Source organism: Microbacterium sp. CGR1 (assembly GCF_001266755.1).
Classification (GTDB): Bacteria; Actinomycetota; Actinomycetes; order Actinomycetales; family Microbacteriaceae; genus Microbacterium.
The window spans coordinates 2,763,255-2,819,955 of sequence record NZ_CP012299.1 but is presented as its reverse complement, the minus strand read 5'-3'; the positions used below and the strand labels follow the sequence as shown (position 1 = coordinate 2,819,955).

The following is a 56,701-nucleotide window of genomic DNA, read 5'->3' as shown; positions in this document are numbered from 1 at the left end:
CGCGGGCCCCGGAAAACAGCGAGATCATCCAGTAGCACTTTCGCCGGCTCGGCCGATCCCTTGGGGAGATAGCCGAGGTTGTCACTCGCATCTTGAAGGAACCTCCGGACTCCGTCGTAAATCACCTTTCGATCGTCGTTCAGGAACGCGCGGATCGGGTCGAGGACGGTCTCCTTCGCCTCTGCCAGTTCGTCCGCCTGTGCGAACTCCGTCAGATACCACTCATCAGTCTTCCCGACGACGCTCGCCAGCAGGGCGATCGAAGGGTCAAGCCGCGCGATGAACGGGTAATCGTATGCGGCGCGCGCCTCCTTGAGTCTGGCTAGCTGGTCCTTCAGTTTGTCGGCGCCGAAGTGCGCCAGCTCCAGCGGGTCCTTCGGGGTGACGCCCTCGTCGAAGAAGTCGGTGACAAACTTGCGGAAGGCGGTGACCTTCTTCTCGTCGTAGCTCTTCTGCAGGCCGATCTTGAGGTTGACGAGCTGCTGGGTGTTCTTGAGCAGCGGCGGTACCTCGGTGCGCTTGAGCACATTCCCGTTATGCTCAATCGTGATGCGTGAGCCGCCGAAGAGGTAGGCGATAACGACCAGCGTCGAGGCCTGGTCCCAGCCGTAGGGCTTCCCGGTGAACTGATCGACGATCGTCTTAACCGTGACCTGCTGGCCGATGTTGGCTCGCTGCTGGACACCGACCGAGTAGACCTCATTCGCGGCATCCGTCAGTGCGGTGTCGACGATGACGAGACCGTCGGCTGGCGCCTGAACGAGCTTCTGGACGTCGGACTCGGTGTAGACCTTGCCGCCGAGAAGCGACAGCTGCGGGTAGGCCTTCGTCACCAGCACGCTGAAGCCGTCGAAGACCCGGTTGTCGGCGACCTCGCTGCTCGAGTCCACATCCACCGTGTAGACGATGAGGGATGCCTTGCCAATCGCGCGGCGCAGGCGCTCCAGCAGTTCCTTCTTCCGCTCCAGGTTCTGCTGCGCCTTGGCGCCGAGGAGGCGCTGCTGCACCGCTGTGAGCGACCCATTTTGCTTCTGCTTGACGTACTTCTCGGTCTTCAGCAGGAGCCGCAAATCACCGAAGAGTCCCGCATCTGCGTCGAGGACAACCCGAACCTCGTCAAGCCCCGTACTGTGCGCGCGGATCGTCTGCAGAACGTGCGGGTAGCCGGGCGTGAAGAAGTGGACGGTCAGCGTGTGCTGCGGGCCATAGCTGACGTCGTCGATCCGGTAGCCGAAGCTGTAGTCAAGGTAGTCACCTTTACCGGTCCTATATCGGAATTTGGGGGTCTTGAGCACATCTTGCGACAGCATCTCGAAGAGCCGCTTGCCGACCTCGGAGCTATCGAGATCGACGATCTTTATCTCGTTCTCGATCTCCTGCTCTTCGTTGGTCAGGTACTCGTAGGTATCGCCGTTTCGCTGCACATAGGTCTGCGTCTCCAGCAGCGCGAGGGCCTCCTCGACGTTCCTCGTGAGCTCCTGGAGGTTTCGACCAAACTGGTCGTATACGAGCACCGTCAGGTTTCGCGCGGTTGCGCGGAAGCCATCAACGTACTTGACCAGGAACAGCGCCTTGAGCACACGGACGGCCAGTTTCGTGACATCCGAATCCTGATCGGGGAGGTTCTTCTCCGCGACGTCAATCGATCGCTTCGTTGCTGCCTGAACGGTGTCGCGGATGCCGGCGAATAGGTTGTCGAAGGCGGCGATCTGGCCGACGTCAGTTCCGTCCAGTTCCTTCGCCACCTGCTGCACGACGCCGAGCATCGATCGTTCACCTACTGAGGCGTGTCGGCCGGTGAACGCGTTGTGCTCGGAGAGGCCGACCAAGGCGGCGCTGAAGAGCGGGAACTGGTAGTTCACGAAGGGGTAGGTCGAGACGAAGCGCGCCTCGTCCGGGTAATTGGGGTAGGTGCGTCCACCGACAAAGTCGAAGAGGGTCTTGAAGTTGCCGGACTCCTTGGCATAGATCGACTTCAGCTCCACCCCGCCGGCCACGTTCTTCGCCAGGAGGCGTTTGCGGATGACCTCCTCGACATCCGCGCTGGAAAGACTGACACGTGTCTTGAACCGGGCCTGGATCTTCGAGAAGTCGTATGCCTGCTGTGCAGATTGGTCTCCGACGATCCGATCGAGCGCTTCCTGGCTGGTCACGAAGACCCAGGCACGGCCGTTCGCCTTCGTGTTCAGGGTCTCGGCGATGGACTGAAGCTGCAGCTTCATCTTCCCGTCTTCGCCGATGAACTGACCGACCTCATCGACGAAGAAGTTGAGTCGTGTGCCGGCCGCCTGGTCGTCGAGCCAGCCGACGACCTCCTTGGCGAATTCGTCGATGTCGACGCGGTAAGAGTCGCGGTATTTCTCAAGGATGTTCTCGGGGGCGCCCGCAGCCGCCCCCGAGATCTCGGCGTAGGCTGCGGCGACGTTCGGCTCCTCCAGCACATCGAGTTCGCGACCCTCAATCCACGGAATTCCGGCGATCCGCTGATAGGTCTCGACGAACTGCGTGAGGAGCCGGCGGGAGTCGAGATCCCGCTCGAAACGGGCGACATGCGGCTGCATGCCGTAGTAGCCGCGGCTGTTGTTGAAGACTTTGATGAAGACCTTCAGAATCGCGTCGGACTTGTCGCCTCCTTGCGCGTCGGCCAATTGGTCGATGTTGAAGAGAAGACTCCGGGCGGGGATGCCCTCTGACTTCTTAAGTGAGGCCTTCAGGAAGTTGTCGGTCGTCTTCGTCTTGAAACTCTCGGCGACCATTGCGCGCGGGAAGTCTTGACCGTCCACGTCTCCAAGCAGGTGAGCCAGCATCTTGAGCAGGTGTGATTTACCTGAGCCGAAGAAGCCGGAGATCCACACACCATTCGCGTTCGTGTAGTTCGTGTATTCCTCCAGGAGGTTCGACAGTGCCGTCTCGGCCTCCTTGGTGAGGACGTATTCCTCGACCTCCGTTCCGAGGTGTGTCGTGTCGTCGGCCTTGATCACACCGTCGATCGGACGAGTGATGTCCTTCTCGAAAATGTCATGGAGCTTCACCGTCAGGCCTCCCGATCCCGGATGTCGAACGCCCGGTAGTAGTTGTCGTCTTTGAGTCGCCCGAAGAGCACAAGCGATGAGCCCGATACTCCCGATTGCTTGTAGTCGCCGGGGAAGAACATGAGCATCGGCTTGCTCGCCGCAACAGTCTGCAAGTTGTTCAGAACGCTATGGGAGCGGATGTACGGGAACACCTCGCCGATGCCAGTCAGAAAGAGGATGTCGTACGGGGCTGCGTCGAGTCGCTCTTTGATCGCTGGGGTCAGTTTTGAACCGGGATCCAGCATGTTCTGCAGTGGTTTGAGGAGGGCGTCCTTCCCTTGCTCGACTTCGAGCTTCAGGAGCCGGTCCCAGACGCCGCGCGCTTGGAGCATCTCGACCGTGAGGTCGTACAGGTTGATCTCAAGGACAGTGGCGCCGTGGTCATTCTTCAGCTTGTTTTTGAGGCGCTTCTTCGCCGCCGCGACGGCCAAGGAATCTTCGGGGTCATAGGGATAGATGAAGAATGGCACTTCATTGCCCAGCCCCTCCATTTCCAGGAATCGCCGGCTCGGGAGCACCGACAGGAGGTGCTGCTCCTGCTCCAGAACCTGCTGGGTCGTCATGCGGCCTCCCTCGTTGGGAAGAGGCGGACATCACTTGGTGTGCGCTTTGCGAGCTCATCGTGGACGCGCGTCGATAGGAAGGTGGGGATGATCCTCCCGTCGTCATCGGTGAGACCCGCGTCGCGCATCAAGAGAAAGATGGTCGAGCGCAGCTTCTGCATCGTCGTCGACGTGATGTGATTGAGTTCGTCGTGCCAGAGCGCTTTTCCACGGATGAACGAGTCGAAATGCTCCGGCAGCACCTCTGTCGCCAACTGGAGGAAACGCTCACGGAGCACCTCCTCTGCGAACTCACCGATGAGCGTGTATCGGCGACAGGTAGCAACCCACATGAGGTGTGCTCGCTCCTCTCCTGTGACGACCGCGAGCAGCGCGACCTCTGAGTCGGTGAGTTCTTCAAGCCTCTGAATCAGCTCCCCGCCCATGCGAGTCGCGGTGCGAGACGCGCGGCTCTGCAACAGGTTGTCAGAATCGATAGCCTCGCGCACCTTTATCCAGTCGTCTAGACGGACGTACATATCGGCCGCGAGGGAGGCACTCTGCAGGAACAGACGGCCGGTCGTGAACGAAAGCTTGTACCGCTGAGACTGATCCCGCGTTGGTCTCACGGTCACCTCGTCCTCACTTCGGAAAGTTGATCAGTCTCTGGTCAACCAACGACCTTGTCTATCTGCCGACGGGGTCGGCTACAAGGCGGACGCCATTCCCCGCCCCCGCCGATCCTAGCGGGCGTCTCGCGTGCAGCAGGTCCGGGCCGCAACCGTGAAGCGTGCCATTCCAATGTAGCCGCGGGATGAGTCCGACGCCGCACGCGAGGAGCGGCGAGGATCGCACGCTTTCCGTCGTGCGCCGCGATCTCGACGCCGGTTCGCGCGCCAATGTCGGAGACAGGGCTTAGTCTGATCGACTGCCCGAAATCAGCGGGCACCAACCTCTCTGGAGTCTGTCGTGGAAACACTCGTCGCAATGCTGCCGATCGTGAACGTCCTGTTGCTCGTCGCCACAGTGATCCTTGTGATCTCGCTCCGGCCGCGCCGGGCCGTGCCCGCTGACGTAGGGCCGCTTCGCCAGGATTTGCAGATGCTTGACGCCGCGATGCGTAGCGACCTTTCCGCCCAGCGTCAGGAAGTGCGTGACGCACTCCAGGCCGGGCACAAGCAACTCGCGCAGCTGCTGTCGGAATCTGCCCGCAACCAGTCCGAAGAGCTCGGACGCGAGCGGCTCGAACGAGCCGAAGCACACGATCGCGTGGATGCGCGGCTCGCCGCCGGCTTCAGCGCAGTCGCTGATCGCATTGACTCGCACGCTCGCGCCAGTGCCACCTCGCTCACCGAGTTCCGAAAGTCCTTCGAGGAACGCTTCGACCGCCTGCGCCAAGATTCTGAGACAAAGCTCGAGCAGATCCGCGTCACCGTCGACGAGAAGCTCCAGGGCACGCTGACGACGTCACTGCGTGAGAACGCGGTCAAGATTGAAGAGCTCACGTCGGCGAACACGGCCAAGCAGCTGGAGATGCAGAGGTTGCTGAGCACGGAACTCGAGAAGCTGCGAACCGGGAACGAAGCAAAGCTCGAGAAGATGCGTGAGACCGTCGACGAGAAGCTGCAGGGGACTCTCGAGAAGCGCCTCGGCGAGTCGTTCGCGCTCGTTAGCGACCGACTGGAGCAGGTGCAGAAGGGCCTCGGGGAGATGCAGACCCTCGCGTCGGATGTCGGGGGCTTGAAGCGTGTGCTCACCAACGTCAAGAACCGCGGAGGCTGGGGCGAAGTGCAGTTGTCGCGACAGCTCGAAGACATTCTGACGCCTGGCCAGTACGAGCAGAACGTCGTCATCAAGTCGGACACCCAGGAGAGCGTCGAGTTCGCCATCAAGCTCCCTGGCCGCGACGACGATGGACGAGTCTACCTTCCGATCGACTCAAAGTTTCCGCAGGAGGACTATGAGCGGCTGCTCGATGCGCAAGAGCGTGGCGACAAGGTCGACATCGACACCGCGAGCAGGAACCTCGAGCGCGCGATCCTCGCGCAGGCAAAGACGATCGCCTCGAAGTACATCGATCCCCCTCGCAGCACTGACTTCGCGATCATGTACCTGCCGACTGAGGGGCTCTTCGCCGAAGTCGTGCGCCGCCCTGGTCTGGCCAGCAAGCTGCAGACCGAGCTCCGCATTCTGATCACTGGCCCGACAACGCTCATGTCGCTCTTGAACAGCCTCCAGATGGGATTCCGCTCCCTCGCCATCGAGAAGCGCAGCTCCGAAGTGTGGCAGGTGCTGAGCGCCGCCAAGGTTGAGTTCCAGAAGTATGGGCAGGTCTGGGACAAGCTGGGACGACAGCTCGAGACCGCTCAGAAGACCGTGAAAGAAGCCGGTGTGCGCACCCGTGCCGTAGAGCGCAAGCTGCGTGACGTCGAGGTCACAGAGGTCGAGGTTGGGGCCGGCGATCTCCCCGCCCCGATCATGCCGGAGGCGGACGAGGCTGGCGTCAATATTGAACAGCTCGATACCGAACTCGTCGACGCCCAGTAGGCCCAGCTGAGGTGTCTAGCCCGTTCAGGCGGCGGTGATTGGTTGAGCAAGAAGAGTCATGCGCAGCTCGGGACCAAGATGCACCGATCGTGAGCTTGGTCCGGCCTGGGCGCGACACCCCTTATACGGATGGTTCGGAGCTCACGACGAACGATGCCTCATAATGAGCAACGCCCGGGTTGTAGAACCGGTCTGAGACGATGTCGGAAGTGAGTATGGAGCGCAGCGAGGGGACCTGCATGAGCGACGAGAATCTGGCGAAGGGGCAGGCTGAGGCTGATGACGTGCCGGGCCCGCAGGAGCTGCCCTCGACAGCTTTGGTCGAGTTCGAGGATGGGCTTGCGCTGTTTCTCGGCGACCACGTGCCCGACGGTCTCCGGCTCGTCCCGTTCACGTTCATGGATCCCGCAACTCGCACCGCCGTATCCACGGCCGCGGGGACTGCCGTCGGCTTCGGGAACATCGCTGCACAAGGTGCGAGTGCTGCGATGCAGGCGCAGGGGATCGTGCGGCTCGCTCCGCAGACGCTACAAGCGTTGAAGACAGCGACGCCGATAGTCAAGGACGGATGGAACCTAGGGACTCTCGCCAGCGGTGGCAAGTTCGCCGCGCAGGTGCGATGGCTCCCGGCCACGGCGGCGACCACCGCATCCGTCGTCGCGGCGATGGGCCCCGCGATCACATTGATGGTCATCCAGTTTCAGCTGAACCAGATCGCGGACGTCGCGAAGCACAATCTCGAACTCACGACGAAGGTGCTCCAGGTCGTACGGCAGGAGCAGTGGTCAGCTGTTAGCGGCTACCACAACACCCTTCTCAGAGAGCTAAGTCATGCGCGACAGATTGGCGAGGTTACGGACGCCGTGTTTGGCGAAGTCCGGGGCTACCAGGGCGAGCTGTCGAGGCAATGGGATGTCTTCGAGACGGCCGTACAGCAACATGTCGTCGAGTTGAGGGCGAAAGTCGGACATAAAGAGCGTCAGCAGTACCTCGCTGACAATGGGCAGGCGGTCATCGCGGACGCCCAGGCTCTCCTGCTCGCGCAGACATCCTGGTTTGTCTATCAGGCGTTGCGCGCCGGCCACCTGCTGAAGACGGCCAAACACGACTCGCAAGATGCGGAGCTGCTGAAGAACCTCGTCACGAACGCTCAGGCTCTGCACGGAAAAACGCTAGACGAGACGGACTGGCTGCTCGATCAACTGGCGCGCGAGTTCGCCATCATCGACCAGCTCCCGGGGAAGAGGACGTTCAAGATTGGCGGTTCGGCTCGCGCCGCGAAAGACGCCGAGAGCATGGTGAGGCAGCTGCAGCAGGCACTGGCGGCTATACGCGGACAGGATGCTCCGACAGAGCCTGAACCGCTGGTTCTGCCGTCGATCACGGTCTTTGAGGGTGATGTTCCCGGCGAGCTTGTCCGCATCCTGCCCTTGCGGCTGGACCCTGGCGAGCATCTGCTCGCCCTCGCAGACGCGTCTTGTGATCGGTGGAACGTGCCACTCCGCGACTCGGGGTGGGTGGCAGTTACAGATCGCCGCATCCTGGTCACTCGGCAGGAATCGTTACGACGGATCGGTGCGATCGACATCGAACTGAAAGTCGATGACATCCGCTACGTTCGCAGGCCCGATCGTGGGGACAGGGCCCCAGTCATGGATGTGATCACAAAGGACGCGAACCTGACCCTCCAGTTCCCCGGCTGGTCGAAGAGTATCAAACACCGTACAGCGGCAAAGCAGATGGGAGAGCTCGTGGCAAGTTTCATGCATCTTCCCCCATCCGAAGTTCCGACCGTTCGACCGCCGGAGATTGAAGCCAACATCGACGGCTCGGTCGCCGCCGTTGTCTCCTGAAGCAGCACTCGGCAGCTAAGCCGATCCTAGAACTCGCCGAGACGGTTCAACCTGGGCCTGTGATCTCGATGCCCCGCGCGTTGATGACGCAAACGCCGTTCGGATGAGTCGCGTGCGCCGCTGCAGTCGCTTCCCCCGGTGCCACGCCTTCGCGGTGACGTGGCGATGCCGCTTCGGGCCCAGGACGAGCCCCGCGACCAAGGGTGCGCAGCGTGAACCGGCTGCCGACCTTCGTCATCGAGGAGAACGCGGTGATGATCGCGTACGGGACCCACGTCGGTACGCCGAAGGCGCAGAAACGCTCGGTGCCCTATGCACAGCGTCTCGCGCCCCTTTGGGGGACTCGAACCTGGCTATCTCGGCAGGGCACAAGACGTGCCGAGCAGACTAGTCTGTTTGTAGACGCACCGTTGCGAAACCCAAGCCTCAAGGAGCTCGACCATGGCCCTCACCGCACACTCCAACATCGGCGACTGGCTGAACGACCCGACCGGCGGGCCACTCATCCGCGCACTCTTCGAACAGACGGGCGCCGACCCCGAGCTCCTCACCCCCGTGCTCGGTCTGCCGCTGCAGCAGCTCGTCGCGATGAGCCAGGGCCAGCTTCCGCAATCGGTCGTCGATGACCTCGTGCGCGCAGCCAACGGCGGCGAGATCCCTGAGGCTGACGAGTCCGAGGGCTGGACTGAGAAGCCCACCGCCGCGCGCTTCGCCGGCAAGACCGTGATCGTCACGGGCGCAGCATCCGGAATCGGCAAGGCCACCGCATCCCGCATCGCCCGCGAAGGCGGACGCGTCATCGCCTCCGACATCGCCGCCGACAAGCTCGACGCGCTGAAGGCCGAGCTGCCGGACGCCGACATCATCACCGTCGCCGGAGACCTCACCAAGCAGGACGCGATCGACGCCGTGATCGCCGCTGCGGGCGACCGCATCGACGCCCTCGCGAACGTCGCCGGCATCAACGACGACTTCTCCCCCGCAGGCGAGACGACGGATGCCGTCTGGGACCGCGTCATCGCCATCAACCTCACCGCCCCGTTCAAGCTCATGCGCGCGGTGCTGCCGATCATGGAGAAGGCCGGCCGCGGCTCGATCCTCAACGTCTCCAGCGAAGCGGGTCTGCGCGGCAACTCGTCGGGCAACGCCTACACGGCCAGCAAGCACGGCATCATCGGCGTCACGAAGTCCGCGGCGTTCATGTACGGACCGAAGGGCATCCGTGTGAACTCCGTCGCACCGGGCGGCGTCGCCACCGGCATCCCGATGCCCCCGAACATGTCAGAGTACGGCTCGGGTCGTCTTGCCCCGTTCCAGCAGGCGATCCCGACAGTTGCGACCGCCGAGCACCTCGCCGCGTCGATCACGTTCCTGCTGTCGGACGACGCCGTGAACATCAACGGTGCTGTGCTGGCATCCGATGGCGGATGGTCGGTGCAGTAAGCACCACGATGACCACGCCCCTGCCGACCCGAACGGCAGGGGCGTTCTTCGTTCTCGAGCCGACGTCGGCTCCTGCTAAGCCCCTCTGGTACGGAAGACTGAGCCGAGGCAGATCGATCTTGTCTCGCCCATCCGATCGTCACGTAGAGGGGGAGATGGCACTCCAGTTGATGACCCTGTCGCCCAGGAACTGGTTTGCTTCCGAGAACACGTACGCACCCTTGAACGGCCGTTGGCCAGTGTTCGACGCCACTGGATGCGCGGCCCGAATGATCGCCTCACGCGGAACCTGTCGCAGCAACGGCATCGCGATCTTCCGTGCGTCCTCGCCGAGCACGACGAACGCGATAGGCGAGCCAGACGCCGCTAGACGTCGGATCACCGTCTCGATGAACGGCTTCCAAAGTCGGAGATGCGATTTTGGCTTTTCACTGAAAACAGTCAAGGCTGTGTTGAGAAGCAGGACACCTCCCGTTGCCCACTCAGTGAGGTTACCTGTCGCTGGCCTGGCGAACTGGATGTCGGGATCCCGTTCGAGATTGAGGAAGATTCGGTGAAGCGCCGAGCGCTTGTCCACCTCTCCCTGTTGAGAGAATGCCAACCCGTCCGCGAGGCCTGACGTGTCGTACGGATCCTGACCCAGGAGCACGACCCTCACATCGGTGGGGGCAACCAGTTCGAAAGCGCGAAACACATTCCGGCGCTCAGGTAGGACGTCCTGCCCGCGCTGGTAGAGGCTCTGAAGATCCGGTGGCCTATCGGACACGCGAAGGTCGAGCCACTCATCCCAGGCGCGCGGAAGAGTTGGACCGTTGGCCGCTTTCGCAACTGACGATGTGTTCACACATCCAAAGCTAGGACCTGCTTGCCCCAGACGTAGCGCGCGATCCACGTTACGCGCCCGTCGACGTCACCGTAACTCGAACCCGCAGTGGCGACGGATGCTGTGCCTATCGGAACTGGCGCTTCCACTCAGTGCGGGCCGCCTAGCTCTCTCATATGCTCAGAGAGGGATGACGGTCCACCAAGGGCGTCGGGGGATGAATAGAGGGTCAATGAGCGACTTCAGTCCGCTTGAATACATCGAGCAGGCATTGACGGCAGCCGCAAGTGCGCTCGGGCCGTTCGTGACTCGACGTCTCTCCGAGGTTGCTCCGGAGGTATCGGATTGGACCCAGATCCTCGCGGCGAAGGACCGGCAGGCCGGCCGGCGAGTGGACCGCTACAACCCCCGTGATCTTTCGCTGCAACTTCGCGTCCTGACGGAGCGGCTCGGTACTCTGGGTTTCCCCTTCACTGACCTCATCGACAGGCAGGCGAGCAACTGTGCGAGTGAGCTCCGCGACGTCCGCAACAAGTGGGCGCACAGTGAAGAGTTCACAGTCGCCCAGACTTTCCGGGCTCTTGATTCGACCGAGATCCTCTTGCGAGCGATTGCTGCCGACGAAGACGCCGACGCGATCGGACTCCTGAAGTCGGAGGTCCTAACAGCGCTGAACACGTCGACCGAATCCACGCACCAGGAACCAAATGAGCCGAACGCCTCTCCCGCGACCCCGGAAGCCTTCGAGTCTCCGACGCTCATCGACGAATCGGGATCCGCTGCCTCGCTCGACGCTTCTGTGCTCAGTCCGTTGAGTTTCGCTGTCGCGCGAACGGGCATCTCGGTCGTGCCACAGCTTACGATCTCCTACCGAGGCCCCGAGCTGCGAGGCGCGTCCGTCGAGGTCGAGGTCGACTGTCAGTTGGGATCGCTGGGAGACCCCCGCGTTCTAATCGTCGACCTCGACGGAGACCATGACACGACTCTTCGCAACGTCGATCTGCGGCTGGATCCAGGTCGCATGCTCGCGGTCGAGTCGCCCATGCCCGGCACGGTTACAGCGACGTTGAGGGACGCGAACGGTGACGAGATCGCGAGCCAACGCTCGGACGTCCAACTACTGGCGGCGAATCAGTGGATGGCCAAGCCGATGCCGCTGAGTCTCGAGTTGCTCGCCGCATTCATCCAGCCTCAGTCGTCGGCCATCAGCGCTCTTCTTGTCGAGGCATCGACGCTTCTGGGCAACCGGACGGGTTCGTCGGCACTCGACGGGTACCAGCAGGGCGATCCTGATCGAGTCGACTCGATGGTCGAAGCGATCTACGACGCCGCACGCGCGCGAGACATCCGTTACGCGGAGCCGCCAGCGAGTTGGGGACTCACGGGCCAGAAAGTGCGCACTCCGGCCGAAGTGCTCGAGGGGCGCCTTGGCACCTGCATGGATACGACGTTGACCCTGGCCGCGGCCCTGGAGGAAGCCGGGATCAACTCGACCCTGTGGCTTCTTGAAGGTCACATCTTCCTCGGATACTGGAGGGAATGGTCGAGCCTGGACGCACCTGCGCAGGCAGAGGCCAGCGAGGCGGTCAACCTCGTCGGACTCGGCAAGATCGGGCTCGTGGAAACGACGAAGATGACCGGAGGGGCGGAATCCGCGCCGTTCGGGGTCGCCCGACGGCAGCCATTCACCGAGGGCAACGTGGATCCCACTCGGGTCATCGGCGTGACCGATGTCTTACAGGCTCGACAAGCAGCTATCTATCCCCTGCCGAGTCGCTCGATCGGCTCGAACGGCGAAGTCACGGTGCACGAGTACCGCGCGGCCGCAGCTCCGGATCCATTGCAGTACAACCCCTCCGCCACGGATCTCGCCGGTGATGACGCGCGCAGGCTGCCTGCGCGCGTGAGCTCGTGGAAGAACTCCCTGCTCGACCTGAGCCTGCGCAATCGCCTCATCAACTACACGCCGTCAGCGGGTCACTCCATCGCCGTGCCGCAGCCAGCTCTAGCCGCATTCGAGGATCTGATCAACAGCGGGTCCCCGATCACACTCCTTCCGAGCGATCGAACCCCCGATGTCGACAAGACCCGCGGTGTTCAGTTCGGACGCGACCTGCCTGAAGCTGTCCGCTCGGACTTGCTCATGTCCCGGAAGTCCGCCTATGTCGACATCACCGAGGGGGCCTACACCGCGCGACTTCGCGCCCTGGCCTACAAGGCGCGCACCATCGCCGAGGAAACAGGCGCGAACAATCTCTACGTCGCGTTCGGAATGCTGCGCTGGCGATTCAACGATCGCGACCTCAGGTCGCCGCTCATCCTCCTGCCTGTGACTCTCGAGCCCGCGGGCCGCGGCTCTGTGTTCCGTATGCGCGTGGACGACACGGGTGAATCCACACCGAACTACTGCCTGCTCGAGAAGCTGCGGGTGACTCACGGCATCCGCATCCCCGGTCTCGAGAACCCGGTGAAGGATGAAGCCGGCATCAATCTCGCAGCTGCATTCGCGGCTGCGCGGCAGGCTCTGGCGGAAGCCCGACTGCCGTTCACCGTAGAGGACTCCGCAGACCTGTCGATCCTTCAGTTCGGCAAGTACCGGCTGTGGAAGGACCTCGACGAGAGTTGGGAGACCTTCACGTCGAACCCGCTCGTCAAGCATCTCGTTCATACGCCGACGGCAGCGTTCGAGGACCCATCACCGTCGCCGACCTCAGTGGATCTGGATGCCCTCGGCACGTCCTTGCCCGTGCCGGCGGACTCCTCGCAACTCGACGCGGTCTCGGAAGCGGTCGCTGACCGGACATTCGTACTCGAAGGCCCTCCCGGCACAGGGAAGTCACAGACCATCACGAACCTTCTCGCTCATGCGATCGTCAACGGCAAGAGAGTGCTTTTCGTCGCTGAGAAGCGCGCGGCACTGGACGTCGTGAAGCAGCGCCTCGATGCCGTCGGACTGGGGCCGTTCTCGCTCGATCTCCATGACAAGGGCGCTCGCCCGAACGCAGTCCGTGCGCAGTTGAAAGAGGCACTCGAAACGACCGCCCGCCCGGACGGCGCCGCCCTCAGCGCACAGAACGAGAACGCCGTATCGAGCCGGAACACTCTGCGCCGGTACGCTGACCGCCTCCACGAGAGCAACACCGCGGGCATGTCGTTCTACACATCGAGGGATCGCCTCCTGGCGTTCGAGCCCGATGCTCCTACGCTCGACATCCCGACCGCTTTCGTCTCGACGAGTTCCACCACGCAGATCGACTTCGTCCGCGCGACGCTGAGACGCCTGCCGGACACTGCCGACCTTGTCCGACCAGCGGAGCTCAACGGGTGGGGCTTCGTCGACGTCACGTCTCACGACCCGTCGGACATCGGGGCCCTGCATCGAGCAGCGATGGACTTCGACCAGGCGATCGGAGACGTCTTCGTCACGACCGGCGAGTCGCCGGCACTCTCGCACAGTACCTCGCCTGAGTTCATCGAACGCTGGTCACAGCTCGCGGGAGCTCCACGCTTCTCTCTTGAGTCCCTCGATCAGCTGCTCCCCCGAGTCCAGTCCGGTGAACTCAGCGCTCTTCAGCAGCACCTTCGAACGCTCACGGCCGCATCACCGCAGTGGACGAACACCGTGAGCCTCCACGCGCTGAGCGCGAACCCGGCGCCCGGTTCCGTTCACATAGCAGCTCAGGCTGCCGATGCCTCTGGGTTCTTCGGCCGACGCAAGCGTCAACGATCGGCGCTCGAGATGTTCGGCGACAGCCTGTTGGTGCCTCTGAAGAGCGTGCCTCCGAAATCCATCGCGCAGTTGACCGGACAGGTGGAAGCGACAGCGGCGTCGGCTGCTGCTCTGCGCAACGGACTCCTCTCGCTCCCCGTCTCCGTGGTCGGTGCGGGTTGGAACCCGTTCGATGCGACCGACGCGGCTCGCGCCGCGTCGCAGCTCGATTGGCTCGTCTGGCTCAGCGGGGCTCTCGAGTTGCGACCTCACGATCTGGACGCGACGATTCTGCGAGAGACCTATCGCACCTCGCCTGCGGATCCGGCGCTCTCCGGTGCGCTCGCAAAGCTCGGGACAGCTTGGCGTTCACTCGAAGTGATGGCCTCGCCGAAGATCGGAGCCGGGGTGTTGAAGAGTTGGGCCTCGCCGCGCGCCGTGGTCGATGCGTGGGGAGCAACTCGCGGTTCGCGGGCACTCGACACCCCTACTCCCACGTCCCTGCAGAGATGGGTGGCGTTCGCTCGGGCGCTCGAGCCTCTCCGAAGCTATGGACTCTCAGACGCACACGCAGCACTCATCTCGGGACGCGTTCTGGCAGACGATGCGTCGATCGCCTTCGACAAAGGCGTGGCGGCCTCATCGTTGGTGGAGCGCGAGCATGCGCAGGGCCTCGAGATGTTCGACCCTCAGGCTCACGGCCGATCCGTCGAAAGATTCACCTCAAGCACAGCCGCGATCCGAGCCGAGCTTCCACGTTGGATCCCCGCCGAAATACTCGGCCGGAGGAAGATCGACGCAGCTTACAGCGGCGGGCGCCTCGGCGAACTCAAACGCCAGATCGGGCGCCAGCGCGGGGGGCTCTCAGTGCGCGGACTGATGGATGGCTATGCAGATCTGATCACGCAGATCACCCCATGCGTGCTGGCGAGTCCCGAATCCGTCTCACGCTTCTTCCCGGCAACCGGCGACCTGTTCGACATCGTCGTCTTCGATGAGGCGTCGCAGATCAGAGTTCCTGATGCGATCGGCGCGATGGGGCGATCGAACTCGGTGGTGGTGGTGGGCGACAGCAAACAGATGCCACCGACCAGCTTCGCCGATGTGGTCACCGACTCCGATGAGGTGGTGACCACGGACAGCACCGCGATCGCCGATGAGGAATCCATCCTGAGCGAGTGTGTCCAAGCGCAGGTGCCCAGACGCTGGTTGTCCTGGCACTACCGGAGTCAGGACGAGGCGCTGATCGCGTTCAGCAATCACAAGTACTACGACGGCCGACTCGCGTCTTTCCCTGCACCCTGGCCGACGAGGTCCTCTTCACGACCCTCGGTATCCGGTCACGGAGTTTCGCTCGTCAGGGTCGACGGTCACTTCAACAGAAGCGGACGAGGACGGGATCTTCGCACCAACATCGTCGAAGCCCGTGCCATCGTCGGAGACATCGCCCGGCGCTTCGCCGCGTCCGACACGCCTCCGTCGCTCGGAGTCGTGACGTTCAATGCGCAACAACGCTCACTGATCGAATCGCTTCTGCGCGACGAGTCGGACGACCGAATCGCCGCCGCTCTGGACCAGCGCGACGGACTTTTCGTGAAGAACCTGGAAAACGTGCAGGGAGACGAGCGCGACACGATCCTCTTCTCCGTGGCCTTCAGCGCGAACGAGCGTGGTGACCTGCCACTCAACTTCGGGCCGCTCTCGCGTGCGGGCGGAGAGCGCCGTCTCAACGTTGCGATCACCAGAGCGCGTCGAGAAGTGATTCTTTTCGCCAGTTTCGACCCTTCAGACCTGCGAGCTGAGCAAACATCATCCGTGGGAATCAAGCATCTGCGCTCATATCTACAACTTGCTGCTGACGGCATCGATGAGAATGCAGACGAGGTAGCCCGGTCCGGATTCGTCGATCGCCATCGAGAAGAGATCGCCACCGCGCTTCGCGACCGAGGACACGTGGTGCAGACGGACATCGGTCTTTCTGATTTCCGCGTCGACATCGCAGTCGCGGCAACAGATGATCCTGAACAACCGGCACTCGCCGTTCTGCTCGATGGCCCGACGTGGCGCGAGCGGCGTACTGTGGCCGACCGCGATGCGCTTCCCACGGACGTCCTGAAGGGCCTCATGAACTGGCCGGGCGTGGAGCGTGTGTGGCTTCCCGAGTGGCTGCAGCAAAGGGAGAGGACGCTCGACCGCATCGATTCCGCCGTGAGGGAGGCCACTTCTGCCGCGCATCGCGCCGCAGAAGAAGCAGTGGCAAAGACACCTTCTCCCGACGTCGAAGGTCTCGCAGCCCTGGCATCGGTCGCCTCCGAGACGAGCGCTCCGGACGAGCCAGGATCGCGCGCGGCAGTGTCCGAGCCCGGCCTCCTTGCGCAATCGGCACCGGCCCCTGTGGTCGCCGATCTGCAGCATCCACGAATCCGTGACTTCTCGGAGTGGTCGTCGCGAACCGCCGGTGGCATCGCCGTACTTGATGCTCTGCCATCGCCGGCCGCGGCTCAGCGAGTACGTGATCTTGTGCACGAGGTAATCACGCATGAGGGCCCTATTCACCGAATGCGGTTAGTGAAGCTCGTGGCCGGCGCCTTTGGTCTGAGCAAGGTCCATGCTTCACGGGCGGAGGCGATACTCCGTTGCGTTCCGTCAGAGTTCGTTCGCTCGAACGACCGGGCGGTCCTGTGGCCTCGAGATGTCGATCCACGCACGTGGCGGGATGTCCGTCGTCCCGTCGAGGGTTCGGCTCGACCCCTCGAGCATGTCCCTCTGGCTGAGATCGCGAACGCCATGGCGGTCGTTGCCGACCTGAGCGGCGGGATGACCGACGAGGAGATCAAGCGTGAGTCGCTCGGCCTCTTCGGTGGAAAGCGCGTGACATCCGGCATCGGCGATCGCCTGAGCGAGGCCCTGGACACCGGGCTGAGCACCGGACGGCTCGAGCGACGTTCCGAAGGCTTGATCGTGGCTGGCAACTGATGGAGTCGTGTCGGCTCCCGCGGCGCTCCGCATAGCCGCAGACGTCGACCCCCGCCACGTGATGGTGCATTGTGGCTGCAGTAAGCGCCTCAGTCTTGGAGGCCGGAGCGGCGACCGTGCCGGCCTTCGAACTCACCGATCGCTCGACGCGCCTTGCGCAGCTGAGAGACCCCGAGGCCCACTCCGGCACCGAAGATGGCGAGACTAATCCATCGGTACGGCGCGCTCGAATCGATCGCGATAGTGACGGCCCACCCGGCGAACATGACCGCGGACAACACGATTGTGTAAAGCGCGAAGTTCCTCTGACGCTGCAGTGCCATGCGCTGCTGGATCAGGGATGGCTCGGCGTTGGGCTCGCTCATGGGGCGAGCCTAGACCGCAGCACCTGTGACGGGCTCAGACCGCTGGCTCCAGAGCAGATGAGAGACTGAACCCGTGCCCGATCGTCCCGAGATTGTCTGCATCTGCGGCTCCATGCGGTTCGCCGAGGACATGCGAGCCGTGAGCCGATCCTTGACGCTCGCGGGCGTCATCGCCCTCATTCCCGGTGAGATCGACGGGCCGATCACCGCCGAGCAGAAGGCCGTGCTCGGCGAGCTGCACCTGCGCAAGATCGACGTGGCCGATCGTGTCGTGGTGGTGAACCGCGGCGAGCACTTCGGCGAGTCCACGACGCGAGAGATCGACTATGCGCGCGCCGCAGGCAAGCCCGTGACCTTCGTCGGCCCTACCTGGGGCTCGGAGTAGACCTCACATCTCCCCCGCCTACCCTGACTGTATGAAGAAGCTCCCCGCCCTCGCGACGGTCGCCGTCGGCACCCTCCTGCTCTCCGGATGTTCTCAGGCGTCGACCATCGCTGCCTGCGGCCAGGTCGCAGCTCAGGCCGCGCAGGTGACCGGAGTGATCTCCAGCGTCAGCTCGCCGACCCCCGAAGCCGCGCAGGCAGCTCTCAATGAGGTCAAGAACGTCGCCGAGAACATCCGCGGTGTCGATGGACCCGAGGAGTTCGTCGCCCTCCGCGACTCGTGGACGACGAGCATCGACGCGTTCGCCGCCGAGGGCGAGAAGGCCATCGCGGGTGACATCACGGGCCTGGATGCGGCGACGACGGAGATGCGCACCGCGACCGACGCGATGCTCGCCTACTGCACCCCGTGACCGGAGCCCGTCACTCTTCCTGCTGAACGCTCATCGCGATCTCAAAGCTGTCGCCGATCACGCGGCCGCCATCGAAGACGGGGTCTTCATCGAGCGTCTCGAGAACGCGAGGATCGCTCGTGACGGCAGCGGTCCCGCGATCACGAACCTCGCGCGACGGCCAGGTCGTCACCGTGACCACGACCGACTCCCCAGCGTTCGTTCCTACGAGTTCGGCGATGCTCTTGAGCTCGCCCGATTCGTACGACGCCCCGTCTGCGTGAAAGTCAGCCGGGTCGGCTGAATCGCTCGACTGCCAGTAGTCCACGACACTGATCGCGCCGTGATCGCGGTAGACCTCCGCCATCCGCTTCGAGAGGTCCAGATATGCGGCCTTGCGTTCCGTCGGCACCGGAACGACCGTGATGTCGATGACCATTCTCTGCTCCAGTCCTCAGCGGTGAGTGTCCGTCGCCAGGGTATCCACCGTCGGCCTCACCCGACCAGACGTGCCCTACTGAGCAATCCCTCGCAGCAGTCGCGTCACCGTCTCCTCGACGCGCTCCGCACTCAAGGGCTGACCGATCAGCGCCGCGTACGACGCCATGGCGATGAGCTGGTCGGCGATCGCGTCGGCATCCACGTCGGTCCGTATCTGTCCTGCCGCCTGTCCACGCGCGATCCGTTCGGCGACCCACGAGCGGATCGGTGCCGCGAGCCGCTCGTTGAGCGCCAACCCGAGTTCGTGGTCGGTGGCGGTCACTGCGATCAGAGCGCGGGCGAGTGCCACGCCCTCGGGCTTCGCGAGACCGGCCGACATCGCCGAAAACCAGGCGTGCAGGTCAGCCCGGATGTCGTCGCTCATCGCGACTGCGGGGTCGGCTCCTGGCAGGTCTCCTTCAAGCAGCGCCTCACCCAGGATTGCCGCCTTCGACGGCCACCACCGGTAGATCGTCTGCTTGGCGACCCCCGCCGTCTCGGCGAGCCCCTCGATCGTCACCGCTTCGTACGTACCGGCCACGACCGCAACGCGCATCGCCTCGAGCACCGACTGGCGCGCGGCTTCACTTCGGGGACGGGGCATTAGTTCAGGCTACTGGTCACCGCGTTTCGTCTCGGGCTTCGCGCCTCGCTCAACGACCGGAGCCCGGTGACTTCGCGGCCCGCCTCCGCCAAGCTGGACTCATGCGCATCGTGGTGAGCGGGGCCGGTCTCGGCGGACTCGTGCTCGCCCAGGCCCTCCGCGACCACGCCGACGTCATCGTGCTCGACCGCGATGCAAATCCGGCCGACACCGGCGGCTACCGCATCGCGCTCACTCCCGAGGCGGTCGCCGTGATCGAGCGGCACGTTCCGGGGCGGCTTGTCGACCGCATCCGATCGGTCTCCGACGGCCCTGAGACGTTCTCGCAGTTCGCGATCGCCGACTCGCACCTGCGACCGATCGTCGTGGCTCCGGAGCCGGCGGGACAGGACCGGATGCTGTGCCAGCGCCGCGCGCTGCGGCAGATCCTCAGCGAAGACCTCGGCGAGCGCCTGCAGTTCTCGTCGACCGTGACCTCGGCTGAAGCCCACGACAGCGGGGCGAGTGTCACGCTCGCGGACGGCTCGCGCATCGAAGCCGACCTGGTCGTCGCGGCAGATGGTGCCCGCTCGGCGACTCTCCGATCGATCTCCCCCGAGACGAGCACGGACACCGGCCTCGTCGGCATCGCCGGGTCGACACCGCTGACCAGGCACACCCGGTTTCCGCGCTACCTGCTGCGCGGCCCCGCCCTCGCCGTCGACCGCCACGGCGTCGGCATGTTCCTCTCGCTGACATCGCGCGGGCTGCGCGACATCCCACCCGAACTCGCGGATGCCGTCGGCCCGCCGTCACTCGTGTGGGGTCTGATCGCCCGGCGCGACGCCATCGGTGCGGTGCAGACGGCATCCTCAGCCGAACTCGTCGCGACGGCATCCGCCCTCGTGGACCGCTGGACTCCGTGGATGCCGGGAGTGATCCGCGACTCCGACCCCGACCGCACTGCCGCTTTCTCGTTCCGCGCCGCCGACCCGAAGGCGCCGCGCTTTCCGTGGACTCCCGGCCGCATCACCGCGATCGGTGATGCAGTGCACGCGATGCCTCCCACCGGCGGACGCGCCGGATCGACCGCCATCCGCTCGGCCGGCGCACTCGCCGAAGCCCTCACTGCCCACCCCGACATCGACTCCGCTGTGGCGCACTATCAGGCCCGGGTCGACGATTGGGCCGTGCCCGCGATCGAGGAGTCGCTCGGTCCGGTGCGGGCGATCCGGGCTCTCGGCAACCCACTGGCTCAGCTCGCCACCGGACCGCTGCTGGGGGTCGCCGGATGGATCGGTGCCGGCAGGTATCGCCGCAGTCAGGCGGACCGCACCGGACGATAGCGGTTCGCGACCGCTCCCGATGCGAACTCCCGCCGGTGGACGAGTTCGAGCGTCATGCGCTTCTGCAGTCCGTCGAGGAGTCTCGGCCCGTGCCCGGCGATGATCGGATGCACGACGAACGTGTACTCGTCGATCAGTCCAAGCTCGGCGAGCGCGAGAGGAAGAGTGACGCCGCCGACCGACAGCCCCTCGCCCGGCTGCTGCTTGAGCTGTTTAATCGCATGGGCCAGGTCGCCCCGGATGAGCTCGGCGTTCCAGTCGACCGCTTCGAGCGTGCTCGACACGACATGCTTCGGCACGCGGTCGATGGCCTCGGCGAACGGAACCTCCCCCTCGCTCATCCAGTCGGGCCACTCACCGGATGCCGGTCGACGCCAGGCGCCCTCCATCATCTCGTAGGTCGTTCGGCCGTAGATGACGGCATCCGCCCGCTGCATCTCGGCGGTCCAGAAGCCCATCAGCTCCTCGTCGGGAGCGACACCCGCCTCGTGGTGAACGCACCCGTCGAGCGTGACGTTGATCGAGTAGCGCAGTGGTCTCATCTCGCCGATCTCCTTCGATGCGGGCGGTGCGTGGTACGGGGTGGGACTTAGAGTACTGTCGGGCCGCAGTCGGGCGACACCTCGCCGCGGCTGAGGCGGCCACAGCGAATATGGTGAATGCATGCCCTCCAGCCAGCCTCGCGTCATCTCCGTTCGGGGTGGTCGCGTACGCCCCAGTGGGTCGTGGCTGTACGTCTGGCTCGACTCCGCCACGGGAGAGATCGTTCACGTGGGTGGCACAGGGTTCGATCCGGAATTGCGGGCGCATCTGCATCTGACGGGCGACGACCCGCAGCTCGGACGAGTGCGTGTCACAGTGCCTCGATCCAGCGAGCGCGACTTCGACGTCCTCGCCTTCGAGCTGAGTGAACGAATCGACCGGCCACGTGCGAAGGAAGCCCTCACCCTCCGCCTCCTGGACTCCTTCAACGAGGTCGAACACCGAGAGCAGCCGTCGAGCGAGATGAGCGAACTCATCGATTCGATCGCTCAAGAGGTGAAGAAGTATGTGGACAGCTTGCCAGGGAGCACCGACGGCTGATTGCTCGTCGCCGCGATCTCCACTGCGTCCGTGATCCAGTTCAAGCCCCTGTTCAGCACGTGTCAGTCGCCCTAACCTGACCCGCATGTTGAAGATCGTGTCGATCGTGATCCGCGTGAACGACCTCCCGGCGCAGTCCCGCTTCTGGCAGGCGGCCCTCGACTATGTCGAGCGAGACCCGGCATCCGATGACTGGGTCGTGCTCAAGCCGCGCGATGCCGACGCGCCCTGCATCGCCCTCGACGCTCACCACTCCGAGCGGGTGCTGCCGCCGCGCATCCACCTCGACATCTATGCCCAGGATCAGGATGCCGAGGTGCGACGCCTCACCGAACTCGGCGCTCGCGAGGTGCACTGGGACAACCTGCCGGACGATGCCGACTACGTGATCATGGAGGACCCCGAGGGCAACCGGTTCTACATCGTGGACCGGCCGGACTGGGTGGGGTGGGAGCGCCCGACGGCGTGACGGAGCCCGCCCCCGCGCTGCGTCATCAGCGAAACAACGAAGGATGCCGGTCCAGCTTTGCGGGCCGACATCCCTCAATATTCCCGGACGGCTGACCTACTGCTTCTCGAGGCGCACGGTCATCGTGGTGCCGAGGGCAGTCACCTCGTAGGAGAGCTCACCGTCGGCATAGGTGAAGGTCTTCGTCGGATCGCTCGAGGCAAGCATGGCCGAATCTGTCTTCGACGTGTCGTTCGCCGAATCGAAGGTGAACGAGGTCGAACCGTTCTCGGGCACCGTGACAGTACCCGCCCAGTACAGCGACTTCGTGTCGGTCGAGTTCCACGAGACCTCGATCGTGTCTGCCGTGATCGTGGCGCTCTGGAAGCTGTCGGGTGAGTTCGAGTTGATCTGCGTCCATTCGCCGGCGAGATCGACGGGCTCTGCCACCTCTTCAACTTCTTCGACCGCTTCGGGCGCGGCCGGCTGCGAGTCAGACTTCGAGTCGGTGGACTCGGCGGGAGCGGAGCACGCGACAGTTCCGAGCCCGAGCAGGGCGAGAAGGGCGAGTGCGGCAGCGGACCTGGTGACTGCGGTGTTCATCTGTGACTCTCGTTTGGGGATCAAGCAACGAAGTTGAACGTAGCAGGCCATTGTCACGTTTCAGATTCGGCTGTTGCCGCCCGGCGATCCGAACCGATATACAGGTCGAGGCGCTCTGGGGGCGCCGGCGATTCGTCGCCTCATCGTCGAGGGGAACTCTCATGTCACAGCCGCCTGCCGCCTGGCATCCCGACCCGGAGAATCCGCATCAGCTGCGCTGGTGGGACGGCCATCGTTGGACCGCCTCGACCGCTCCGTCCCCGGCGGCTGTCGCGACGACGCAGATCGCGTCCGCCACCGCGCCGGCATCCGCACCCGCACCCGCACCCGCGAAGCGCAAGACCGGTTGGCGCACTGCCGGGATCATCGTCGCCGCACTCGTCGTCGGCGGCGTGCTCGCCCGCCTGTCGCCGATCGCGATCCTGCTCGTCGCCACCGCCGTCGTCGGCATCGCTCTCTATGTCATGATCGCGCGCCCCCTCCCGGCTCTAGGACTCCGATCGCGGATGTCGGGCGTGATCGCCCTTGGCCTGGCCGCTCTGCTCGTCACCGGCGGCGGAATCGCGAGTGCCAGCAGCGGCACCGCCCCGACGGCATCCGAGCCTCAGACCTTCGCCGCGGTGACGACGTCGGCTCCGACGCCGACGCCCACTCCCACGCCGACGACGTTCGAGACCGCGACCGAAGAGGTGCCCGTGCCGTTCACGGCGACCACGGTCGACGACCCGCAGCTCGACCAGGGCGCCACGGCGCTCGTCGCCGCGGGCGTGAACGGCGTGAAGGTGATCACCTATCGCCTGACTCTGATCGACGGCGTCGAGGTGTCGCGCGAGGTCGTCAGCGAGGCGATCTCCGTGCAGCCGGTGAACGAGGTCACGGCGATCGGAAGCAAAGCGCCGGCACCGGTCGCGGCTCCGGCACCCGCTCCCGCCCCCGTGCCGCTCGTGCAGCAGGGTGGCGGAGGGTGCGACTCGAACTACACGGGAGCGTGTGTCCCGATCTCTAGCGACGTCGATTGCGCCGGCGGCAGCGGAGACGGACCCGGATATGTGCAGGGCCCCGTGCAGGTCGTCGGCTCGGACATCTACGACCTCGACCGCGACGGAGACGGCATCGCCTGCGACTGAGCGCTAGTCCACCGGGCCGAAGACCTCAGCCCAGGCCTCGAGGATCTCGCCGTCGAGCCCTGCCGCGTCCGACCCCGAGAGGGTCGTGACAGAGACCATTCGTCAGCGCCCGGAGTAGCGCTGCGCCGGTCGTCCCTCTTCCGCCAGCGCCTGACGATGCGACGTCAAGGCCGACCGCACGGCCGTGTAGATCACGAGCCACAGGATCAGGATGCCGATCAGGAACCCGGCGACGTAGAAGAGGACGATGGTGAGGAAAGGATCCATGGCGTCAGGATAGCCACCGGGGTGCGCGGCGCCTCTAGCCCCGGCAGCTAGTCCCCGACCTCCAGCGACCGATAGAAGTAGAACGCCCGCTCGCCGGAATCGGGGTCGACGCCACTGAACCCGTGTCGTTCGTAGAAGCGCATCGCCGCGGCATCCGATTCATCGACGTTGATCTCGATCGCCGCGACGCCGAGTTCCCGGCAGATCTCAACCATGTGCCGGAGGACCGCGCCGCCGACACCACCACCGCGGCGCGCGGGCTCGACGTACATCTCATCGAGCAGCGCGACCGGCCCCTCCGACCACACATTCGGACGCAGGGTCACGAGCGCGAGACCGACCTCAGGATCACCGCCGAGCACCGCGAAAGTGGAGGTTCCGCCCAGCAGCGTGCGCAACCGCTCGGCGAGCACCTCGACCCCCGGAGTCTCGGTGTCGAACTCCGTGTTGAAGGCGTGCAGGAGTTCGGCGAGACGGGCGGCGTCGTGCGGGGTGGCTCGACGTGTGGCGGCGGTCATCGGATGCCTTTCTGGGGTCGAGGGCTTCGGCTCGGGCGGACGGCGGCAGTTCTGCCGGTTCACAACTCCGGAAGAACGAGCGGGCCGACGCATCGGTTCCCCGGGATTCCGGGGCCGAGCCGCCGGGCGCACCCGCTTCTTCCGGAGTTGTGGACCTGAACCTCCGTGGGCCCCGCTCGACGATCCGGGAGAACGCGGTCAGGCGCTGTCGGAATCCGCCTTGCGCGATCCGGCCTCGAGCACATCTCCGGCCGGCAGCTCCTGGTGCCCGCCGAACTGCAGACGCATCGCCGACAGCACCTGGTTGGCGAACTTGTCTTCATCGCGCGAGGCGAAGCGCTCGAACAGCGACGCCGCGAGCACCGGCACGGGCACGCCGACATCGACGGCGGCCTTGACCGTCCAGCGACCCTCGCCCGAATCGGAGACCCGGCCGGCCAGACCGTCGAGGTGCGGATTCTCGGCGAGCGCGGCAGCGGTCAGGTCGAGCAGCCACGACGAGATGACCGATCCGCGTCGCCACAGCTCGGCGACCTTCGAGGTGTCGATGGGGAACTGGTAGAACTCCGGCTCTTCCAGCGGAGCGATCTCGGCCGAGTGCTCGGCCTCGCGCACCCCGGCATCCGCGTTGTGCAGCAGGTTCAGCCCCTCGGCGATCGACGCCATGATGCCGTACTCGATGCCGTTGTGCACCATCTTCACGAAGTGCCCCGCACCCGACGGCCCGCAGTGCAGGTAGCCCTGCTCCTCGGGGGTGAGGTCTCCGGTGCGGCCCGGCGTGCGCTCGATCTCGCCGACACCCGGAGCGATCGTGCGCAGCACCGGCTCGATGCGCTGCACGGCCTCGTCGGGTCCGCCGACCATCAGGCAGTATCCGCGGTCGAGTCCGAACACCCCACCGCTCGTGCCGACATCGACGTAGTGGATGCCGCGCTCGCGGAACGCCTTCGCCCGGCGGACGTCGTCGCGGTAGTTCGAGTTGCCGCCGTCGATCAGGATGTCGCCCTCATCGAGCACCTCCGCCGCCTGATCCGCCACCATGCCCGTGAGTGAGGCGGGCACCATCATCCACACGGCGCGCGGCGCCTCGAGCTTCGACGCCAGGTCGGCCATGCTGTCGGCGCCGGTGGCTCCCTCGGCGACCAGCGCCTGCACGGCATCCGTGTTGACGTCATAGACCACGCATTCGTGCCCCGCCCGCATGAGGCGGCGCACGATGTTGGCGCCCATCCGGCCGAGTCCGATCATCGCCAGCTGCATGAGAATCCCTTCGTCTCAGCCCCGGTGGGCCGAGTCGGGGCAATCCTGGCACGGGTACTGATGACGCTCAATGGTGTTGCGGGGTGGCGTGGGGTCGTGCGGGCGGTCGTGCGGGGTCAGTTGTGCACCCGAAACGGCGATTTCGGATGCCGAAGTTGCCCCGCTCGCGGCTCGACTCCGTGCGGGGTCAGTTGTGCACCCGAAACAGCGGTCTCGGATGCCGAAGTGACCCCGCTCGCGGCTCGACTCCATGCGGGGCCAGTTATGCGCCCGAAACGGCGGTTCCGGACACCGAAGTGACCCCGCTCGCGGCTCGACTCCATGCGGGGTCAGTTGTGCACCCGAAGCGGCGATTTCGGATGCCAAAGCGACCCCGCACGCGGCACGACTCCATGCGGGGCCAGTTGCGCACCCGAAACGGCGATTTCGGATGCCGAAGTGACCCCGCACGCGGCACGACTCCATGCGGGGCCAGTTGCGCACCCGAAGCGGTGCCCGCTCCCAGCATCCGGAGCCGCGCGCGAGCCCGGTGTCGCCGACGGGTGGAAGGATTGAGACATGGCTTCCCCCGCGTTCGACCAGATCACGCAAGACGACCTGCGCGCTGCGGGCAGCGTCAAATGGACGGCCTTCCCCGACACGATCGGCGCGTTCGTCGCCGAGATGGACTTCGGCCTCGCCCCCGCGATCACCGGCGCGGTGAAGGATGCCCTCGACCTCGGCGTGACCGGGTATCTGCCCGAGAAGCTCGCGAAGGACCTCTCGGCGGCCACGGCGCGCTGGTACTCCGACTCGTACGGGTGGGAGATCCCCGCCGAGCGCGTGCACCACGTGCCCGATGTGATCGCCGCCTTCGAGCTGGCGATCAAGCACTTCACCACCCCCGGCTCGGCCGTGATCGTGCCGACTCCTGCATACATGCCGTTCCTGCTGGTGCCGCCGATGCACGACCGTCGGGTCATCGAGGTGCCGAGCATCGAGGTCGACGGACGCTGGGTCATGGACCTGGATGCCGTCGCCCAGGCCTTCCGCGACGGCGGCGAGATGCTGGTGCTCTGCAACCCGCACAACCCGCTCGGCACCGTCGCGACCCGCGACGAGCTGCTCGCCATCGCGTCGGTCGTGACGGATTCCGGCGGACGCGTGTTCGCCGATGAGATCCACGCGCCCGTCGTCTACGCCCCGGCCCGGCACATCCCCTACGCCTCGGTGTCGGATGCCGCCGCAGCCCACACCCTCACCGCCACCTCCGCCTCGAAGGCGTGGAACCTCGCGGGCCTCAAGTGCGCGCAGATCATCCTCTCGAACGACGCCGACGCCGAACTCTGGGAGAGCCTGGGATTCTGGGCCGGACACGGCACATCGACGCTCGGCGTCATCGCGAACATCGCCGCTTACACCGGCGGGCGCGAATGGCTCGACGACGTGGTCGACTACCTCGACGGCAACCGGCGGACGCTGGCGCAGCTCGTCGACGAGAAGCTCCCCGGCGTGCGGATGGTCGTGCCGGAGGGCAGCTACATCGCCCTGCTCGACTTCCGCGAGACCGGGCTGACGGGCGATCTCGGCGAGTGGTTCCGCGAGCACGCCGGAGTCGCGATGACGGATGGCGCCGCATGCGGTGTGGCCGCGATCGGGTACACGCGCTTCGTCTTCGCGATGCCCCGTCCGGTGCTGGTCGAGGCGGTTGAGCGGATCGCGTCGGCGCTGCGCGACCGAGGCTGAGCCGCATTCGGCCCGCTGGCCCCGGCGCGTGCGGGGTCAATAGCGCATCGGAACTCAGCGTTTCCGGTGCGTTTTTGACCACGCATCCGACGAGAGTTGCAGAACCGACCACTCACCTGCCCTCACGGTGCGACGAACGACGCATCACCGAGCGCGAACGGCATCCCCCATCGCCGCGAAGGCCTCTCGCAAGACCGGCCGAGGTGTCGCGAACACGATCCGCACGAAGTTCTCGTATCCCCGTCCGAGCAGCGCACCCTCGGTCAGCACGACGCCGGCCTCCTCGCGGAAGTACGCGGCCGGCGGGCCGGTGATCTCGAGCGCCGTCGTGTCGATCCATCCGATGTAGGTCGCCTCGGGCTCGCGATACACCGCGCCGGGCAGGTGTTCCGTGATGAGGTCGCCGACAAGGCGGCGCGACTCCGAGAGATACCCGAGCACGCCGTCGAGCCACGGCTTGCCCTCCCGATATGCCGCCGTCGACGCCACGACACCGAGCGTCGCGGCACCGTGCTGCACCGAGAACCCGAAGCGGCGGTACAGCTCCTGGTCGGCGTCGTTCGAGGTGATCAGTTGCGCGGTCTTGAGGCCGGGGATGTTCCACGCCTTCGACGCGCTGGTGCCGGTGACGGTGTGGGCGGCGGTCGCCTCAGACACCGACGCATAGGGGATGAACGGTCTCCCGTCGAAGCGCAGCGGCGCGTGGATCTCATCCGCGAACACCCGTCCGCCGTGGCGTTCGACGATCTCGGCGAGCGCCTCGAGCTCGGAGCGGTCCACCACGGTGCCGGTCGGGTTGTGCGGGTTGCAGAGCACGAGCGTACGGGCACCGGCGGCGAACGCCTCGTCGATGCGCTGCAGGTCGTGGTGCCAGCGTCCGTCGATGTCGACGCCGGGGATCTCGATCACCGGATGCCCGACGGTCGGCAGATATGTCAGGAACGGCATATATGCGGGAGTCGGCACGATTACGGGCGATCCGGCGGGGGCATACTCCTCGACCGCGACCCTCAGGGCCGCCATCACGTCGGAGACCGGATGCACGCGTTCCGGATCGACAGCCCAGCCGTATTCGCTGCGCATCCACTCGGACGTCGCGTCGCCGAGTCGGGCGGCGAGCGGCGGCGACAGGTATCCGAGGTTCTCCTCGTCGATCGCGCGGTGCATGGCGTCGGCGATCACCGGCGCGACGCCGAAGTCCATCTCCGCCACCCATGCGCCGATGTGGCCGGGGTGCAGGCTCCACTTGCGGCTTTCGGGCCGGTCGAGGTCGAACCTCGTGCGGGAGTCGAACGGATGCGGGTCAGAGGGCGCGCGGTGGTCGGTCATGGCGGGCGTTCCTCAGCCCACGAGCCGACATCGAACGGCACCGGCGCGGCGGGTCTGGATCTCGGACACGCGTACTCCTTCTCAGCGGGAGCTTCCACCCTAAGGAAGCGGCGGGTCGGTCGCGAGTCGCATGACGGCGGGTGACGATGAGCTGCAGGGCGAGCCGGCTCCGGACCCCGACTCAGGCGTTGATGAAGGCCACAGCCGCTCGCACCAGTGCCGCGTTGTCGGGTGCGGTCCGTCCATCGGGCAGCTGCAGGGTGTCTTCGAGGCCGATGCGCGAATCGAGGCCCAGCTCGACGGCCAGGGTGAAGGCCGGCCAGGCGGACCGCTGCTCGCCGTGCAGCAGGATCGGAATGTCCGGGTCGTCGAGGCGCACGTGCGCGATGAGCCCCTCGGCGTGCCGCCGCACGACATCCGCCGCCTCGTCAGGCAGCTCGACCAGTACCCGCAGCGTGTCGTCGTGAACGGGCGAGCGCTGCCAGGCGTCGAGTCCGGTGGCATCCCAGATGCCCGCCTCCACGCGGATGCCGCGGCTCACGAGCAGCGCCGCGACCTCGTCAGCACCGGCTTCGTGCCAGTTCACCGAAGCGAAGTCGGGCAGGACGCTCCATTCGCGGATCGCCGTGAGGCGCTCCCCGACATCGGGCTCGATCCATGCACCGGTCGTCACCCCGATCTGCACACCAGGGCACGCCGAGCGCAGGGCTCTCACCCACCGGTCGACATCCGCGGCACGCAAGCTGTCGTCGCCCGCGGCATCCTTCGGGTGCACGTGGATCTCGCGGGCCCCCGCCGCGACGGCACGCGCGGCGTCGGCGCCGGCGAGGGTCGTATCGGCGGTGAGGGCAGGATGCTGCGCCGCGGGTCGCGCACCGTTGAGGCACGCCTGCAACAGCATCCGCCCGCGTCTGTCGTTGCCGGTCACCGGCCCTCAGTTCATGAGATCGCGCGGGTGCCAGTCGTAGAGGTTGCCCGTGCCCGACGGCCCCTCTTCGACACGCACGGTGTGCTTGACCTGACGTGCCGTCGCGGCACCCCGACCGACTCGAACCGCCTCGGCCTCGGTCTCGAAGCTGGACCCCAGAGTGCGGGATTCGCCCTCGATGCGGTTGAACCAGATCCCGTCTCGCTGGAACGTCTCGATGTCACCTGCGGCCATGCCACATCCTTTCGATCTGACTCTTTTCTACCCGAGGCCGCCGACGCTCGAGGAGGGCCTTGACAGCCTCCGCGCACGCGCTCGCCCGGCGCGAGAGCACGCGAATCATCGACCGCATCCACTTCTTCGTCCATACGTCAACCCCGATGACACACTCCCGTCAGCCGTGGTTATGTCGAACGATGCATGACCCGGGTGCATCTGCAAGGAGCAAGTGATGACGCTGGAAGTGATGTCGCCGACGGCGGCACTGCTCGACGGACGGTACGTACTGCACGACCGCGTCGGACGAGGCGGCATGGCGACCGTGTACCGCGCCGAGGACACCCACCTCGGACGCATCGTCGCGATCAAGATGATCCACGAGAGCGACGGTCCGGTCGCCTCGATCGAGCGCGCGCATACCGAGAAGGCGCTGCTCGCCTCGCTGAGCCACCCGTCGCTCGTGACGCTGTACGACGCGCAGCTCGTGCCCGGTCGTCCGCAATACCTGGTGATGGAGTTCGTCGACGGACCCACCCTCGCCGCGCGCATGGCCGAAAGCCCGATGACTCCGCGCGACGTGGCCCGCATCGTCCGCGATCTCGCCGAGGGACTCACCGCCGTGCACGCCGCCGGAATCGTGCATCGCGACATCAAGCCGTCGAACGTGCTGCTCGCGCACGCCCGGTCAGGCCGCCCGGTCGCGGCGAAACTCGCGGATTTCGGCATCGCCTGCTCCATCGAGGACACCCGCCTCACGACGCCGGGGATCGTGCTCGGCACACTCACCTATATGGCGCCGGAGCAGCTGCGCGACGCCGACCCCGGAACCCCGGTCGACATCTTCTCGCTCGGACTCGTCGCTCTCGAGGCGCTCAGCGGATACCCCGGCTACCCCTCCCTCGCTTCCGGACGCGCGGCGGCGGTCGCTCGCCTGCTCAACCCGCCGACCATCTCCGACACGGTTCCGGACGAATGGCGCGACCTCCTCAGCCGCATGACACGGCTCGAGCCCGAGGAACGCCCGACCGCCGTCGAGGTGGCGCGCGCCGCCCGGGCTCTGCTGCGCGACTACGCCGCGAACAGCAACGGCACCGCCGTCGCCGCGGCGGCTGCGGCCATCGTCGCATCGGCCGGCACGGAGCCGGCGGTCGACGCGACACCGGGGGCGGCGGGCGCGGAATCGGATGCCGTCGCCGCAGCGCCAGACGCGGGCGCCGGAATCCAGCCGGCGCGTCCCGCATCCGCCGCCTCATCCGCGAGCGTCGACGCGGAGTCGTCGGCCCTCGACGCTGGTTCCGCGCCGACCGGAGCGACCGCTGTGATCCCTGCGACCGAGGTCACGGATCCCGCACCCCGCTTGCGGACCCGCGACCGCACCCGCCCCGGCACACGCACCCGCGCCCGCGTGATCGCCGGCGCCGCGGGGCTTCTTGCCGCCGGTGCGATCGTCACCGGCATCGCGGCGTTCAGTGCGCCCCCGGCATCCGAGCTGGGACGCACCGCGTCAGGCGTCGTCGCCCGAACGGCATCGACCCCGACGGAGACTTCGCCCATCGACACCCCCGCAGCGCCCGTCGAGGTGGTCACAGAGCCCGTGGACCCCGGGAACTCGGGGAACGCGGAGAACTCCGGCAACTCTGGGAACTCAGGCAACTCCGGGAATAACGGGAACTCCGGGAACTCCGGGAACTCCGGCAAGGGCGACAAGGGCAAGCCGGACAAGGGCTAGGCGCGTCGCGTTCCGCAACTCCGGAAGAACGTGGCCGATCTCGCCGAGACTCCCGGTTGCGGCCCGATCGAGCGCGAATCTTCCTGCGTCCTGAACGGCGACCGCCTCAGCCCGCGTAGGCGGCGCGCACGTCGAGCACCCAGGTGACGCCGAATCGGTCGGTCAGCATGCCGAATCCGGGTGACCACGCCGATGCGGCCAGCGGCTCGACGATCGAGGCGCCGTCTGCGAGGGCGTCCCAGTACCCGGTGAGCTCGTCGAGCGAATCGGCGCGCAGCGACTGGAAGAACGTGCGGTCGGTGACGGTCGTCCCGTTCTGCCTCGAGGTGGTTCCCGCGGTGGCGTCAGCGTCGTCGGCGCCGGGGATGTCGTATGCCATCAGCCGGAAGCCGTCGGCGTTCTCGACCTGGCCGAACACGATCTTGTCGGCGCCGGGAACTCCCACCGGCATGCCGAAATCCGCATAGGTCGCCCGCGTGACCTCGCCGCCGAAGACGGACTGGTAGAAGTCGAGCGCCTGGTGCGCGGTGCCGCGGAAGTTCAGGTGGGTGCTGGTCGCGATGGTCATGGGATCTCCTCGGATCTGTGTGGGCGGCGGATGCCGGTGAGACCAACACTCACAGCAGAAGAGGTCAGTTTCGGTCCTCTACTCGGAGCACAATGGAGTAATGACCGGCAGCTCCTCTCGCATGCTCGCCCTGCTGTCCCTGCTGCAGACGGCTCGCGATTGGCCGGGGCAGGTGCTCGCCGACCGCCTCGACGTCACACCCCGCACGGTGCGACGAGACGTCGACCGACTGCGCGAGCTCGGCTACCGCATCAGCGCGATCAAGGGCCCCGACGGCGGATACCGCCTCGCCGCCGGTTCCGAGCTGCCGCCGCTGCTCTTCGACGACGAGCAGGCCGTCGCGATCGCCGTCGCGCTGCAGAGCGTGCCGGCCACGGGGATCGATATCGACGAGGGCGCGGCTCGTGCGCTGGCCACCGTGCGCCAGGTGATGCCGTCGCGCCTACGGCACCGGGTCGACGGCATCCGCTTCGCCGGGGTCGAGAACGAGACGCGCGTGGATCCGGCGGTGCTCGAAGCCGTCAGCGGTGCGGTGCGAGACCACCACGTGCTGCGCTTCGATTACGGAGAGAACCATGACCGCCCGGCGCGGCGCACCGAGCCACACGCAGTTGTCGCCCGGGAGGGCCGCTGGTACCTGCTCGCGTGGGACCTCGAGGCCGATGACTGGCGCACCTTCCGACTCGACCGGATGACACCGCGCATCCCGACCGGCCCTGCCTTCACCCCACGGGAGCTGCCCGCCGCCGACGCCCAGACCTACCTCGCAGCTCGGGCGAAGGGATCGGATGCCGCAGACCGCTGGCCGTGCATCGGAGAGCTCGTGCTCGATCTGCCCGCCCGCGAGGTGGCGCACTGGATCGGCCGCGACGGCACCGTCGAGCCGATCGACGAGACCTCGTGCCGAGTGACCGTCGGATCGTGGTCGTGGATCGGCATCCTCGCGTCGATCGCCCGCTTCGATGCGCCGTTCCGCGTCGTCGCACCGCCCGCGCTGGCGGACGCCGCGACCGCCCTCTCGCGACGCCTGTCCGGCGCGGGCGAGGCCCGCTTACCCGGTCAGGCCTGACCGCATCCGAGACCCCGCACCCCGAGTCGCCGAGTGATCACAGATCGATCTGCGTACGCCGCGCCGCCCCCGCCCCGCGGTGCGCGGTCACCTCGATCTCGGCCTTGTACTCGCCCGCGAGCGGGCTGCGCGTCATGGTGAGTGCCGGGTCGATGCCGCGGAACGCCTCGCCGAGCACTTCGATCGTCTCGTCCTGATCGGACGCATCCGGAACGAAGACCTGGATCCGGACGACATCGGAGAGCGATGAATCCACGGCGGCGAGCGCCCGCACGACGGTGGCGATCGCGAGACGCAGCTGCTCTGCCGCCGTGTCCGGCAGGGTCCTGGTCTCGTAATCGATGCCGGCGGTGTTCGAGACGAAGATCCAGTCGCCGATCGCGACGGCCCGCGAGTAGCTTGCGAGGGTCTCGAACTTGCTGCCGCTCTTCACGCTGGTGATTATCAACGGTTCCGTCTTTCGTGTCAGTGGCCCTGGAGGACCGGATAGTCGTCTGCGAGGACAAGATCGTCGGCGCGCGCCTGAGCACGGCGCCGGTGGTGACCGAGCGTGAACAGGGGGTGCTGCAGCGCGCTCGACCCGCTCTCGGCGAGTTGCGCCAACACTCGCCCGTAGGCGGGCGAGAACTTGAAGCCGTTGCCGGAGAACCCGGCTCCGATGATGGTCCGGCCCGACTCGGAGACGTCGAGGATCGGGACATGATCAGCCGTCGCCGACTCCGGGTGGATGGACGACCGGACCACCTCGGGCAGGATGCCGGGGAACATCCGGGTGGCGATCGCCGTGCATCTCCGCAGTTGCTCACGCGACAGTTCGCGGGGATCTGTGTCGGGGTCCTCGATCGTGTCGATGCGGGTCGTGGGGGCGATCTTGACCGAGTAGCCGTCGAGTGTGGGGACGCCGAAGGCATGGTCGCCGTCCAGGTCCCGCATCCAGCATGGGAAGCGGTCCGGGGTGAACTGGCTGATGTCCTCCGGCATGAACCACGTGAGCGGTATGGCGATGGCGCTCACCAGATCGCGCACCTCCGGCACGATCCTCGTCGTCCACGCACCGGTCGTCACGATCACCTTCTGCGCGTGGACGATCCCCTCGGATGTCGAGATCACGACACCGCTCTCGTGCTCATCGATGCCGAGCACCGGAGTGTTGTACAGGATCTCCGCCCCGCGCCTGATCGCGGCCCGCTGCGCGGTCGCCACCGCCAGCTCCGAGCGCAACCCGCCGCCCAGCAGGTCCATGATCCCGATGTCGCCGTCTTCGACGGTGAACTGCGGATACTCCCGGCGGAGCTCTGCGGCGTCGAGGAACCGGTGCGGCAGATCGCCCTCCACGATCGACCGCTGCGTGGACTCGAGGAATGGATGACCCTCCGGCGCGATCGCGAGGACGCCGGTCTTCAGCAGCAGCTGGCGGCCGGTCTCACGCTCCAGCTCGGTCCACAGCGCCCTGGCCTCGAGAGCAGCGGCCGTGTAGAGCGCGCCCTCCTTGTTCGCCGCACGGAACAGACGCGACTCGCCGGCGAATGCCGCGTGGCCGTGCGCCGGTCCGTACTGCTCGATGCCCAGCACGGACATCCCCGCCGATCTCGCGAGGTGCCACAGCGCCATCGATCCCATGGAGCCTGCACCCACCACCGCGACGTCGACGGTCCGGATGACCTCTGCCGCACTCATGCGAGAGCCGGCTCGGTCCACAGGTTCAGCTTCTGGCCGATGCCGCGCTCAAGGGCGTTGCGATACACCTTCGTCCCCCACGCGACGTCCTCCACCGGCATCCCGCCGACCGACATGATGACGATCTCGTCGTCGCTCTGCCGACCGGGCCGCTTTCCGGAGACGACATCGCCGATGTCGACGAGCTCGTCGCGTGAGAGCTCCCCGGCCTTCACGAGATCCATCCACTTCTGCCCGACCATCGGAATGTACTCGAACGACGGCTTCGGGAACTCCTCGTACCAGGTCTCGTACAAGCCGTACGCATCGACGACCTTCGTGATGTCGCTGTCCAGCAGCGAGTCGTCGGTGTTGCACAGGGACGGCATCGCGAAGAACGCCCCCGGCGCGATCCACTCCCGCTGGATCGTGGGGTAGCTCTCCGAGCCGCCGGCACCGGTGCCCGTGGTGCAGAAGCTCACCAGGTCGCTGCCCCGGACGACGTCTTCGATCGAGTCGACGACCTCGATCGTGGTGATCGTCGGGAACTCCTCGCGCACCCACCCCTGGAAGCGCGCGAGGCTCTCCGCCCCTCGCCCCTTGATCTTCAGCGTGTCGATCAGCGGGCACGCATCCATGAAGGCCAGGAGCACCGTACGTGCCATGACGCCGGGCCCGGCGATCCCCGCGACGCGCGAGTCCTTGCGGGCGAAGTGCCGCGCACCGACCCCCGGCACGGCGCCGGTCCGGTATGCCGACAGCAGGTTCGCCGACATGAACGCGAGTGGCGCCCCGGTGTCGGTGTCGTTGAGCGTGAACATGAGGATCGACCGCGGCAGACCCTTCTCGCGGTTGGCGATGTTGGATCCGTACCACTTGACGCCAGTCGTCTGGAAGTCTCCGCCGAGGTACGCCGGCATCGCCATGAACCGTCGATCCTCAGTGGGCACCGGCATGTTCGGGAACGGCGACGCCTCAGGGAACGTCATCATCGCGCCGTGCGAGTCGTTGCTCTCACCGGTCATGCGGTAGTCGCCGGCGGCGAACAGTGCGAACATCTCCTCCATGGTGTCGACGCACTGGTGCATATCGGTCACTCCGGCCGCGATCATGTCGGCTTCGGAGAGGTAGAGGAAATCCACGTGGGGCAGGGGCATGACGGTCCTTCTCGTCGAGGGGGTGGGGGAAAGTGTGTCGGTCGCGCTCATGGTGCGCCTCAGCCGGCGATGGCGTCGGTGAGCTTGACGTATGCCGCGGGCCGGCGGGCTCTGATCCACGCGGCCTGGGCGTACCCGATGAGGGGGAAGACGATCACCAGCCCGAGCAGACTCCAGCTGACCGCGCCGAACACGGGCGCGCCTGTGGCATCCGCATCGCCGACCATGATCGGGAAGTAGACGACGATCATGACCACGGAGAGCACCAGGCCGATGAAACCGAGCACGGGGGCGATCACGGTGTTCCAGATCCTCCGGTCCTTGCGTGTCCTCGCGAAGTAGACGATGACCGCGATCGAGGTGACCGCCATCAGGAGGGCGATCGCCACGGTCGCGACCCCGGCGAACCAGGTGAACACCTGCAGCACCGGGTCGAGCTGCAGAACGGCGAACAGCGCGACGAGGACGATCGCGGTGATGCTCTGCACGAGCGAGGACACGTGCGGAGACATGTGCCGGGGGTGCACGGCGCCCACCCGGTCGGGCAGCACGCCGGCGCCTGACATGGAGTACTGGTAACGGGCGACGACGTTGTGGAACGACAGCACGCAGGCGAACATCGCGGTGATGAGGAGGATGTTCGTGATGATCTCGCCGGTGGCGCCGAGGTACGCCGACATCGTGCGGAGGATGAGCGTTCCCGGGTCGGCCGCGGCCTCCTCCAGGATGTTCGAGGGACCCCACGCCATGACGAGGCCCCATGAGGCGAGCGTGTAGAACACGCCGACGCCGATCACGGCCATATAGGTGGCGCGGGGGATCGTGCGGTCGGGATCGCGCGCCTCGCTGCGGAAGACGGCGGTCGCCTCGAACCCGATGAAGGCGGCGATCGCCATCATGAGGCCGACGCCGGGGGAACCGCTCGCGACGTTCTTCGGCTCGAACGGAGCCAGGCTCAGACCTTCAGGGCCGCCGGAGATCACGACCGCCGCTACGAGAAGGAGGACGATTCCGACCTCGGCGCAGAGTAGGACGCCGAGCACTTTGCTGGACAGATCGATGTGGCGATAGCCGAGGAACCCGACGAGCGCGACGACGGCGATCGAGTACAGCCACCACGGGAGCGTGATGCCGAACCCCTCGAAAGTGAAGCTCAGCACGTAGCCCATGTACCCGTACACGGACACCTGGATCGTCGTATACGTGAGCATCGCGATCCAGGCGGACGCGAGACCGGTCGAGCGTCCGAGGCCGTATCCGACGTAGGTGAAGAACGCCCCGGGGTTGGGGACGTGCTTGGCCATCGCGGAGACGCCGACGGCGAAGAGCACGAGAACGACGGCGCTGATCGCATACAGCGCCGGGAAGCCCGCCCCGTTGCCGAGCAGGATGCCGAGTGGGGCGGACCCGCCGATGACAGTCAGGGGCGAGGCGGCGGCGACCACCATGAAGACGATCGCGGTAGCACCGAGCGATCCCGACAGGACCTTCTTCGGGGAGGTCTCGGTGGCGCTGGGTTGAATCTGGACCATGTGCAAACCCTTCTGAGAGAAGCGGAGTGGAGCGGTTCCCCCACCCTGCCGCGGCAGGATTTCCCACCCGTCTCGCCGGAGTGACGTCTGCGTTCGCCGCGAACGGGACGCCGGAACTCCGGCCGTCTCATTCGGGTGACATCTGCGTGAAACATCGCAGACGCGCTCCGGCACCAGGCCGCTCGTAGCCTCCTCCCATCACGAGACAGGCGGAGGCCCCATGTCTGCACTGGAAGAGGCGATCGAGCGCCCGCAGACCGTGCGCTCGTTCGCCGCCCGCTCGCCGTTGCACGGACTGGACAGACACACCGTGGGTTTCGCCGACATCCTCGCGCAATCGGTCGCGGCCGTCGCCCCAGCCGCCGCCTCGGCGATGGCGGTGCTGCTGGTGGCGGACCTGGCGGGCGGCGCCACCGTGCTCGTGATGGCCCTCGCCATGATCATCACGTTCCTGGTCGCTCGGACGATCAACCAGTTCACTCGTCGGTTCGCCGCCAGCGGCTCGCTGTACACCTACGCGGCGCGCGGACTCGGCGCGGCGGGCGGACTCGCGACCGGTGCAGCGATCCTCGTCGGGTATGCCTTCATCTCGATCTTCGCTCTTCTGGGCGGCGCCCATTATGCGACCATGCTCGTGACCCGACTGTGGCCTCAGCTCGCCGCGACGCCGATCGCCCTGGGCGCTCTCGTCGTCGAAGCAGCGGTGCTCGCGATCGTCCTCGTGCGCGGCATCCGCCTCTCATCCCGGGTCGCGCTCGTCGTCGAACTCATCTCCGTCGCGCTGATCCTGTCGCTGATGATCGTGCTCCTCGTGCACATCGGGCCGCTCCAACCGGCGGCGATCTTCTCGGCCGACGGCATCTCCGTGGCCGGCGTCGCCGGCGGTGCCGTTCTCGCGATCACCGCGTTCGTGGGGTTCGAGAGCTCCGCGACGCTCGGCGTCGAGGCCCGCTCGCCGCTGAAGAACATCCCTCGCGCCATCGTGTGGAGCGTCGGCGTCGCCGGAGTGTTCTACCTCATCGCCGCCTACACGCAGATCGCAGGAGCCGCCGCGATCGGGGGGACGGCATCGGTCGCGCTCCTCGACGATCTCGCGTCGCGTTTCGGCCTCTCCGCATGGGCCGCCGTGGCGGACGTCGGCATCGCCACCTCGGGTCTGGCCTGCGCGATCGCCTCGACGACCGCCCTCACCCGTATCGTGTTCGCGCTCGCCCGCGACGGCGTCCTCCCCGCCCGACTCGGCCGCACGCACGGGCGCCACCGCACCCCGATCGGCGCGGTCGTCGTCGCGGTCCCGCCGATCGTCCTCGCACCGCTCGTGATCGTCGCGGCCGGCGTGTCACCGTGGGACGCGATGAAGGCCGTCCTGCTGATCTCGGCAGCGGGCTACATCGTCGCCTACGTGCTGGTCTGCATCGCCGCTCCCCTGTTCCTGCGCCGTATCGGGGAGGTCACCGTCGGTTCCATCATCGCCGCCGTCAGCGCGGCGGCGGCGCTTGCGGCATGCCTGACGGTCTATCTCGTCGCGGAGGCGGCCGCGGGAAACCCCGGGGTCTGGTTCGCCCTCGGCTTCGCCCTGATCGCCGCGGCACTGATCCGATGGCGGCGGCGTGCGCCTCTCGGAGAGGTCGGACGCTACGACGAGCCGGTCGCCGCCCACGTTCTCGGCGGCGTGGCCCGCACCGGCGGCGGCAGCGCACACGGGGGCGAACCGGGGGACGCCGACGGATGACGGCTGGCGACGCGGTATCGATCACGGCCCGACAGCCCGCCGCCATCCACAGCGCACTGTCGATGCTGGAGGCCGTCGCTGCGATGGGTGCCGGCGTCACAGCGCGGCAGCTGGCCGACCGGCTCGGGATGCCGCGTGCGACCACCTATCGCCTGCTCAACCTGCTGGTGCAGGACGAGTACCTCGTCCGGACGCCGGATCTCACCGGATTCGCCCTGGGCACGAAGGTGGCGCTGCTGGCCGGCAGCATCGGCGTCGAACGCATCCCGCGCGCCGCACGGGACGTGCTCGAGCGCACCAGGGCGAGCGCGAGGGGCGGCATCCACCTCGTGCTCTACCGTGACGACCGGCTCGTCGTCGCCGATGAGGACCCCGACTTCCCCCTCTCGAATCGGCAGGGCCTGCAGCAGGAGCCCACCCGCTACGCCCTCGGCCTGCTGCCCCTGGTCGTGCGCGGAGAGACCGCCGCCGGTGACCTGGTCTCCGAACTCCGCTCGCAGGGGGTGATCCGCGCCCGCGACGGTCAGCGTGGCTGCCTCGTCGCGCCGATCACCGATGCCTCCGGCACGCTCGCCGGAGCGCTCTCCTACTCGGGCCCGCGCCGGCAGATCGACAGCTCCGACTCGATCGCGCTCTCCCTCATCGCGGCTGCACGGGAGCTCGGGCCGCTCCTGACGTAGACCCCGCTGTCCGCCCGGGCCGACGGCCACGGCATCCCCCGGTAGACTGGCCATGCCCCGCCGGCCCCTCATCTAGGAGTGCGCGTGACCACCGCCCCTGCACCTGCCCACAAGCACGTCCCCGACTCCGTCGAGAACGCCACCGCGACTCCGGAGAAGGAGCAGCCGTACGCAGCGCTGGGCCTCAAGGACGACGAGTACGCCCGCATCAAGGAGATCCTGGGCCGCCGCCCGACCTCCGGCGAGCTGGCGATGTACTCGGTCATGTGGTCGGAGCACTGCTCGTACAAGTCGTCGAAGAACTACCTGCGCCGCTTCGGCCAGAAGGTCTCCGACGAGATGAAGGAACGCCTCATGGTGGGCATGGGCCAGAACGCGGGCGTCATCGACGTCGGCGAGGGCTGGGCCGTCACCTTCAAGGCCGAGAGCCACAACCACCCCAGCTTCATCGAGCCGTTCCAGGGCGCCGCGACCGGCGTCGGCGGCATCGTCCGCGACATCATCTCGATGGGCGCACGTCCGGTCGCGGTCATGGACGCCCTCCGCTTCGGCGCGATCGACCACCCCGACACCGCTCGCGTCGTGCACGGCGTCACCAGCGGCATCAGCTTCTACGGCAACTGCCTGGGTCTGCCGAACATCGGCGGCGAGACGGTCTTCGACTCCGTCTATCAGGCCAACCCGCTCGTCAACGCGCTCGCGGTCGGCGTGCTCCGCCACGAGGACCTCAAGCTCGCCAATGCGACCGGCGTCGGCAACAAGGTCGTGCTGTTCGGCGCCCGCACGGGTGGCGACGGCATCGGCGGTGCCAGCATCCTGGCATCCGACTCGTTCGACAGCACCGGACCCACCAAGCGCCCCGCGGTGCAGGTGGGCGACCCGTTCGCCGAGAAGGTGCTCATCGAGTGCTGCCTCGAGCTCTACCGCGACGAGCTGGTCGAGGCGATCCAGGACCTCGGTGCTGCCGGCATCTCGTGCGCGACCAGCGAGCTCGCGGCCAACGGCAACAGCGGCATGAAGGTCTCGCTCGACAACGTGCTGCTGCGCGACCCGTCGCTCACGGCCGAGGAGATCCTCATGTCGGAGTCGCAGGAGCGCATGATGGCGATCGTCGCTCCCGAGAAGCTCGACGCGTTCCTCGCCGTCGTTCAGAAGTGGGATGTCGAGACATCGGTCCTCGGTGAGGTCACCGGCGACGGCCGCCTCATCATCGACTGGCAGGGCGAGCGCATCGTCGACGTCGACCCCTCGACCGTCGCGGTCGACGGCCCGGTCTACGACCGCCCGGTCGCGTACCCCACGTGGATCGACGCACTGCAGGCGGATGCCGCTGAGAACCTTCCGCGGTCGAACGACCCCGAGGTGCTTCGCGAGCAGTTCCTCGACCTGGTCGCCTCGCCGAACCTCGCCGATACCCGCTGGATCACCAACCAGTACGACTACTACGTGCTCGGCAACACGGCCCTGTCGTTCCCCGATGACGCCGGCATGATCCGCGTCGACGAGGAGTCGGGACTCGGCTTCGCGATCTCGACCGACGCCAACGGACGCTACTGCCAGCTCGACCCGTACGCCGGTGCGCAGCTCGCACTCGCCGAGGCGTACCGCAACGTCGCCGTCACGGGTGCCGTTCCCACCGCGATCACCGACTGCCTGAACTTCGGCTCTCCCGAGAACCCCGAGGTCATGTGGCAGTTCGGGCAGACCGTCGACGGTCTCGCCGACGGATGCTACGAACTCGGCACCCCGGTCACCGGCGGCAACGTCTCGTTCTACAACCAGACCGGCGACGTGCCGATCCACCCGACCCCGCTCGTCGGCGTGCTCGGCATCATCGACGACGTCTCGCGCCGCATCCCCTCGGGATGGCAGGACGAGGGTCAGAACATCTACCTGCTCGGCACGACCTCGACCGAGCTCTCGGGTTCGGCGTGGGCCGAGACCGTGCACCAGCACCTCGGCGGACTGCCCCCGAAGGTCGACCTCGCGGGCGAGAAGCGCCTCGCGGGTCTGCTCGGAGCCGCCCGTGACGAGTGGCTGATCTCGTCGGCGCACGACGTGTCGGAGGGTGGCCTCGCGCAGGCCCTCGCCGAGGGCGTCTCGCGCTTCGGGGTCGGCGCACGCGTCTGGCTGAACGAGATCATCGAGCGCGACGGTGTGGATGCGGCATCCGCCCTCTTCTCGGAGTCGACGGGCCGCGTCATCGTGACAGTTCCGCGTGAAGACGACGTCAAGTTCCGCGGACTCTGCGAAGGCCGCGACTACCCGGTGATGCGCATCGGCGTGACCGACTCCGAGGGCGACAAGCTCGAGGTGCAGGACGTCTTCACCGTGCCGATCGCCGAGATCCGCGAGCGTTCGCAGGCCACCCTGCCCGCCGCCTTCGGTCCCACGGTCACCGAGCCGGTCAGCGCATGAGCGGCGACGGTCTGAGCGAGGACTACGGCGATCTCGGCGAGAAGCGCAATCGCCGCATGCGCATCGTCGCCTGGACCGTCATCATCGCCCTCATCCTGGGTGGCGGCGGCGCGACAGTCATCACGCTGATCCTGGGCTGAATCGGGTTCTTCTCGGGTCTCTTTCCGACGCTGGTTCGGGGTGCCCGGCGGCACTCCGGCGACCCCGGCACCTATCGCGGCGTGTCGGCGACCGGGTCCGAACCTGCGCCCGGCCGGCCTCGCGGCATCCACTTCTGCACCGGCATCCGTCATTCGGCTTTCTTCACAGTCCCCGGAACTCGGCCTCGCAATGTAGGCGCCCCCGCGAAGGATCCGAGGCATCACAGATCCATTGGGGGATGCCATGACCGAAGCCAAGCTCGACCTGATCGCCAAACTGCTCGCCAAGGCCGAGAGCACGACGCCCGAAGAGGCCGAGGCTCTGACCGAGCACGCCGAGCGCCTGATCGTGAAGTACGGGATCGAGCAGGCGCAGATCGACGAAAGACGGGGACTCCTGGGGCAGACGCGCGAGCAGATCGTCACCGAGAGGATGCTGTTCCGCGGCGTCTACGCGAAGGACCTTCGTGAGATCGGCATCGGCGTGGCCTACGGGCTGGGTGCGGTGCGCCCGATCCTGGCGGAGTACCCGCCGATCGCCGGCCTGCTGCTGGTCGGGCACTCGTCGGATGTGACGCAGGTGCAGACGCTGACCGCCAGTCTGCAGGTGCAGGCCACGGTCGCGATGCGTGCGTGGTGGATCGCGCATCGCGATCTGTATGCCGGCCATCGCGAAGGGGTGAGACGTCGAGCGCGCAGCGGCTTCCTCCGGGGGTTCGCCGCGGGTGCCATGAACCGGATCGAGGAGAGTCGCCGCGCTGCGGTCGAAGAGAGCGGCTCGGGGACCGAGCTCGTTCTCACCTCGCGCCGGAGCCGAGTGGACGACGCGGTCGACGAGATGGCGACGACACACGCCCGGCGACGCCGCGGCGCGGATCCCGGCTCCTTCGCGCACGGCCACCGTTCGGGCCTGGAGGCTCAGACCGGCGGCGGCAGAGCGGTCTCGGCGCGATGACCACGCACGCGCCCGCTGCCGCTATCGCGAGAAGAGGAAGCGCGTCAGCCGAACGATCGCGTCGGTGTCGTGCTCGTCTCGAACGAGGGACTCGACGATGATCGCCCCGAGGATCGCCCGTCCCAGCTGCTCGACCGGTGCGTCCGGGGCGAGCTGCCCGTCGCGGATGCCGCCGCGGATGCGCTCGGCGAGGTACTTCTCGACGCCGAGGCTCTCACCGAGGTGCGCGCCGACTCCGGCGTCCTCGGTGGCAGCCGCCACGAGCGAGCGGAGAAGTGCCCCTCCCTCCGGCGCTTCGAGGATGGACAGCACGCTGCGCAGCCAGGTCTCGACATCGTCGGCGAGGTCTCCCGTGTCGGGAACCACGAAGTCGACGGGGATCAGGCGGCCCTCGACGAGGCATTCACCGATGAGGGCTCCGCGCGACGGCCACCACCGATAGATGGTCTGCTTGCCGACGCCAGCCTCTTTCGCGATTCCCTCGATCGTGAGACGGTCGTACCCCTGGTTATGGAAGAGGCGTGCGGTGGCGTCGAGGATCGCTTCGCGGGCAGCCGTGCTGCGCACGGGTCCGCTCCGATGCTCGTTCACCACACGTTCAGGATAACCACAGAACACTAGACGAGACGCCCCGTATGATCTATTCGTCTGAAGGAGATCGTTTTGGCTTCACTGCTGTTCCGCCTGGGTTCGTTCGCTGCACGCAAGGCGTGGACGGTGATCGTCTCGTGGGTCATCATCCTCGGCCTGGGTGTCGGCGCGTTCCTCACGCTCGGCGGCACGCTGAGCAACAGCTTCGACATCCCCGGCACCGCCTCCGGCGCTGTGACCGACCAGCTCGCCGAGAAGCTGCCCGACACCGCCGGCGGCACGGGCACGGTGGTCTATCAGACGACCGACGGCTCGGCTTTCACGGAGCAGCAGAAGCAGGAGATCTCCGCGCTCGCGAAGAGCGCCGAAGACCTCGACGGCGTGGCATCCGTGATCGACCCGTTCGACGCACAGCAGCAGCAGGCCGTGCAGGCGCAGGATCTCGCCGACGGCAAGGACCAGATCGAGGGTGGCCGGGCGCAGCTCGACGCCGGTCAGGCGCAGCTCGATGAGGGTCGCACGCAGCTCGAGGCCGGTCTCGACCAGCTGACCACGGCTCGGTCGCAGGCAGAAGCGGGCGGCGCTCCGGCCCAGCAGCTCGCAGCACTGGATGCGCAGATCGAAGCTCTGAACGCGCAGGCAGCCCAGCTCGATGCGCAGCAGAAGACCATCGACGACTCGCGCGCCGAACTCGATGCGAACGCCGAGAAGGTCGACCTCGGTTCCACGCTCCTCGACCTCACGAACGGTATCGGCGTCGTCTCGGAGGATGGCTCGACGGCCATCGTCAACGTCTCGTTCGAAGACCCCCGTCTCGAACTCTCCGAAGAGGTCAAGCAGGGCACGATCGAGCACTTCGAGTCCTCGCCGATCGAGGGCGTCGAGGTCGACTTCGGCACCGACATCGCGCAGGGCGTGCCCGAGATCTTCGGCGTCGGCGAAGCGATCGGACTCGCATTCGCCGCCGTCGTGCTGATCGTCATGCTCGGCACACTCATCGGCGCAGCACTGCCGATCGTGACGGCCGTCGTCGGCGTGGGCGTCGGCGTGACCGCATCTCTCGCCTTCTCGGGCGTCGTCGACATGGCATCCGTCACCCCCGTGCTCGGCGTCATGCTCGGTCTCGCCGTCGGCATCGACTACTCGCTCTTCATCGTGAACCGGCACCGCAAGCAGCTGCTCAACGGTGTTCCGGTTCGCGAATCCATCGGCCTCGCCACCGGCACATCGGGAACGGCCGTGGTGTTCGCCGGCACCACGGTGATCGTCGCGCTGCTGGCCCTCAACGTCACCGGCGTTCCGTTCCTCGGACTCATGGGCACGGTCGGCGCGGTCTGCGTCGGCGTCGCCGTGCTCGTCGCCATCACGCTCGCCCCCGCGATCCTCGGCCTCGTCGGAACACGGCTGCTCAGCGGCAAGGCTCGCTCCACGATCGGCCAGCCGCACGCCGCGGGCAAGCCCGTGAAGCGGATGTCCACGCTCCGCGCGATCGTCACCGTGCTCGTCAGCGTGATCGCACTGCTGATCGTCGCGATCCCTTCGATGTCGATGCGCCTCGGACTGCCCGACGGCGCGAGCGAACCGTCGGATTCGACCAGCTACCGCGCCTTCCACATCGTCGACGAGCAGTTCGGCGAAGGGGCGAACGGTCCGCTGCTCGTCACAGCCACCCTCGACGACGCGGTGAGCGACGACGACCTGCTCGCCACGCAGGTCGAGATCGCCCAGAAGATCGCCGACCAGGACGACGTCGTGGGTGTCGCCCCGATCGCGAACTCCGACGACAACACTCTGCTCGCGTTCCAGGTGCTCCCCGCCGAAGGCCCGAACAGCGCATCGACCGAGAAGCTCGTGCAGGACATCCGCGCGCTGCCGCAGCTCGACGGCGGCATCACCCTCGGCGTCGCCGGGCAGGCCGCGACCAACATCGACATCTCCGAGGCACTGGCCGCCGTCCTGCCGCTCTACCTCGTGGTCGTGGTCGGGCTCTCGCTGCTCATCATGATCGTCGTGTTCCGCTCGCTGCTCGTGCCGATCATCGCCACCGGTGGCTTCGTGCTCTCGCTGTTCGCGACCTACGGCCTGATCGTCGCCGTGTTCCAGTGGGGCTGGGGCGCCGACCTCATCGGCCTGGACAGCCCGGGGCCCATCCTCAGCTTCCTGCCCGTGATCCTCGTCGGCATCCTGTTCGGGTTGGCGATGGACTACCAGCTCTTCCTCGCCTCGGGGATGCGCGAGGCGTACGTGCACGGAGCCTCGGCACGGGATGCCGTCGCCCAGGGCTTCCGGGCCGGACGTTCGGTCGTCGTCGCCGCGGCGCTCATCATGGTGTCGGTCTTCGGCGGGTTCATCTTCTCGGAGTCGACCATCATCCGCTCGATCGGCTTCGGCCTGGCGTTCGGTGTGCTGCTCGACGCCTTCGTCGTCCGGATGCTGCTCATGCCGGCGCTCATGCACCTGCTCGGCCGGTCGGCCTGGTGGCTGCCGCGGTGGCTCGACCGCATCCTTCCGAACGTCGACATGGAGGGTGCTGCGCTCGAGCGCGAGCACCCGGGAGTCAGGACGGACACAGTTCAGGTCGTGGCGAGCTCGGAGACGCCTGAGGCGCGCTGACGTCGCGGCGGTGGCTGTCGCTCGGATTGCCGCTCGGCGTCCCTGCGAAGGAGAGCTCGCACAACGAAGGAGCCCATCCGCGGAATGCTCCTTCGGTGCGTGAGATCTCCTTCGGTACGTGAGATCCCTTCCGCGCGTGAGATCTCCTTCGGCGCGTGAGATCGCCTTCCGCTGACGTCGCGGCGGTGACTGCCGCTCGGCGTCCCTGCGAAGGAGATCTCGCACAACGAAGGAGCCCATCCGAGGAATGCTCCTTCGGTGCGTGAGATCTCCTTCGGTACGTGAGATCCCTTCGGCGCGCGAGATCCCTTCCGTGCGTGAGATCGCCTTCGGGGCGTGAGATCTCCTGAGGGCGATTCAGCCGCCATTAGTGACCCAGCACGCCGTCTGCATCACCTCACCCGGATACCCGGGTCCCCGGGTATCCGGGTGAGTCAGGCCACCATCCCGCGCCAGATCGTCTCGACCGCAGCCCGCAGGCGAGCGGCCACCGCAGGGTCGTCCATCCGGTCGCCGCGCACGACGATCTGGTAGTACGCGGTGCCGGCTATCGCATCGAAGCACGCCTCGACGTCGAGGTCGGCCCGCAGCTCGCCACGGGAGATTCCTGCGCGCAACGCGTTCAGGAGCGGCACTCGCCGCCGCGACACGTGCGACTGCCAGTACGCCTTCTGCAGTGCGCGATCCGACATGACGAGTCGGATGCGCTGCCGGAATCGTTCCTCCGCATAGCCGGATGCCGCGACAGACAGCGCCACCCCGGTGTCACCGAGACCGAACCCGTCGAACAGCGCCTCACGCAGGTCGACACCGTCCGGGTATTCGGGCGGGATGGTGCGTCCGACGTCGAGCGCCGCCGCGATCAGCGTCGTGAGCGACGGCCACCGCCGATACAGGGCAGCGCGACTGACTCCGCTCCGCGCGACGACGCGGCTGACGGTGACGTCCTCGCCCGCATCGATGATCTCGAGCGTCGCGGCGACGATCTGCCCGTCCATGTCCTCATCGCGCGGACGGCCGGGGCGGCGGCGGACCGCAGCCCCGGCATCCGACGCGCCCGCAGACTTCGAGCCCACAGACTTCGCGCCCGCAGACGTCGAGCCCGCAGTTCCGACGGCGACCGGAGCGGCACCGACAGCGTCACCCGCGCTCGCGACGCGAGCCTCCAGCTCCACGGTCGTCACGCGGCGAGCGCCCGCTCACGGAGCCGCGCGACAGTCGCATCCGACAGTCCCGCCGCTCGCAGCGGAGCGAGTGCATCGCCGTGCTGCGCGCGGAGGGTGTCGAGCAGGGTGCGCATCGACACCTCCATCGAACCCTCCAGCAGCGACGACGTCGCACCGGCGGCATCCGCGTCGAAGCCGAGCGCCTTCCACATCGCGCCCATCACGGGTGCGGTGCGCTGCATGATCGCGACCATGTTGCCGCCGGTGAGGGCGTAGTCGGCGACGATGTCATCATCAGCCGCGCCGAGGGCGAGCAGCAGCATCGCCGCCACGACTCCGGTGCGGTCGCGCCCGGCCGCGCAGTGGAACGCCGCGGTTCCCGGCGTGTAGGCGATCACGTTCAGCGCGGTGACGAGCTGGGGTGCGGCGACCTCGACCATGCGCAGGTACATCCGGCCCATGGCGTCGTGGCTGAGCTCGGGAGCGTCGCGGTTCATCGACTCCCCGACATCCGCGATCAGCGGCAGGTGGTGGTACGCGACCGGGTAGTCGGCGAGCGGACCCCGCCCCGTGACCGAGACCTCGAGCGGCGAGCGCAGGTCGATGATCGCGGTGAGCCCTGCGGCTACGAGCTGCGACGCGATCTCGGTCGTGACGTAGGCGAGGTCATCCGTGCGGATCGCGAGACCCTCCCGCAGTACTCCCCCCTCGATCGGGATGCCGCCGAGGTCGCGCAGGTTCACGGGGGCGCTGAGCACCAGGTCGATGTCGGCGATGGTCATGTGATTCTCCTTCGGATGAGGGCGCTGCCCTGGTCGATCGCCGTGACGAGCACGATGATGCAGATGATGATGGCGCTGAGGTGGCCGTAGTCGTACATGCGCATGGCGGTGGTCAGCTCGAGGCCGATGCCACCGGCGCCGACGAGGCCGAGGATGGTCGCGCCGCGCACGTTGCCCTCGAACAGCAGCAGCGTGTAGGACGTGAGCAGCGGTGCGCTCTGCGGCAGGATGCCGTACTGGATGACCTGACGCTTCGAGGCACCGACCGCCTCCATGGCGACGACGGGTCCGCGGTCGACCTGCTCCATGGCCTCGGCGAAGATCTTGCCGATCGACCCGATCGAGCCGAGGGTCATGGCCAGGATGCCGGCGAACGGACCGAGTCCGACAGCCGAGACGAACATGAGCGCGAACACAAGGTCGGGCACCGAGCGGATGATGTTCATGACCCAGCGCGTCGGGTAGTAGACCCACTTCGGCGCGATGTTCGACGATGCCCCGAAGGCGACGAGCAGCGACAGCACGGCTCCGAGCACGGTGCCGACCACCGCCATCTGGAAGGTCTCGAGCAGCAGCGCGAGGATCGTGCCGATCTTCGAGAAGTCCGGCGGGAACAGGCGCGACAGGAACTCGCCCATGTTGACCGCGCCGTCGCCCAGCTTGATGAAGTTGAACTCGGCGCCGTTGAACGACCAGATCAGCAGCAGGGCGGCGATCGGCAGCCCGAGCAGGAACCTCGCGCGCGGCACCCGGAACGCCCGCTCGAGCCGCGAGCGCTCGGCAGGGTCGAGGGTCGGCCTCGAGATCGAGCGGTCGGTCGTGCCGGCGGCGGGGCCGGCTGAGCCTGCCGACCCTGCCGTGGAGCGGGGTCAGTGGTGAGCGTCATCGTCGTGCTCCTCGTCGTCGTAGAGCGGCGCAAGGGCCGCGGCATCCAGCTGCGAAGTGGCGCCGGCGACCAGCATCCGTCCGTGCCGCAGGCCGATGATGCGGTCGCTGTGCGCGAGGGCCAGCGGCAGCACGTGCAGGCTGACGAGCACGGGGATGCCGTCTTCGGTGGCGATCTCGCGCAGCAGACCGAGAACGGAGTCGGCGAGCTTCGGGTCGAGCGACGCGACCGGTTCGTCGGCGAGGATCACCTTAGGCTGCTGCATGAGAGCGCGGGCGATCGCGACGCGCTGCTGCTGTCCGCCCGACAGCGAGCGAGCAGGCTCGTTGGCCTTGTGCGCGATGCCGACGCGATCGAGCAGCTCGAGTGCGCGGCGACGGTGCGCGCTCGAGAAGCCGCCGACCAGATTGATGGAGCCCGCGCCGTGCAGGGCTCCGGCCAGCACGTTCGTCATGACGCTCAGACGCGGGATGAGGTTGAACTGCTGGAACACCTGGCCGACATCCGACCGCAGGGTGCGCAGCTCGCCGCGCGCGAGATTGGTGACGTCGTGGCCGGCGACCCGCGCCGACCCTGCCGAGATCGGCGCGAAGCCCGTGAGACTGCGCATCAGGGTGGACTTGCCCGACCCCGAGGCGCCCAGCAGCGCGACCATCTCGCCCGGGAACAGGTCGAGATCGACGCCGTCGAGCACGGTGGTGGTGTCATACGCGACGCTGAGGTCGCGCACCGTGACGAGCGGCAGGGCCTGGCGCAGCTCGGCGGTCGGGGTGCGGAGCTCTTCCGCCGTCGGAGATCCCAGACCATCGGATGCCGTCTCGGCGCGTCGGGAGGCGACATGCCGATCGGCGGACGCACCGCGCGCGTTCTCCAGCGAAGCGACGACGGGTGCGGGACTCGTCACTTGAGGTCCTTGAGCTCGACACCGGCGACCGCGGCGATCTCGGCGAACGAGGCGAACGACGAGCCGTCGGGGTCGACGGTCTGCTCGGCGGCGGCGAAGGCGCCGTACGCTCCGAGGCGCTCGGCGTTTTCGGGCGAGAAGACCTCGGCGATGCCCTCCTGGATAACCTTGCGGGTCTCGGCGTCGAGCGACTGACGTCCGAGCACAGCACCCTGGATGTCCATCGCCGGGCTCTCACCCACCGCACGCCACTCCCCGTCGGCGAACGGGAACATCGGCGCGCCGAGCTCGGTCAGCATGACGGCAGTGCAGGCGGCATCCACCTGTCCCTGCTCGAGCGCGGCGAAGCTGCCTTCGTGTCCGCCGGCGAAGATCGCCTCGTAGTCGGTGCCCTGCTCGAGGCCTGCCTCATGCAGCATGTACACCGGCATGAAGTAGCCCGAGCTCGACGCCTGGTCGGCGAAGGCGACGGTCTTGCCCTCGAGGTCCTCGACGGTCTGGATCGGCGAGTCGTTCAGCACCACACAGGTCGAGACGGGCTTGCCGTCGCCCTGGAAGGCGACGAGCGCGTCGACCTCGCCCGTGTTCGCGGCGAGCGCCGAGGGGAAGCCGCTCATGATGCCGATGTCGACGTGGTCGGCGCGGATCGCCTCGACGACGCTGAGGTAGTCGGGAACATCGGTGATCTCGACGTCGCGGCCGGTGGCGTCTTCGAGCAGCTCGGCGAAGACCTCGACGGGGTTCTCGGCTGTGGGGTCGTCGCCGACCGGGATCGTCGCGATCGTGAGAGGAGCGTTCGGGTCGGCGGGGGCCGCTTCGGCGGACGGGCTCTGGCAGCCGGTCAGGGCGAGGGCGGCGACGCCGAGGAGGCCGACGGCGGGCAGGGTGAGGCGGCGCATGATGACCTTTCGGGAGGAGGCGTTCCCGAATTCCGAGAACATGGGTATTCCAACTCGCGAAGGTGACAGGCAATTACGAGACCGCCGTACTCGAAACGGAACGCTGAGTGAACGGCTGGTGTCGGAGGTGCCGCCTAGAGTGTGCGGATGACGTCGGATGCCCGCTCACGCCTCGAGATGCTGCGCGCCGAGGCGACGGCGCGCGTCGCATCCACGGCGGCGACCCTCGCCGAGCTGATGCACGATCGCGAAGGCTCGAACGACGACGACGAGCACGACCCCGAGGGCGTCACGCTCTCGTCCGAGTGGTCACGGCTGACCGGGCTCGCCGATGCGGCGGCATCCGAACTCCAGCAGGTCGACGACGCGATCGCACGACTGGATGCCGGCACCTACGGCGTCTGCGCGCACTGCGGCAGGCCGATTCCCGAGGCGCGACTCGAGGTGCGCCCGTTCGCCACGCACTGCGTCGCCTGCGCGGAGAAGCTCGGCCTCTGATCGGCGCCCCGGGGGCTCCATAACTCCGGAGATCCTGTGCACCCCCGCGAGGGCCGCCCGTCTTCTCGGCGCTTGCGAACGAACGTGGTCGCCTGCCAGTCCGGATCTCCGGAGTTGTGGAGCACACGCGCACGCAACCCCGGCCGCCCACGCCGCACAGCCCGAGAAGTAGGCTGAGGGCATCATGGACGAGTTCATCCAGGGCTTCTGGAACTTCGCGGGGCACTACTGGTGGCTCGTCTTCCCCATCATGGGCATGGCCGGCGGCGCCGCGAAGGCGTGGGAGCGCAACTCGAAGCGTCGCCACGAACGTCGCATCGAGACCCTGCGACTCAAGGCCGAGATCAAGACGGCTCAGCTCGAAGCCCGCACCGGAAGGGCGAGGCAGGCGGGACCGGGGTTCGTCGACACCCGTGCTTCCGTCGCACCGAACACCCTGCTCGAGCGGCTCTTCTCCGAGCACGACGAGATCACCGCGCGGTGGCTCGACTACGAGCTCGACGTCGCGAAGCTCATCGCCTTCCCCGCCATGAGCGACGGACGCCAGCCTCTGGTCGCGGCGTTCCTTCGGGCCAAGAGGACGGCGGATGCGCTGCGCCCGCTCTCCGCTGACGCAGCCGTGACGGAGCAGCAGGTGTCGGAGTACCTCGACGCCGTCGGCGCGTACGCCGTCGCATTCGAGATCGCCGAGAAGGATGCCCGGCGGCTGCGCGACTCGACCTTCACAGAACCCGAGCGCAAGCGCCTCGACCGCGCGCAGCAGCTGCTCAAGGTCGCCGTCGACGAGTCGGCCACCCAGGCCGAGCGCAACGTCGCCTACCGACGAGTGCGCGACGAGCTCGAGGGCCTGATCCTGCTCAGCGACGAGGCCGTGCAGGTGCTCGAGAAGCAGGTCGCGCGCGAGCTCCCCGCACATCCGTCGACCCCGGCCGCGAGCGCGAGCACCGCCGCATCGACGACGCCGGCGCCCGCTGCGGCCGCCTCCGATCCGGAGCCCGAGAAGGTCCGGCTGCCGTCGCCGACGACAGCTCCCGACTCCCCGGCCCGGACTGACGCGTCTGCACCCCTGCGCGCGAACACGAACGACGACAGCGAGAATCCCCGATGATCACGAGATTCGAAGAGCTCGACTGGCAGGAGACCCCGATCGGCGAGCTGACGCTGCGTCGCCGCACCGAACCCGCTGTCGGCCAGGAGATCTACGAGGTCAAGCTCGGCGACGAATACCTGATGTCGAGCCTGTTCACGGTGGCGGAGGAGGAGCTCTCGAATCTCGGCCTGGCCGCTGTCGCCGGCGACGACCTCTCTGTGCTGGTCGGCGGCCTGGGGCTCGGATACACGGCGGTCACGGCGCTGCGTGACGACCGTGTGGCGTCGCTCACCGTGGTCGACCGGCTCGGCGCGGTGATCGGATGGCACCGACGGAAGCTGCTGCCCGTGTCGGCGGAACTCGTCGACGACCCGCGCACGAGCCTGGTCGAGGACGACTTCTTCGCCGTGGTCCGCGCAGCGCCCCCGGAGGGTCACCGCGGCTACTCTGCGATCCTGCTCGATGTCGACCACTCGCCGCGCCACCAGCTCGACCCCACGCACGCCGACCTCTATACCGCGGCCGGCCTGCGCGCCCTCGACCGGCACCTCGCCTCCGGTGGCGTCTTCGCACTGTGGTCGGATGATCCGCCCGACGATGCCTTCATGGACGAGATGCGTGCCGTGTTCGACGACGCCGTCGCCCACGTGGTCGACTTCGCGAACGCGGTCACCGGTGGGACGTCGTCCAACACCGTGTACGTCGGGCGCAGCCGCGGCGCGGCGGAGCCGACGTCGTGACCCCGAAGACGGTGGTCCTCACCGGCGCATCCGACGGGATCGGTGCGGCATCGGCACGCCAGCTCGCGGCATCCGGCCACCGACTCATCCTCGTCGGACGATCTATCGAGAAGACACGCGCTGTCGCCGCGGACACCGGGGCCGAGTGGTTCACCGCCGACTTCGCGCGACTCGACGACGTGCGCGAACTCGCGACGAAGATCGCGGATGCCGTGGGCGACGGCGGCATCGACGTGCTCGCGAACAACGCCGGCGGCATCTTCGGCGATCAGACCCCGACGGTCGACGGCTTCGAGAAGACGCTGCAGGTCAATCACCTGGCGCCGTTCCTGCTGACGAACCTGCTGCTGCCGCAGCTGCGCACCGGTCGCGCGGCGATCATCAACACCTCGAGCGTCGCGCACCGGCTGTTCGCCAAGCTCGACATCGACGACCTCGACAACCGCAAGGACTTCAGCGCGAACCGCGCCTACGGCGATGCGAAGCTCGCGAACGTGCTGTTCACGAAGAGCCTGCACACGAAGTTCCACGGCGACGGACTCAGCTCGGTCGCCTTCCACCCCGGCACCGTGCAGACCAACTTCGCCTCGGACTCGAACACGCTCATGCGGTTCGTCTACCGCACCCCGCTCAAGCGACTGCTGCTCATCAGCAGCGAGAAGGGCGGCAGCACGCTCAGCTGGTTCGTCGAAGGCACCCCGGATGACACCTGGATCTCGGGCGAGTATTACGACGAGCGCGTTCTGACCCGGCGGGTGAACCCGATGATCGAGGATGCCGCACTGGCCGAGGCCCTGTGGCAGAAGAGCGCCGAACTCGTCGGGATCGACGCCGCCTGACCGCATCCTGATCGCCGGCCGTTCGCCCCGCTGTGTTGCGACCGGAACCACGAGCGGACGCAGCCGGACGGGTGGATCGACCCCCAGCAGGCAGGAGTATGCTGGCACACCGGGTCACATGACCCCTTCAGAGCGCGAGAGGCGGTGATGGCGATGTCCGGTGATAGTTGCGACGCCGCCTTCGTTGCGTCGCGTCTGACGGCATCCGTGCGTTGAGCTCCGGCTCCGCACCTGCACGTCCTGCTCCGCAGCCGTCGGCGGCGTCTTCCGCCCCCTGACGAATACTGCGCACGCCCCCTCTGACCCGGCGTGCGCCTGCGAGAACGGAGCCAGCCATGGCCCTCATCGACAACGGCGTGTACGTCCACGGACGTCGCGTGGAGACCCCGAAGAACCTCGACGAGACCTACCGGTCGCTCGATGCCCACGGCGGCATCGCCTGGATCGGCCTCTACCGACCGAGCCCTCAGGAGGTCGCCTCGGTCGCGCGCGAGTTCGACCTGCATCCGCTCGCCGTCGAGGATGCCCTCTCGGGTCACCAGCGGTCGAAGGTCGAGCGCTACGGTGACACGCTCTTCGCCGTGCTGCGCCCCGCCCGTTATCGCGACGAGCAGGAGTCGATCGAGTTCGGCGAGCTGCACCTGTTCGTCGGCCCCGACTTCGTGGTGACCATCCGGCACGCCGAGTCGCCCGACCTCGTGGGCGTGCGTCGTCGCATGGAGGCGCACCCCGACCTGCTCGCGATGGGCCCCGAGGCCGTGTTCTACGCGATCCTCGACGAGGTCGTCGACGGCTATGAGCCCATCGTCACGGGGCTGCTGAATGACATCGACGAGATCGAGGACCAGCTCTTCGGCGACAGCGACGACGACGCCCTCTCGCGGCGCATCTACGAGCTCTCGCGCGAGGTCATCAACTTCCAGCGCGCGGTGCACCCCCTCGCCGGGATGCTGGAATGGCTGCGCCGCGGATCCGAGAAGTACCGCATCGATGAAGAGCTGCAGCGCTCACTCCGCGACGTGCTCGACCACGTCATCCGCGTGAATGAGCGGGTCGACTCGTTCCGCGCGATCCTCGAGAACGCCCTCACGGTGCAGTCGGCTCTCGTCGCACGCCGGCAGTCGGATGCGAGCCTCGCCCAGAACGACGAGATCAAGAAGATCTCGTCGTGGGCGGCGATCATCTTCGCACCCACCCTCGTCGGCACGGTCTACGGCATGAACTTCGACGTCATGCCCGAGCTGCACTGGGCGCACGGCTATCCGATGGCGATCGGTGCGATGGCCGCCTTCGCGGTCGCCCTCTACGGGGTGTTCAAGTACAAGAAGTGGCTGTGACCCGCGGCAGGCTCAGCGGTCGTCGCCGCTGAGCCTGTCGAGCAGCTCGTCGAGATCGTCGAACTCCAGGACCTCGACGTCAGCGGCATCCCGGTCGCGCACCTCGATGTTCGCGACTTCGAGGTCGTCGTCCAGCTGCACCAGGATCCGTGAGTCCGGGAACTGCTTGGGCGCATCGAAGGCGATCAGCACGGCATCGGCGAACACCACCACCGAGGTGGCTTCGAGGTCGTCGCGCAGGTCGACCTGCTCGATCACCGGCTCGTCGTCGACGGCCTCGTCGATGTCGTCGGCGACCTCGTCGATCACCGCCCGCCACCGGGTCTCGGACACCGACAGGATGCGGGTGATCGCCGCGATCAGCGCGTCGTCGTCGAGGGTCTCCTCGTCGTCCTCCAGCTCGGGGTCGACGTTGACGGTGACGACCGCGCCGGCGGCATCGATGGTGGCCCGTCCGTAGACGAGACCGTTCTCGGCGACCGGATCATCGAGCAGTCCGCTGTCGACGATGCGGGCGAGGAGAGTGTCGAGCAGTGGGGAGGACATGGCCCCAGTCTTCCACTCTCGCCGCCGCTAGGCTCTAGGGCGTGCCGAATGCTGACTCCCCCGCCTCCGCCGCATCCGACCTCCGCCGCATCGCGGCCTCCCTCGCCGGAGCCGAGCCGCTGAACTGGGTCATCACCGGAGACTCGATCA

The 56,701-nt window shown here is 67.0% G+C and carries 52 protein-coding genes (2 of these 52 only partly in view); 25 read left to right on the top strand and 27 right to left on the bottom strand.

The window, feature by feature from the left end:
- The 3 genes in view from brxC to AKG07_RS13625 are tightly spaced (at most 2 nt apart) and all read right to left on the bottom strand, a layout consistent with a single transcriptional unit that may run on beyond the window.
- Positions 1-3,032: the 5' portion of a BREX system P-loop protein BrxC gene (gene brxC, locus AKG07_RS13635; protein WP_053098414.1), read on the bottom strand. 529 nt of this gene lie to the left of the window's left edge; the window shows 3,032 of its 3,561 coding nt (coding positions 1-3,032); it begins with the start codon at positions 3,030-3,032; the stop codon falls past the left edge of the window.
- Between the two features lie 2 nt (positions 3,033-3,034).
- Positions 3,035-3,637: a DUF1788 domain-containing protein gene (locus AKG07_RS13630; RefSeq protein ID WP_053098413.1), complete on the bottom strand. Its 603-nt coding sequence runs from the start codon at positions 3,635-3,637 to the stop codon at positions 3,035-3,037.
- Complete coding sequence (locus AKG07_RS13625; RefSeq protein ID WP_233277282.1) at positions 3,634-4,251, bottom strand: DUF1819 family protein; 618 nt, start codon at positions 4,249-4,251, stop codon at positions 3,634-3,636. The genes AKG07_RS13630 and AKG07_RS13625 overlap by 4 nt, the downstream gene beginning before the upstream one ends.
- Before the next feature lie 334 nt (positions 4,252-4,585).
- On the opposite strand from AKG07_RS13625, the gene rmuC reads away from it, so the two are divergent.
- The 3 genes from rmuC (at position 4,586) to AKG07_RS13610 (ending at position 9,459) form a co-directional block, all read left to right on the top strand.
- The gene (gene rmuC, locus AKG07_RS13620; protein ID WP_233277281.1) at positions 4,586-6,163 is read left to right on the top strand and encodes a DNA recombination protein RmuC; all 1,578 of its coding nucleotides are present in this window, start codon (positions 4,586-4,588) and stop codon (positions 6,161-6,163) included.
- A gap of 239 nt (positions 6,164-6,402) precedes the next feature.
- Positions 6,403-8,016 (top strand): hypothetical protein, encoded by a 1,614-nt coding sequence (locus AKG07_RS13615; protein WP_150115137.1) that lies wholly within the window; start codon positions 6,403-6,405, stop codon positions 8,014-8,016.
- Between the two features lie 441 nt (positions 8,017-8,457).
- Positions 8,458-9,459, top strand: a complete 1,002-nt coding sequence (locus tag AKG07_RS13610; RefSeq protein WP_053098410.1) for an SDR family NAD(P)-dependent oxidoreductase — start codon at positions 8,458-8,460, stop codon at positions 9,457-9,459.
- A gap of 139 nt (positions 9,460-9,598) precedes the next feature.
- Here AKG07_RS13610 and AKG07_RS13605 read toward each other — a convergent pair whose 3' ends face one another.
- Positions 9,599-10,303 (bottom strand): uracil-DNA glycosylase, encoded by a 705-nt coding sequence (locus AKG07_RS13605; RefSeq protein ID WP_171821970.1) that lies wholly within the window; start codon positions 10,301-10,303, stop codon positions 9,599-9,601.
- Positions 10,304-10,514: 211 nt separating this feature from the next.
- On the opposite strand from AKG07_RS13605, the gene AKG07_RS13600 reads away from it, so the two are divergent.
- Entirely contained in the window at positions 10,515-16,967 is a 6,453-nt protein-coding gene (locus tag AKG07_RS13600; RefSeq protein WP_082297943.1) for a DUF3320 domain-containing protein, read from the top strand.
- A gap of 89 nt (positions 16,968-17,056) precedes the next feature.
- On the opposite strand, the gene AKG07_RS13595 is transcribed toward AKG07_RS13600, so the two are convergent.
- A complete protein-coding gene (locus AKG07_RS13595; RefSeq protein ID WP_053098408.1) occupies positions 17,057-17,332 on the bottom strand; it encodes a hypothetical protein in 276 nt (91 codons plus the stop codon).
- A gap of 73 nt (positions 17,333-17,405) precedes the next feature.
- On the opposite strand from AKG07_RS13595, the gene AKG07_RS13590 reads away from it, so the two are divergent.
- Both AKG07_RS13590 and AKG07_RS13585 read left to right on the top strand, forming a co-directional pair.
- The gene (locus AKG07_RS13590) at positions 17,406-17,717 is read left to right on the top strand and encodes a hypothetical protein (RefSeq protein WP_053098407.1); all 312 of its coding nucleotides are present in this window, start codon (positions 17,406-17,408) and stop codon (positions 17,715-17,717) included.
- Between the two features lie 31 nt (positions 17,718-17,748).
- On the top strand, positions 17,749-18,129 hold the full coding sequence (locus AKG07_RS13585) for a hypothetical protein (protein WP_053098406.1): 381 nt from the start codon (positions 17,749-17,751) through the stop codon (positions 18,127-18,129).
- Between the two features lie 10 nt (positions 18,130-18,139).
- Here the strand turns inward: AKG07_RS13585 and AKG07_RS13580 are convergent, their stop codons facing one another.
- Positions 18,140-18,547, bottom strand: coding sequence for a DUF1428 domain-containing protein (locus AKG07_RS13580; protein WP_053098405.1), 408 nt, complete (start codon positions 18,545-18,547; stop codon positions 18,140-18,142).
- Between the two features lie 75 nt (positions 18,548-18,622).
- Positions 18,623-19,192, bottom strand: coding sequence for a TetR/AcrR family transcriptional regulator (locus tag AKG07_RS13575; RefSeq protein ID WP_233277280.1), 570 nt, complete (start codon positions 19,190-19,192; stop codon positions 18,623-18,625).
- A gap of 101 nt (positions 19,193-19,293) precedes the next feature.
- Between AKG07_RS13575 and AKG07_RS13570 the strand changes: the two genes are divergently transcribed.
- On the top strand, positions 19,294-20,517 hold the full coding sequence (locus AKG07_RS13570) for an FAD-dependent oxidoreductase (protein WP_053098404.1): 1,224 nt from the start codon (positions 19,294-19,296) through the stop codon (positions 20,515-20,517).
- Here the strand turns inward: AKG07_RS13570 and AKG07_RS13565 are convergent.
- Positions 20,493-21,059, bottom strand: a complete 567-nt coding sequence (locus tag AKG07_RS13565; RefSeq protein WP_053098403.1) for a dihydrofolate reductase family protein — start codon at positions 21,057-21,059, stop codon at positions 20,493-20,495. The genes AKG07_RS13570 and AKG07_RS13565 overlap by 25 nt on opposite strands.
- Positions 21,060-21,180: 121 nt before the next feature.
- On the opposite strand from AKG07_RS13565, the gene AKG07_RS13560 reads away from it, so the two are divergent.
- Together AKG07_RS13560 and AKG07_RS13555 are read left to right on the top strand one after the other, a co-directional pair.
- Entirely contained in the window at positions 21,181-21,600 is a 420-nt protein-coding gene (locus AKG07_RS13560; protein WP_053098402.1) for a hypothetical protein, read from the top strand.
- Between the two features lie 85 nt (positions 21,601-21,685).
- On the top strand, positions 21,686-22,069 hold the full coding sequence (locus tag AKG07_RS13555; RefSeq protein WP_053098401.1) for a VOC family protein: 384 nt from the start codon (positions 21,686-21,688) through the stop codon (positions 22,067-22,069).
- Between the two features lie 96 nt (positions 22,070-22,165).
- Here the strand turns inward: AKG07_RS13555 and AKG07_RS13550 are convergent, their stop codons facing one another.
- Complete coding sequence (locus tag AKG07_RS13550; protein ID WP_053098400.1) at positions 22,166-22,651, bottom strand: hypothetical protein; 486 nt, start codon at positions 22,649-22,651, stop codon at positions 22,166-22,168.
- Positions 22,652-22,812: 161 nt separating this feature from the next.
- On the opposite strand from AKG07_RS13550, the gene AKG07_RS17515 reads away from it, so the two are divergent.
- Positions 22,813-23,778: a G5 domain-containing protein gene (locus tag AKG07_RS17515; protein ID WP_082297942.1), complete on the top strand. Its 966-nt coding sequence runs from the start codon at positions 22,813-22,815 to the stop codon at positions 23,776-23,778.
- Positions 23,779-23,880: 102 nt separating this feature from the next.
- On the opposite strand, the gene AKG07_RS17910 is transcribed toward AKG07_RS17515, so the two are convergent.
- From AKG07_RS17910 to gnd, 3 genes are all read right to left on the bottom strand, one after another.
- Complete coding sequence (locus AKG07_RS17910; protein ID WP_157534255.1) at positions 23,881-24,045, bottom strand: hypothetical protein; 165 nt, start codon at positions 24,043-24,045, stop codon at positions 23,881-23,883.
- Positions 24,046-24,092: 47 nt separating this feature from the next.
- The gene (locus tag AKG07_RS13540) at positions 24,093-24,563 is read right to left on the bottom strand and encodes a GNAT family N-acetyltransferase (RefSeq protein WP_053098399.1); all 471 of its coding nucleotides are present in this window, start codon (positions 24,561-24,563) and stop codon (positions 24,093-24,095) included.
- 198 nt (positions 24,564-24,761) lie between these two features.
- The gene (gene gnd / locus AKG07_RS13535; protein ID WP_053098398.1) at positions 24,762-25,823 is read right to left on the bottom strand and encodes a phosphogluconate dehydrogenase (NAD(+)-dependent, decarboxylating); all 1,062 of its coding nucleotides are present in this window, start codon (positions 25,821-25,823) and stop codon (positions 24,762-24,764) included.
- A gap of 558 nt (positions 25,824-26,381) precedes the next feature.
- On the opposite strand from gnd, the gene AKG07_RS13530 reads away from it, so the two are divergent.
- The gene (locus tag AKG07_RS13530; RefSeq protein ID WP_053098397.1) at positions 26,382-27,548 is read left to right on the top strand and encodes a MalY/PatB family protein; all 1,167 of its coding nucleotides are present in this window, start codon (positions 26,382-26,384) and stop codon (positions 27,546-27,548) included.
- Between the two features lie 144 nt (positions 27,549-27,692).
- On the opposite strand, the gene AKG07_RS13525 is transcribed toward AKG07_RS13530, so the two are convergent.
- The 3 genes from AKG07_RS13525 to AKG07_RS13515 all read right to left on the bottom strand — a co-directional run bounded on the left by AKG07_RS13525 (position 27,693) and on the right by AKG07_RS13515 (position 30,039).
- Complete coding sequence (locus AKG07_RS13525) at positions 27,693-28,877, bottom strand: MalY/PatB family protein (protein WP_053098396.1); 1,185 nt, start codon at positions 28,875-28,877, stop codon at positions 27,693-27,695.
- Between the two features lie 181 nt (positions 28,878-29,058).
- A complete protein-coding gene (locus AKG07_RS13520) occupies positions 29,059-29,805 on the bottom strand; it encodes a 3-keto-5-aminohexanoate cleavage protein (protein WP_233277279.1) in 747 nt (248 codons plus the stop codon).
- Between the two features lie 6 nt (positions 29,806-29,811).
- Entirely contained in the window at positions 29,812-30,039 is a 228-nt protein-coding gene (locus AKG07_RS13515; protein WP_053098394.1) for a DUF2188 domain-containing protein, read from the bottom strand.
- A 217-nt stretch (positions 30,040-30,256) separates the two neighbouring features.
- Here AKG07_RS13515 and AKG07_RS18205 point away from each other — a divergent pair, with 217 nt between their 5' ends.
- Entirely contained in the window at positions 30,257-31,753 is a 1,497-nt protein-coding gene (locus AKG07_RS18205; protein ID WP_053098393.1) for a serine/threonine-protein kinase, read from the top strand.
- A 106-nt stretch (positions 31,754-31,859) separates the two neighbouring features.
- Here AKG07_RS18205 and AKG07_RS13505 read toward each other — a convergent pair whose 3' ends face one another.
- Positions 31,860-32,321 carry a VOC family protein gene (locus AKG07_RS13505; RefSeq protein ID WP_053098392.1) on the bottom strand — a complete coding sequence of 154 codons (462 nt, stop codon included), beginning with the start codon at positions 32,319-32,321 and terminating at the stop codon, positions 31,860-31,862.
- A 100-nt stretch (positions 32,322-32,421) separates the two neighbouring features.
- Between AKG07_RS13505 and AKG07_RS13500 the strand changes: the two genes are divergently transcribed.
- Complete coding sequence (locus AKG07_RS13500) at positions 32,422-33,390, top strand: helix-turn-helix transcriptional regulator (protein WP_053098391.1); 969 nt, start codon at positions 32,422-32,424, stop codon at positions 33,388-33,390.
- Between the two features lie 37 nt (positions 33,391-33,427).
- On the opposite strand, the gene AKG07_RS13495 is transcribed toward AKG07_RS13500, so the two are convergent.
- The 4 genes from AKG07_RS13495 to AKG07_RS13480 are packed head-to-tail and all read right to left on the bottom strand — an operon-like array spanning position 33,428 to position 37,735.
- Positions 33,428-33,823 (bottom strand): RidA family protein, encoded by a 396-nt coding sequence (locus AKG07_RS13495; protein WP_201778464.1) that lies wholly within the window; start codon positions 33,821-33,823, stop codon positions 33,428-33,430.
- Positions 33,824-33,855: 32 nt separating this feature from the next.
- Positions 33,856-35,067: an N-methyl-L-tryptophan oxidase gene (solA, locus tag AKG07_RS13490; protein ID WP_082298069.1), complete on the bottom strand. Its 1,212-nt coding sequence runs from the start codon at positions 35,065-35,067 to the stop codon at positions 33,856-33,858.
- Positions 35,064-36,203, bottom strand: coding sequence for a tyramine oxidase subunit B (locus AKG07_RS13485; RefSeq protein WP_053098389.1), 1,140 nt, complete (start codon positions 36,201-36,203; stop codon positions 35,064-35,066). Before AKG07_RS13485 ends, solA begins: the two co-directional genes overlap by 4 nt.
- Positions 36,204-36,262: 59 nt before the next feature.
- The gene (locus tag AKG07_RS13480) at positions 36,263-37,735 is read right to left on the bottom strand and encodes an APC family permease (RefSeq protein WP_053098388.1); all 1,473 of its coding nucleotides are present in this window, start codon (positions 37,733-37,735) and stop codon (positions 36,263-36,265) included.
- A gap of 220 nt (positions 37,736-37,955) precedes the next feature.
- Between AKG07_RS13480 and AKG07_RS13475 the strand changes: the two genes are divergently transcribed.
- From AKG07_RS13475 to AKG07_RS13460, 5 genes are all read left to right on the top strand, one after another.
- Positions 37,956-39,467, top strand: coding sequence for an APC family permease (locus tag AKG07_RS13475; protein WP_053098387.1), 1,512 nt, complete (start codon positions 37,956-37,958; stop codon positions 39,465-39,467).
- Positions 39,464-40,147 carry a helix-turn-helix domain-containing protein gene (locus AKG07_RS13470; protein ID WP_171821969.1) on the top strand — a complete coding sequence of 228 codons (684 nt, stop codon included), beginning with the start codon at positions 39,464-39,466 and terminating at the stop codon, positions 40,145-40,147. Before AKG07_RS13475 ends, AKG07_RS13470 begins: the two co-directional genes overlap by 4 nt.
- An 84-nt stretch (positions 40,148-40,231) precedes the next feature.
- Positions 40,232-42,565, top strand: a complete 2,334-nt coding sequence (gene purL, locus AKG07_RS13465) for a phosphoribosylformylglycinamidine synthase subunit PurL (RefSeq protein WP_053098386.1) — start codon at positions 40,232-40,234, stop codon at positions 42,563-42,565.
- Positions 42,562-42,705 carry a hypothetical protein gene (locus tag AKG07_RS17905; RefSeq protein WP_171821968.1) on the top strand — a complete coding sequence of 48 codons (144 nt, stop codon included), beginning with the start codon at positions 42,562-42,564 and terminating at the stop codon, positions 42,703-42,705. Before purL ends, AKG07_RS17905 begins: the two co-directional genes overlap by 4 nt.
- 244 nt (positions 42,706-42,949) lie before the next feature.
- Positions 42,950-43,660 carry a DUF2786 domain-containing protein gene (locus AKG07_RS13460; RefSeq protein ID WP_053098385.1) on the top strand — a complete coding sequence of 237 codons (711 nt, stop codon included), beginning with the start codon at positions 42,950-42,952 and terminating at the stop codon, positions 43,658-43,660.
- A 21-nt stretch (positions 43,661-43,681) separates the two neighbouring features.
- Here the strand turns inward: AKG07_RS13460 and AKG07_RS13455 are convergent, their stop codons facing one another.
- A complete protein-coding gene (locus AKG07_RS13455; RefSeq protein ID WP_232224515.1) occupies positions 43,682-44,251 on the bottom strand; it encodes a TetR/AcrR family transcriptional regulator in 570 nt (189 codons plus the stop codon).
- Between the two features lie 72 nt (positions 44,252-44,323).
- Between AKG07_RS13455 and AKG07_RS13450 the strand changes: the two genes are divergently transcribed.
- Positions 44,324-46,864, top strand: a complete 2,541-nt coding sequence (locus AKG07_RS13450; protein WP_053098383.1) for an MMPL family transporter — start codon at positions 44,324-44,326, stop codon at positions 46,862-46,864.
- A 434-nt stretch (positions 46,865-47,298) separates the two neighbouring features.
- On the opposite strand, the gene AKG07_RS13445 is transcribed toward AKG07_RS13450, so the two are convergent.
- The 5 genes from AKG07_RS13445 to phnD form a co-directional block, all read right to left on the bottom strand.
- Positions 47,299-48,048, bottom strand: a complete 750-nt coding sequence (locus AKG07_RS13445; RefSeq protein ID WP_233277278.1) for a TetR/AcrR family transcriptional regulator — start codon at positions 48,046-48,048, stop codon at positions 47,299-47,301.
- Positions 48,045-48,812 carry a tyrosine-protein phosphatase gene (locus tag AKG07_RS13440; RefSeq protein WP_053098382.1) on the bottom strand — a complete coding sequence of 256 codons (768 nt, stop codon included), beginning with the start codon at positions 48,810-48,812 and terminating at the stop codon, positions 48,045-48,047. Before AKG07_RS13440 ends, AKG07_RS13445 begins: the two co-directional genes overlap by 4 nt.
- Positions 48,809-49,561 carry a phosphonate ABC transporter, permease protein PhnE gene (gene phnE / locus AKG07_RS13435; protein ID WP_233277277.1) on the bottom strand — a complete coding sequence of 251 codons (753 nt, stop codon included), beginning with the start codon at positions 49,559-49,561 and terminating at the stop codon, positions 48,809-48,811. Before phnE ends, AKG07_RS13440 begins: the two co-directional genes overlap by 4 nt.
- 120 nt (positions 49,562-49,681) lie before the next feature.
- Positions 49,682-50,602 (bottom strand): phosphonate ABC transporter ATP-binding protein, encoded by a 921-nt coding sequence (locus tag AKG07_RS13430; RefSeq protein ID WP_233277276.1) that lies wholly within the window; start codon positions 50,600-50,602, stop codon positions 49,682-49,684.
- Entirely contained in the window at positions 50,599-51,543 is a 945-nt protein-coding gene (gene phnD, locus AKG07_RS13425) for a phosphate/phosphite/phosphonate ABC transporter substrate-binding protein (protein WP_233277275.1), read from the bottom strand. The genes AKG07_RS13430 and phnD overlap by 4 nt, the downstream gene beginning before the upstream one ends.
- A 105-nt stretch (positions 51,544-51,648) precedes the next feature.
- On the opposite strand from phnD, the gene AKG07_RS13420 reads away from it, so the two are divergent.
- From AKG07_RS13420 to AKG07_RS13400, 5 genes are all read left to right on the top strand, one after another.
- On the top strand, positions 51,649-51,999 hold the full coding sequence (locus AKG07_RS13420; protein ID WP_053098380.1) for a TraR/DksA family transcriptional regulator: 351 nt from the start codon (positions 51,649-51,651) through the stop codon (positions 51,997-51,999).
- Positions 52,000-52,183: 184 nt separating this feature from the next.
- Positions 52,184-53,107 (top strand): hypothetical protein, encoded by a 924-nt coding sequence (locus AKG07_RS13415; RefSeq protein ID WP_233277274.1) that lies wholly within the window; start codon positions 52,184-52,186, stop codon positions 53,105-53,107.
- Positions 53,104-53,829 carry a spermidine synthase gene (locus AKG07_RS13410; protein ID WP_053098379.1) on the top strand — a complete coding sequence of 242 codons (726 nt, stop codon included), beginning with the start codon at positions 53,104-53,106 and terminating at the stop codon, positions 53,827-53,829. The genes AKG07_RS13415 and AKG07_RS13410 overlap by 4 nt, the downstream gene beginning before the upstream one ends.
- Positions 53,826-54,668 carry an SDR family NAD(P)-dependent oxidoreductase gene (locus AKG07_RS13405; RefSeq protein ID WP_053098378.1) on the top strand — a complete coding sequence of 281 codons (843 nt, stop codon included), beginning with the start codon at positions 53,826-53,828 and terminating at the stop codon, positions 54,666-54,668. Before AKG07_RS13410 ends, AKG07_RS13405 begins: the two co-directional genes overlap by 4 nt.
- 335 nt (positions 54,669-55,003) lie before the next feature.
- On the top strand, positions 55,004-56,005 hold the full coding sequence (locus tag AKG07_RS13400) for a magnesium and cobalt transport protein CorA (protein WP_053098377.1): 1,002 nt from the start codon (positions 55,004-55,006) through the stop codon (positions 56,003-56,005).
- Positions 56,006-56,017: 12 nt separating this feature from the next.
- Here the strand turns inward: AKG07_RS13400 and AKG07_RS13395 are convergent, their stop codons facing one another.
- Positions 56,018-56,551, bottom strand: a complete 534-nt coding sequence (locus AKG07_RS13395) for a hypothetical protein (RefSeq protein ID WP_053098376.1) — start codon at positions 56,549-56,551, stop codon at positions 56,018-56,020.
- 41 nt (positions 56,552-56,592) lie between these two features.
- On the opposite strand from AKG07_RS13395, the gene AKG07_RS13390 reads away from it, so the two are divergent.
- Positions 56,593-56,701: the beginning of an SGNH/GDSL hydrolase family protein gene (locus AKG07_RS13390; RefSeq protein ID WP_053098375.1), read on the top strand. 623 nt of this gene lie beyond the right edge of the window; 109 of the gene's 732 nt are visible here — the first part of the coding sequence; it begins with the start codon at positions 56,593-56,595; its stop codon lies beyond the right edge, outside the window.

Coding starts and splice junctions, on each gene's coding strand:
- AKG07_RS13485 (WP_053098389.1), bottom strand. CDS start 36,203: ATGCCCCTGCCCCACGTGGATTTCCTCTACCTCTCCGAAGCCGACATG.
- solA (WP_082298069.1), bottom strand. CDS start 35,067: ATGAGTGCGGCAGAGGTCATCCGGACCGTCGACGTCGCGGTGGTGGGT.
- AKG07_RS13570 (WP_053098404.1), top strand. CDS start 19,294: ATGCGCATCGTGGTGAGCGGGGCCGGTCTCGGCGGACTCGTGCTCGCC.
- AKG07_RS13505 (WP_053098392.1), bottom strand. CDS start 32,321: ATGACCATCGCGACCAGCACCCACCTGAACTTCCGCGGCACCGCGCAC.
- AKG07_RS17905 (WP_171821968.1), top strand. CDS start 42,562: ATGAGCGGCGACGGTCTGAGCGAGGACTACGGCGATCTCGGCGAGAAG.
- AKG07_RS17515 (WP_082297942.1), top strand. CDS start 22,813: ATGTCACAGCCGCCTGCCGCCTGGCATCCCGACCCGGAGAATCCGCAT.
- AKG07_RS13550 (WP_053098400.1), bottom strand. CDS start 22,651: ATGAACACCGCAGTCACCAGGTCCGCTGCCGCACTCGCCCTTCTCGCC.
- AKG07_RS13585 (WP_053098406.1), top strand. CDS start 17,749: ATGAAGAAGCTCCCCGCCCTCGCGACGGTCGCCGTCGGCACCCTCCTG.
- AKG07_RS13515 (WP_053098394.1), bottom strand. CDS start 30,039: ATGGCCGCAGGTGACATCGAGACGTTCCAGCGAGACGGGATCTGGTTC.
- AKG07_RS18205 (WP_053098393.1), top strand. CDS start 30,257: ATGACGCTGGAAGTGATGTCGCCGACGGCGGCACTGCTCGACGGACGG.
- AKG07_RS13575 (WP_233277280.1), bottom strand. CDS start 19,192: ATGCCCCGTCCCCGAAGTGAAGCCGCGCGCCAGTCGGTGCTCGAGGCG.
- AKG07_RS13595 (WP_053098408.1), bottom strand. CDS start 17,332: ATGAGCGAGCCCAACGCCGAGCCATCCCTGATCCAGCAGCGCATGGCA.
- AKG07_RS13475 (WP_053098387.1), top strand. CDS start 37,956: ATGTCTGCACTGGAAGAGGCGATCGAGCGCCCGCAGACCGTGCGCTCG.
- AKG07_RS13400 (WP_053098377.1), top strand. CDS start 55,004: ATGGCCCTCATCGACAACGGCGTGTACGTCCACGGACGTCGCGTGGAG.
- AKG07_RS13565 (WP_053098403.1), bottom strand. CDS start 21,059: ATGAGACCACTGCGCTACTCGATCAACGTCACGCTCGACGGGTGCGTT.
- AKG07_RS13415 (WP_233277274.1), top strand. CDS start 52,184: ATGGACGAGTTCATCCAGGGCTTCTGGAACTTCGCGGGGCACTACTGG.
- AKG07_RS13525 (WP_053098396.1), bottom strand. CDS start 28,877: ATGACCGACCACCGCGCGCCCTCTGACCCGCATCCGTTCGACTCCCGC.
- AKG07_RS13610 (WP_053098410.1), top strand. CDS start 8,458: ATGGCCCTCACCGCACACTCCAACATCGGCGACTGGCTGAACGACCCG.
- AKG07_RS13530 (WP_053098397.1), top strand. CDS start 26,382: ATGGCTTCCCCCGCGTTCGACCAGATCACGCAAGACGACCTGCGCGCT.
- AKG07_RS13540 (WP_053098399.1), bottom strand. CDS start 24,563: ATGACCGCCGCCACACGTCGAGCCACCCCGCACGACGCCGCCCGTCTC.
- AKG07_RS13560 (WP_053098402.1), top strand. CDS start 21,181: ATGCCCTCCAGCCAGCCTCGCGTCATCTCCGTTCGGGGTGGTCGCGTA.
- AKG07_RS13460 (WP_053098385.1), top strand. CDS start 42,950: ATGACCGAAGCCAAGCTCGACCTGATCGCCAAACTGCTCGCCAAGGCC.
- gnd (WP_053098398.1), bottom strand. CDS start 25,823: ATGCAGCTGGCGATGATCGGACTCGGCCGGATGGGCGCCAACATCGTG.
- AKG07_RS13615 (WP_150115137.1), top strand. CDS start 6,403: ATGAGCGACGAGAATCTGGCGAAGGGGCAGGCTGAGGCTGATGACGTG.
- AKG07_RS13395 (WP_053098376.1), bottom strand. CDS start 56,551: ATGTCCTCCCCACTGCTCGACACTCTCCTCGCCCGCATCGTCGACAGC.
- AKG07_RS13555 (WP_053098401.1), top strand. CDS start 21,686: ATGTTGAAGATCGTGTCGATCGTGATCCGCGTGAACGACCTCCCGGCG.
- AKG07_RS17910 (WP_157534255.1), bottom strand. CDS start 24,045: ATGGATCCTTTCCTCACCATCGTCCTCTTCTACGTCGCCGGGTTCCTG.
- AKG07_RS13630 (WP_053098413.1), bottom strand. CDS start 3,637: ATGACGACCCAGCAGGTTCTGGAGCAGGAGCAGCACCTCCTGTCGGTG.
- AKG07_RS13580 (WP_053098405.1), bottom strand. CDS start 18,547: ATGGTCATCGACATCACGGTCGTTCCGGTGCCGACGGAACGCAAGGCC.
- phnD (WP_233277275.1), bottom strand. CDS start 51,543: ATGTTCTCGGAATTCGGGAACGCCTCCTCCCGAAAGGTCATCATGCGC.
- AKG07_RS13480 (WP_053098388.1), bottom strand. CDS start 37,735: ATGGTCCAGATTCAACCCAGCGCCACCGAGACCTCCCCGAAGAAGGTC.
- AKG07_RS13470 (WP_171821969.1), top strand. CDS start 39,464: ATGACGGCTGGCGACGCGGTATCGATCACGGCCCGACAGCCCGCCGCC.
- AKG07_RS13500 (WP_053098391.1), top strand. CDS start 32,422: ATGACCGGCAGCTCCTCTCGCATGCTCGCCCTGCTGTCCCTGCTGCAG.
- AKG07_RS13420 (WP_053098380.1), top strand. CDS start 51,649: ATGACGTCGGATGCCCGCTCACGCCTCGAGATGCTGCGCGCCGAGGCG.
- AKG07_RS13440 (WP_053098382.1), bottom strand. CDS start 48,812: ATGACCATCGCCGACATCGACCTGGTGCTCAGCGCCCCCGTGAACCTG.
- AKG07_RS13410 (WP_053098379.1), top strand. CDS start 53,104: ATGATCACGAGATTCGAAGAGCTCGACTGGCAGGAGACCCCGATCGGC.
- AKG07_RS13600 (WP_082297943.1), top strand. CDS start 10,515: ATGAGCGACTTCAGTCCGCTTGAATACATCGAGCAGGCATTGACGGCA.